This window comes from Burkholderia anthina (assembly GCF_902498995.1).
GTDB lineage: Bacteria > Pseudomonadota > Gammaproteobacteria > Burkholderiales > Burkholderiaceae > Burkholderia > Burkholderia anthina.
The window spans coordinates 57,672-113,421 of the sequence record NZ_CABVLY010000011.1; the positions used below are offsets into that span (position 1 = coordinate 57,672).

Consider the following 55,750-nt stretch of genomic DNA (forward strand, 5'->3'; position numbering starts at 1 on the left):
GATGTGAGCCGCCCGGTCGCCGAGCTGTCGGTCGCCGAGCAGCAGATCGTCGAAATCTGCAAGGCACTGTCGCACGCGTCGCGCGTACTCGTATTCGACGAGCCCACCGCCGTGCTGACCGCGCGCGAAACGCAGCGCCTCTTCGAACTGATCAGGCAACTGCGTGCGACGGGAGTATGCATCATCTACATCTCCCATCGCCTCGAGGAAATCTTCGCGCTGTGCGACGCCGCGACCGTGCTGAAGGACGGCGGCTACGTCACGACGGTGCGCATCGACGAAATCGACGAAGCCCGTCTCGTGCAGCTCATGGTCGGACGCAAGCTGGACGAACTCTTTCCGCCCCGCCATGCCAGCATCGGAGAGCCGGTATTGCGCGTCGACGGCCTGAACGTGGGGGCGCGCGTGAAGGACGTGTCGTTCGAAGTGCGGGCGGGCGAAGTGCTGGGCTTCAGCGGGCTCGTGGGCTCGGGTCGCACCGAAACCATGCGGGCGATCTTCGGCGCGGACCGTCGCGACTCGGGAGAGATCCGGGTCGACGGCCGCCCGCTCTCGAGTCGGTCGCCGCGCCAGGGCGCGCGCGGCGGCATCGGCATGCTGCCGGAAGACCGCAAGCAGCAGGGCGTGCTGCTCGACCTGTCGATTCGCGTCAACGCGATGATGACGTCGCGCAATGCATGCGCGCGCGGCGGCTGGCTGCTCAGCCGGCGACGCGAGGCCGCGCGCGCGGACGAGCTCATCAAGACGTTGCGCGTGAAGATGAACGACATGGAGGATCCCGTTGGCGGCCTCTCGGGCGGCAACCAGCAAAAGGTCGCGCTCATGAAATGGGTGAACGCCGGCTGCCGCGTGCTGATTCTCGACGAGCCGACGCGCGGCGTCGACGTGGGCGCGAAGATCGAGATCTACCAGATCATCAACCAGTTGGCGACGCAGGGCGTCGCCGTGATCGTCGTGTCGTCGGACATGCCGGAAATCATCGGACTGTGCGACCGCGTGCTGGTCATGCGCATGGGCGCCATCGCCGGCGAGGTCAGCGGCGCCGACATTACCGAGCACGCCTTGATAGCACTTTCGATGGGAGTTAAATAAAGATGGAATCGACCATGCAGAACCCTCCGCAACGCTTGCCGATCATGAAAGGCGTGCTGCAATACAACGCGCTCATCATGCTCGTCGTGCTGTTCGTCATTTCAAGCCTGATGTCGGGTGCGTTCCTGAGCCAGGGCAATCTCTTCAACCTGCTGCGGCAGCTCACGCCGATGCTGCTGGTCAGCATCGGCATGCTGCTTGTCATCAATACCGGCGGCATCGACCTGTCGGTCGGCTCCGTCGCGGCGGCCGGCGGGCTGCTCGTGCCGATGGTCCTTCCGCTGATGCCGTCCGACGGCGCGCTCGGCCTGCTGCTCGCGGTCGCGTGCGCGCTGCTGCTTGGCGCGCTGTTCGGCGCCGTCAACGGCATGCTCGTGACGCTGTTCGGCCTCGCGCCGTTCATCGTGACGCTCGCGCTGATGACGGTCGCGCGCGGCGTCACCTTCATGATGTCGAACGGGCAACCGGTACAACTCCCCGATGAAATGGCGGCATCGGATCTGCTCAACACGTTCGGCAGCGGGGGCATGGGAGCATTGCATCTCCCGTGGCCGGTCCTGCTCGGCATCGTACTCATCGCCGTGTTCTGGTTCACGATGACGCGCACGACGTTCGGCCGCATGGTGATCGCGACGGGCAGCAACGAAACGGCCGTGCGGCTGGCAGGCATTTCCACGTGGCGCTACAAGTTCCTCGTGTACGTCATCTGCGGCGCACTCAGCGCGCTCGCCGGCATCGTCTTCACCGCGCGCACGGGCGTCGGCGTGCCGATCACCGGTGTCGGGCTCGAGCTCGACGCGATCGCGGCCTGCGTCATCGGCGGCGCGCTGCTGTCGGGGGGCAAGGGCACCGTGATCAACACCGTGATCGGCGTGCTGGTCCTCGGACTGATCGGCAACGTCATGAATCTGTTGTCGGTACCGGTTTATCCCCAGCAGATCATCAAGGGAGCGATCATCATCTTCGCCGTGCTGCTGCAGCGGATCGGGCAGCGTCGCGCATAAGCGGCAAAAAGAAAGGCCGCGATGCTGTTCGCGGCCTTTCTTCATCAGTCCCGCGCCGGAGCCGGCGCAACGGGATTACGGCACGTCATCACGCCGCCGATGCACAGGTATTTGATCTCGAGATAGTCGTCGATGCCGTAACGCGATCCTTCCCGGCCGAGCCCGCTTTCCTTCACACCACCGAACGGCGCCACCTCCGTCGAGATCAACCCTTCGTTGATGCCGACGATCCCATATTCCAGCGCTTCCGCAACGCGCCAGATCCGCCCGATGTCGCGACCGTAGAAATAGGAAGCAAGCCCGAACGGCGTATCGTTCGCGAGCGCGATCGCCTGTGCCTCGTCCGCGAAGCGAAACACCGGTGCGACCGGCCCGAAGGTCTCTTCGTCGAAGATGCGCATGTCTCGCGTCGCGTTCGCGAGAATGGTCGGTTGATAGAAGTGCGGACCGAGCGGATCGCGTGCGCCGCCAACGATCACGCTCGCGCCCTTGGCCCGGGCGTCCGCGACGTGCGCGTCGACCTTGGCCACCGCGTTTGCATCGATCAGCGGACCGATAGTCACGCCGTCGTCGAGGCCGTTGCCCAGTTTCAGCCCGCGCACCGCATCGGCCAGCTTCTCGACAAACGCGTCGTAAATGCCGTCCTGCACGAGCAACCGATTCGCACACACGCACGTTTGCCCGGCATTGCGATATTTCGATGCAATCGCCCCCGCCACCGCCTGGTCGAGATCCGCATCGTCGAACACGATAAACGGCGCATTGCCGCCCAGTTCCATCGACGTGCGTTTGACCGTCGCCGCGCACTGCGCCAGCAGTGTCTTGCCGATTTCGGTCGAACCGGTGAAGGACAGCTTGCGGACCAGCGGATTGGCGGTCAGCTCGCCGCCGATCTGCGCCGCATTGCCCGTGACGCAGGCCACCACGCCGGCAGGAATGCCCGCGCGCTCGGCCAGCACGCATAGCGCGAGCGCGGAAAACGGCGTCTGACTGGCGGGTTTGAGCACCATCGTGCATCCTGCGGCAAGCGCGGGACCGAGCTTGCGCGTGAGCATCGCCGCCGGGAAATTCCAGGGCGTGATCGCGGCGCACACGCCGATCGGCTGCTTCAGTACGACGATGCGCTTGTCCGGCCCGTGGCCGGGGATCGTATCACCGTAGACGCGCTTCGCCTCTTCCGCGAACCATTCGATGAAGGACGCCGCATAGAGCATTTCACCGCGGCTTTCCTGCAGCGGCTTGCCCTGCTCGAGCGTCATGATGACGGCGAGATCCTCGCGGTGCTCGAGGATCAGTTCGTACCACCGGCGCAGCAACGCCGCGCGGTCCTTGCCGGTTCTGGCCCGCCAGGGCAGCAATGCGCGGGCAGCGGCCTCGATCGCGCGGCGGGTCTCGGGCGCGCCCATGCGCGGCACGCTGCCCAGCGATTCCCCGGTGGCGGGGTTGGTCACTTCGATGTGTGCGCCGTCGTCGGCACCGCACCATTGCCCATCGATCGTGCCGGCATGCCGCACGAGCGACGGGTCGCGGAGCTGGACGCGTTGCCAGCCATCGGTATGTTGCATCATGTTTCCTTGTGCGAACGGCGCCGTGACCAGCGGAGCCCCGGCGGCGCCCGATTCAAAAATGAAGGTTCGGGTGTCAGCTCACCATCGCGAGCGCTTCGCGCGTGACCTGCGCGATGCCCGCGCCGTCGAGCCGATAGTGCGCATACAGGTGCGTCGGCGGTGCGATCAGGCTGTACTCGTCGTGAATGCCATGGCGCAGCACCCGCACGCCGAGACCTTCGTCGGCCACCACTTCGGCCACTGCCGCGCCCAACCCGCCGATCACGTTGTGCTCCTCCACCGTGATCAGGATCCTGGAGCGGCGCGCCGCCGCGATGATCGCGTCGCGATCGAGCGGCTTGATGGTCGGCATGTCGATCACCCCAATCGACCGGCCTTCGCCATTCAGCGCGCGTGCGGCTTCGAGCGCACCGGCGACGGGCAGGCCGCATCCGATGATCGTCGCGTCCGTGCCCTGCAGGTGCTCGATCGCCTTGCCGATCTCGAACACGACACCGTCTTCATAGACCTTCGGTTCGCGCCCGCGTCCGATACGGAAGTAAATCGGCTCGGGCCAGTCGGCCGACGCCTTGATCGCCGCAGCGAGTTGCGCACCGTCAGCCGGCGAAATCACCGTCAGGTTCGCGATGGCACGCATCGTCGAGATATCTTCAGTCGCGTGATGCGAGGTGCCGTAAAAGCCGAGCGAAATGCCCGTGTGGTGGCCGATCAGCCGGACCGGCAGCTTGCAGTACGCGACGTCCATGCGGATCTGCTCGCAACAGAGCAGGCCGAGGAACGACGCGAAGGTCGCGACGAACGGCATGACGCCGGTCGTTGCCATGCCCGCGGCGGCGGAGACCATGTTCTGCTCCGAAATGCCGAATTGCACGTAGCGCTCCGGAAATTCGCGGGCGAACTTGTTCAGTCCGTTCGAATATTGCAGATCCGCCGATCCCGCGATGACGGGATGCCCCGCTCGGGCGAGATCGATCAGCGCGTCGGACAGGTAATCGAGGCCGGGATTGCGCGCGTTCAGTTCGCGATATTGCCAGGAATCAGGATTCTGGGGAGTCGACATGGGTCAGATAACCTTGCTTTTGATTTCGTCAATGGCGCGTTGCGCGTCGTCCTGGGTGAGATACCCGAGGTGCCAGCCCGGCTCCGTTTCCATGTACGACACGCCCTTGCCCTTGATCGTGCGCGCGACGATACAGACCGGCTTGTCGCGCCGGGTGTCGGCCTTTACCCGGCGCAGGAGCGGCACCAGCGCGTTCAGGTCGTGCCCGTCGACTTCGTGCGTTTCCCAGCCGAACGCGCGCCATTTCTCGGCAAGCGACTCGATGCCGATAACGTCGTCGACCTTGCCGTCGAGCTGATAGCCGTTGCGATCGACGATGGCGATCAGGTTCGACAACCGGTGATGCGCCGCGAACAACGCAGCTTCCCACACCTGCCCCTCCTGCATCTCGCCGTCACCGAGCATCGTGAAAACCTTGTACTGCTTGCCGGCCAGTTGCGAGGCCTTCGCCATGCCGGCGCCGTTCGACAGCGCATGACCGATCGAGCCCGAACTGAAATCAATGCCGGGAACCTTGGTCATGTCGGGGTGATCGCCCAGCGGATTGCCAAGGCGGGTATAGCCGTCGAGTGTTTCGCGATCGATGTAGCCGTAGTCCGCGAGGATCGGGAACAGGCCCACGGCCGCGTGGCCCTTGCCCATCGTGAAACGATCCCGATCATCCCAGCGCGGTTCACCGTGGCGCACCGACATCACGTCGTAGTAGAGCGCCGCAAAGATCTCTGCCGCCGAGAATACGGACGTGTAATGCCCGGTCTTCGCGATCTCGATGAGGCGAATCGTTTCGAGCCGCACGAACTGCGCCCGGTCTCTGAGCAACGCGAGCTGCGACGGGGTCAACGTCTCGCGCTCCTCCTGTGTGGTCGTGGCCATATGTCTCCTGAAGGGAAGCAAAAAGTGAAGTCGAGGCATCCGGTCGTGCACGTCTTTCGGCACCACCTTGGATGCATGATATATGATGCATTATTGTGCGTCAAAACAAACGACTCGACTCAACTCGGCGATAGGGGAAATTCCCGAAACAAGGCTCCCCTGTCGTCGCCCATAAATGATATATGATGTATTTAATGTGTCACTCTCGAACTCACGGCCCATGAATCTCGAACCGCAAGCTGCCTCCATCGTCATCGACGGCAAGACCCAAGTGATCGTCCTGATGGCATGGCCATCGACTCATATCCGCACGCCAGGCTTCTTCAATGCGCTGTGCGCCGAGCGCGGCATCAACGCGGTCATGGTGCCGTGGGCCGTCAGGCCCGAGCATCTCGACGCGGCATGGCAGGGGCTGCGCCATATCGACAATCTCGCAGGAATCGTGCTCACCATTCCGCACAAGCAGAATGCCGCCCCGCTGTGCGACTCGCTCGAGGGCGATGCCGGGCTACTGCACGTCGTCAACGCCGTGCGGCGCAACGCGGACGGGACGTATACGGGGCGCGTCTACGACGGCTTCGGTCTCGTCGACGGAATGCTCCGGCGCGGCATCGAGCTCGCCGGCAAGCGCGTGCTGCTGCTCGGCGCAGGTGGGGCGGCAACGGCCATTGCGCTGTCGATCGCCCGCCACCGTGTCGCGCAACTGACGATCGCGAATCGCAGCGCCGACAAGGCCGACCGGCTCGCCACGCTCGTCGCGCACACCACGCCCGGCGCTCGGATCGACAGCGGGCCGGCCAAAGCGCGCGGCTACGACGTGATCATCAACGCGACATCGCTCGGCATGAAGCCGGATGATGCGCTGCCGGTCGATCTCGACGGCATGGGCGCAGATACGGTCGTCGCGGAGGTCGTCATGAATCCGGCGCAAACGTCGCTGCTGAATGAAGCCGCCGCGCGCGGCGCACGCATTCATCACGGCGAGCACATGGTCACCGCACAGCTCGAAAGTTTCGTGGAGTTTCTTCTGGAAGCACACCGATGACCCGGCCTCTTCCACATGCCGCCGCACCGCCCCAATCCCGGGCGGGAAACGGCAGCGACTGGAGTGATATATTATGTATCAGGCGCCCAACTTCCCCGTACTTCCATGAAATCCATTTCGCCCGTCGAGAAAGGCAATCTTTCTTCCCGAACCTACGAGCAGATTCGCGATGCCCTGATGAACGGCGAGTACGCGCCGGGCGATCGGCTGCGTATCGCGCATCTGGCCGAACAGCTGGGGATCAGCATTACGCCCGTGCGCGAAGCCATCTTCCGTCTCGTCAGCGAGCAAGCGCTCGAAATGACGGCGGCGACTTCGATCAAGGTTCCCGAACTGGAGCCAGGCACGGTCAGCGAAATCCAGTTGATGCGCCGGCTACTCGAAGGGGCTGCGGCCGAACATGCGGCGCAGCGTGTCACCAAGCAGGAAATCGAGGCGCTGTCCGCGACGCACGATGCGTTCATTGCCGCGGTGTCGGTCAGCCCGGCGCAAGCGGCCAGCATCAACCGCGAGTTTCATTTCAAGCTGATGGCGGCAGCCCAGATGCCGAGTCTCTACAACACCGTCGCCGGGCTCTGGGTCCGCATGGGACCGTTGCTCAACGTGTTCCATTCCCATTTGCCGGCACGGGCGATCTCGAATCGCAGCCACCCCCACTACCGCGTGCTTGCCGCCCTCAAGAAGAAGGACTCCGAGGCCGCGTCGCGCGCCATTCAGGAAGACATCGCGTGGGGCGAACGCGTGTTGACAGAATGGATGGCCCAAGGCACGAGGCAGTCTGCCTGACCGCTCGTGCCGGCATGCAGGCATCCGTCGGATGTCTGCACGCCGCAATACTCATGCAATGCCGTATCCGCCGTCGACCGGCAGGACGACGCCGGTAATGTAGCGCGCATCCACCGAGCACAAAAAGCGCACGGCTCCGGCAATATCCTGCGGCACTCCCCACCGCTTCATCGGCAAGCGCGCCATGATCGCCGCACTACGCTCCGGATTCTCCAGCGCGCCGGCCGACAGCCGCGTCCTGATCCAGCCAGGCGCCACCGCATTGACCCGCACTCCCTCCTCCGCCAGCGCAACCGCATAGGAGCGTGTCAGTCCCAGCACCCCCGCCTTGCTCGCTGCATAGGCCGGATTGTTTCGTGACCCGAAGTAACTCCACATCGACGCCACGTTGACGACGGCGCCAGCGCTGGACACAAGCTTTGCATGCGCCTCGGCCATCGTGATCTGGGAACCGCACAGATTGATGTCGACGACTTTCCTGAAGCCGTCAGGATCGAACTCCCGCCCTTCATGAAGAATGACGCCCGCGCAATTGACGAGACAGTCCACGCGGTCCAGCTCGCGGAACACGGCACGCACGCTTTCCACCGACGCCACGTCGGTCTTTCGAAACTCGATGCCGGCCGGCAGATCGTCATCGCGATCCATGCCCAGCGCAATCACCCTGCCCGCCGGCAGGAAAGTCTCCGCGATCGCGCGGCCAATGCCGGTGCCACCGCCTGTTACTACCACTGTCGAAGTTGTATTCATTTGCTTGTCACCGTGGGTTGAAAAAAGCCTCTCTTGCGACGGGACGTATATCGTTCGCCCATCATCAAGATATATGATACATCTTGATGATGATTGGAGATACACCTGTCAGCATCCAGTTCGAAAGGGATTACCCCGATATCTCATAACATCATGCATCATATATCTTGCATCATCCGAGTCGATCAAGCGGCTCCTCTTTTCCATCACTCCACCCCGAGGTTTCGCAATGACGGCACTCATTTTCGGTTCACCCGGTCGATACGTTCAGGGTAAAGGCGTACTCGGCAACATCGGTGAATGCATCCGGACATGCGCGCCGCAGGCCTTGATACTTTGCGATGCGTACATGTCCGCGCGCGTCGGCCCCGAGGTCAAGGCGTCGTGCGATGCGCACGGCGTTCAATGGTGCTGGCTCGAATTCAGCGGCGAGCTGACGGAAGACTGGGTGCGGGCCACGGCCGGCGATGCCGCCCGCGCGAACGCCGGCGTCATCGTCGCGATCGGCGGCGGCAAGGCGCTCGACGCCGGCAAGGCGCTCGCCGATCAAAGCGACTGCCGGCTGATCACGGTGCCGACCGCGGCATCGAACGATGCGCCCACCTCGAAGAACTACGTGCTTTACGACGATGCACACCAGATGGTCGCCGTCCGACACATGAAGAAAAATCCGGACTACGTCGTCGTCGATACGGCCGTGCTCGCACGCGCGCCGAAGCACTTCCTCGTGGCCGGGATCGGCGATGCGCTAACGAAATACTTCGAGGCCGAACAATGCATGCGAGCGCACGGCACGAACATGTTCGGCACGCCGCCCGCCTGGTCGGCCTATGTGCTCGCACGGGAATGCCATGCGCTGTTGCGAGAACATGCGGAAGCCGTGCTGGACACGCTCCCCGAGCCGAACGATGCGCGCTTCGAGCACCTCGTCGAAGCGACGCTCCTCATGAGCGGACTCGGCTTCGAAAGCGGCGGACTGTCCATTGCACATTCGATGACCCGCGGGCTTTCCAAGATACCGTTGCCGACATCCGCGCTGCACGGGCTACAGGTCGCCTATGCGCTGATGGTCCAGTTGCATCTCGAAGCCCGCCCTGCCGATTTTGTCGACGACCTGCTGGCCTTTTACCGGCGTATCGGCCTGCCCGCGACGCTGCGCGAGTTGGGGCTCGACGGCGACGTGTCGGTCCATTTCGCCACGATTGCCCGGCACACGCTAAGCGCACCGCACATGCGCAACTTCGAGCGACCGGTATCGGCCGACGACCTCATTCACGCGATGCAGGCCGTCGAGGCCGGTTTCAGTGCCTGATAGAGCACACGCCCACCTTCGTCATCGAGCAAGGAATTCTGTGAGTCACGTTACGAGCATCGGCAATGACGCCGCCATCCGCCCCGTATCCCGGCTGCGCTCTTTACTGTCAGCCGGCATCGGCAATCTGCTGGAGTGGTTCGACTGGACCATCTATACCGTCGCGTCGGTCTATATCGCGGCAGCACTCTTCGACAACACCGACCGCATGTCGTCGTTGCTCAATACGCTCGCGGTCTTTGCTGCGGGATTCTTCGCTCGGCCGCTCGGCGGCATCGTGTTCGGCGCAATCGCCAATCGGGCCGGACGACGCACCGTCCTGCTCGTTACGATGTCGCTCATGGCGACCGCCAGCCTGGCGATCGCGCTGATTCCGTCATACGCATCGATCGGCGGCTGGGCCTCCGCCGCGCTGCTCGTCGCGCGACTCGTGCAGGGCGCCGCGCATGGCGGAGAAACGACCGCTTCGTATGCGTACGTCGCCGAAATCGCGCCGCCGAAGCGGCGCGGACTGTGGTCGAGCGCGGTGTTCCTGTCGGTGGGTGCGGGTTCGCTGATCGCGACGTTCTACATGGCACTGCTGACCGCGCTGCTGTCGGTCGGGCAGATGCAGGCATGGGGCTGGCGCATCCCCTTTGCCAGCGGCGGCGTGCTGGCGATCTTCGCACTGTGGTTGCGGCGGAACATGGTGGAAAGCATCGAAGCCGTGAGCGAACCCGCCAGCACCCGCCCGTGGCCGCGCGCGAAACTGCTCGTGGAAGGGCTGAAGCTCTTCATCTACGAGGCCGGATCGACGCTCACCTACTACACGTGGGTCACGTCCGCCGCGATCTATGCGATCAGCGTGCGCCACATGGACGCGCACGCGGCCTTCATGATGAGCTGCATCGCACAGGTGATCTACATCGTTTCGCTGCCGCTGATCGGCATGCTGTCCGACCGCATCGGCCGCAAGGCGACGACGTTGATTTCACTGCTCGGCATCGCAGTCACGATTTTTCCGCTCTGGCACATGATCACCGCGTCACCGGTGACGCTGCTGGTCACGCAGACGGTTGGCCTACTGCTGGTCGCGTTCATCACGGGCAGCAAGCCCGCTGCGATCTCGGAGCAGGTGCCGACACGCTACCGGACCCGACTGTTCGGATTCTTCATCTCGCTCGCCGTCGCGTTCTTCGGCGGCACCGCGTCGTACTTCAATACCTGGCTCTATTCGATCGGCAAAGGCATCCTGTTCAACGTCTATCTGATCGTCGTGGCCATCATCGCGAGCGTGGCCGTGCTCACGTGGAAGGACAACAAGGGCAAGCCGCTGGATCAGATCACCTGATTCGAACGAAATCCGCATTTCGTCGATCGTGAACCAGCACATACGCGTACCGGAGGAGGCGACACGATGAACGCACGGAACGAAGCGCCGGACCACTGGCCGGCCCACGTCGACGGATTCGCACGGCGGCCGCAAACGGCGGCTGCCAATTCAGACGATTGCGCGAGCCGGCTGTTGCGGCTCGACTCCGACCTCGACCGGGAAATTCTGTCCGACGCGCTCGCCGCGCTGTTACGCGAGCGGATCTGCGCGCTGCACCTCGCGGAACGCGTCGCGCTCGCGACGAACCGTCCGCGCCCGGATCCGGGCGACTACGGTCTGACCGACATCCTTCGCCTGAGCCGCCAGCTCGAAAACGGCAGCGCGCGACATCGCGACGCGAGATGACGCAGTCCGGCGCGTCGATTCGCCGGCGAAGTTGCCCCCTCCTCCGACATCGGGCGCGATGCCGATGCGAGCCGGCCGTGCAAGCAACGGAACGAATCAAGGACGGCCCGCGCAGGGCAACTCACCTCACGAATCGGTCAACGTAGTTCACGCCGAGTCCGTCGCGCCGTTGATCTGAAAGTACGTGATCATCGCGTCGACGTCCGCCGACACATACAATGTGTGCGTCTCGCCGGGCAGTTCGAACACATAGCCGCCTTCGCGGGCACCCCGGCCGTGCTCGAGATAACGCCAGCGTCCCTTGACGACCGTCCTGTGCCCGGACTCAGGATGCCAGGCTTGCGTATGCGCAGCAGATTCATCCCCAGCCGTTCGACACGATCAAACACGGTCGCCTAATCCAGGCTGGTCATCCAGCGGATCCGGAAACCGATATGGCGTCATGGCACCGGTGCCGTCGAATCCGGCTTCACATGCGTCCTGCGTGCCGCGAAGCCAGCCAACGGCAGTCACACGTAACAGCGTTCGATCGCATGCGGGCCGGATGGCACAACGCCGCCGCACGGATGTGCGAACGGCGCGAATGGCAGGCGCTTGCCCGCCACGTTGGATTCCCCTTCGCGAAAACCGGACGGCCCTGCGATCAGCCGGTATGGTAGCCACCGTCGACAGGCAGCACCGCGCCGGTCACGAATGCCGCGGCCGGCGTGCACAGGAAGACTGTCGCACCGATCGGGTCATCGACCGTGCCCCAACGCTTGAGGGCCGAACGCCCCGCGATACGGGCTTCGACCTCCTGGTCTTCCCACAGACCGCGTGTCATCTCGGTACGGTGATAGCCCGGCGCAACCGCGTTCACCCGTACGCCGGCGTGGCCGAACCGATGCGCAAGCGCACGCGTCAGCCCGACGACCCCGGTCTTGCTGGCCGTGTATGCCGGAACTTCGGCGTCCGCGAGATAGCTGAGCATCGATGCGATGTTGACGACCGAGCCGCGCGTGGCTTCGAGCTTGGGCAACGCCGCCATCGTCAGCCGGAACGCGCTCGACAGATTGATGTCCATCACATCGAGAAACGTATCCTCGCTCCATTCGTCACCGGGTCGGGCAACACCCTGGCTGTTTACCAGCACATCGATGCGCGGCTGTGCCGCCATCCAGCGGCTCACCTCCGCGCGGTCGCGCACATCGAGCCGCTCGAAGTGAATGCCGTCGTTCGCACGGTCGCTGCGCGCCGTGTCGAGTTTCGCGGCCGAGGTGCCCGTCGCGACGACGTCCGCGCCGAGCGCGGCGAAGCCGCGCGCGATGGCGAGCCCGATACCGCTCGATCCTCCCGATACGATCACGCGTTTGCCGTCGAACAGACGGCGTCCGAAACTGTCGATGATGTCCTGCATGCAGGTCTCCTGTTCGAAACAACTGCATCGGCACGCCGATGCATCATGAACGCGCCCACGGCGCGTTTCCGCGTCAAGGGCACCCGTACTGCGATTCGGCGGATCCGAAAGCGGCCGCCCGGACACCTGCCACGGGCACCGCGTCGACCCCGCCGCGCTCGAAATCCGGCGTGCAGCGACGTCACACGATCGAATAGCCGCCGTCGATCATCAGGTTCGCGCCGTTCATCATGGCGGCAACGTCGCTCGCCACGTACAGGACGGCCGCTGCGATTTCGGCCGGCTGCGCGAAGCGGCGGGTCGGAATCGCGGCGCGAGCGCGCTCGCCGCGCTCACCGGCCCACCCGCTCAGCCCGAGCTCCGTTTCGACGACGGTCGGCGAAATCGCATTGACGGTCACGCCGCGCGCGCCCCACTCCAGCGCCATGCAGTGCGTCATGCCGATCAGGCCGGCCTTGCTCGCGCAATACGCAAGGTGCCCTTCGATCCCGATCACCGCAGCCTGTGACGCCATGTTGATGATCCGCCCGCGGCCGCGCGCCAGCATGCCCGGCGCGCAGGCACGGGCCATCAGGAACGCGCCGCGCAGGTTGACCGCCATGGTCCGGTCCCAGGTCTCGAGCGGAAAATGCTCGGCAGGCGCCAACGGCCCGATTCCTGCGTTGTTGACGAGCACGTCGATGCGCCCGTACGCGCCGACGATCGCATCGGCCGCAGCACCGACCGCGTCGGGATCGCTGATGTCGACGATCCACCCGCGATGCGCGGCACCGAGCCCGGCCGCGACCTCGGTCACCGACGGAGAACAATCGAGCAGCGCGAGCGTCGCCCCCGCGGCAGCGAAGGCTTCGGCAACGGCACGACCGATGCCGGTCGCCGCGCCGGTCACAACGACGATCGTGTCGACATAATCATAAGGAACGTGTGTACTGGCAGGCATGGTAGTAAGAGGGTTCGCAAGCAATTAAGTTGGCAATCGAAGAAGACGGGCGACGCGCACTCAACCTGACGGCGCCGGTACGCGGACCGCCTGTCGCAGCACGACCAGCGCGGACGCGAGCGCACGCTGTTGTTCGCTCGCCTGTCGGTAAGCCCGCAACGCGGCGTCGCGCTGCACGGCGACGCCCGGATCGGGATGCGTCCGCGCGCTCACCTGCTGCAGTTGGGTAATCGGCATGAAATCGGCCCATTGTTCGGTACCGACCAACGCCAGCGCAGCCGCACCGAGTGCAGCCGCCTGCTGGTCGACGGCGGTCTTCGCAATCGTGCAGCGCAGGTAGTCCGCGAGAATCTGGCACAGCAGCGGACTTTTCGCGCCGCCGCCGACAATCGTCATCTCGCCGCGCAGGTCGGTCAGCCCGCGCAGCGCGTCAAGCGCCATCGCCAGTGCCAGCGCGACGCCTTCGAGCGTCGCACGCGCGACATCCGCCGCGCCGTGCTGCAGGTCGAGGCCGAGCAATGCGCCGCGCACGTCCGGGCCGCCCTCGAACGTCGTCCCGCCGCCAAGCGTCGGCACGAACAGCAGCCCGCGCGCACCGAACGGCGCCTGCGCGGCGAGCGCGACGAATGCCTCGACGCCGTCAGCCGCGTCGCGCGCGGCCTGCGCGTGCAGACCCTCGTGGAGCGTGTCGAACACCCATTTGATGCTGGTGCCGGACGAGAAGATCGACGTGGCCGAAATGAACATGTCGGGCACGACATGCTGGAACACGTACGGCACGACGTCCTGATCGATCAGCGGCTTGCACGCCGCAATCGTGAGCCAGCTCGACGAGCCCATCGAGCAGTACGCATCGCCCTGACGGAAGGTGCCCGCTCCGAGTGCCATGCAACTGTTGTCGACCCCGCCGGCGATCACCTTGACACCGGGCGGCAATCCCAGCGCGGCCGCGACGTCGGGCAACACCTCGCCGACCACCGCCGTCGACGGAACGATGGCCGGGAATTGCGCGCGGCTCAGGCCCGCCGCGGCGAGAATCTCGTCGCAGTAGTCGCCTCGATACAGGTCGTAGGCACCCGATCCCGATGCGTACGACGGATCGGTGACGAGTCGCCCGGTAAGACGCAGGTTCACGTAGTCCTTCGTGCCGACAAAGACCTTCGTTGCCGCATACACGTCCGGCCGGTTGCGGCGCAGCCACATTGCCTTGAACAGCGGATAGAGCGGTGCCGGAAAGCCGTTGCCGGTCCGGGCATACCATTTGCGAAAGTCGAATGCTGCAAAGAACGCGTCGGCCTCTTCATCCGCACGGCTGTCCGACCAGATCGGCACGTGCTCCGCGAGCAGACGGCCACCGGCGCCGAGCGGCACGCAGCCGAGACTGTGCCCGGACAACGCGATCGCGCTCACCCGGTGCCCCTGCACGCGCGACATGACATCGCGAATGCCGGCGACGACCGCGTCCCACCAGTCCGACACGCGCTGCTCGTGCCGTTTCGGGCCCGGGTAATACGTGTCATAACGCACGACGCAATCGGCAAGACACACGCCGTCGTGACGGAACAGCGCGACCTTCGCGCTCCCCGTCCCCAGATCACAAGCGATGACCGATCTAGACATGAATGACGATCCGAAAAAAGAACGGCCGCACGCTACGCCTGCACCGCCGCGGGACGAATTTCAAGCGCACCGCCCGGCAAGGCCGCGCACTGCAGCACCAGATCGCGTGCGACTTGCGTATTGATCCCGAAACGCGACACGCCCGAGCAGATCATCGCTGCGATGGTCGCCAGATCGCGAATGCCGCCCGACGCCTTGACCTGCGCGCGCCCCCGCACCGCGTCGCAAATCAATGCGACGCGTGCAGGCGTGGTACCCGATGCCGTCCAGCCCGTGCCCGTTTTCACGAATGCCGCGCCGCCTGCAACCGCGCAGTCGCAACCGTACCGGATTTCATCGTCGCTCAGGTGAAGCACTTCGAGAATCACCTTGAGCGGCACCGGCGCAATCGTCTCGACCACCGCGCGGATCTCGTCGGCCACGTATTTCAGGTGCCCGGATTTCAAGCGGCCCACATTGATCATCATGTCCAGTTCCTCAGCTCCATCAGCCACCAGCGTTCTGGCCTCGGCGAGCTTCGTCGAGGTGGCGTGGCCGCCCGACGGAAAGCCGACCGGCCCGCCCACCAGCGTCGTGCCGCCCACCGGGATCAGCTCGCGCAGGATCGGCACGAAGTGCGGCAGTGCGTGCGCGGCGACGAAACCACCGTCGAGCGCGTGGCGCGCGAGTTTACGGACGTCGTGTTCGGTATGAAAGGCCTGCACCGCGCTGATGTCAATCATCTGCGCGAGCTCGGTCGCCGTCACCGTGCGCGGGCCGTCGATCGGTCGATTCTGGAGTGCCATGATGCGTTCCGTATGAGGTGGGTAGTCAATATTCCTGACGCGTCGCCGTGATGCTCATTTCCTGCAGCGTCACGCTCTGCGGCAACTCGTAGGCGAACAGCATCGTGCGCGCCACCACCTCGGCATCGATTCCGCCGCCCATCGCGTCCCGCCCTTTCGACCAGAACGCGAACGCATTCGGGTTCGTGATCGTGTGCTCGATATCCGACTTCGTCACACCCGGCGAAATTGCCATCACGCGCACATCGTGCTGTGACATGCTCTGGCGCGCGCCCTCGGTTATCGCATGCACGAAATGCTTGGTGCCGCCGTATACGTCGTGATGCGGGTAGACCTTGCGTCCCGCCATCGACGATACGTTGATGATCGTGCCGTGCCGCCGCGCCTGCATCTTCGGCATCAGCACGTGCATGCAGTTGAGCACGCCGATGCAGTTGATGTCGATCAGATCGCGCCATTCGTCGGGATCCTGCTCCTCGAGCCGCGACAGCCGCGACACGCCGGCGTTATTGATCAGGCAGTCGACGGGGCCGAACCGCGCCTCGCCGCGTTCGATCGCATCGGCCATCGCGAGCCGGTCACGCACATCGGCCTGCACGCACACACTATCCGGCAAACCGAGGGCCTGCATTTGCTCGGCCCGGCGAGACAGCAGCAATAACGGGTAGCCCGCCGCCGAAAACACCTGGGCCGTCGCGCGCCCGATTCCCGCACTCGCGCCGGTGATCATCACCAGCGGCTTTTTCTGCTCTGTCATGCTTGACGTCTCCTGAAAGCGATCCCGTACGACCGGAAAGGGGGCCGACCGGCCACCCCGTCCGTCAACCGGCCGTCAGCCGGCGGTCGCTTCGGCCTTGATCTGCGGGATCGTCTTGACCGGCGGGATCGTGTACTTGTAGAACTTGTTGTCCTTGTTCGGATCGATCATCTGGTCGACGTTTTCCCGCGTGATCGTTCCGGCGGGGAAATACGAGCCCATCGGCAGATTGTTCGCGTCGAGCCCCTCGTAGAAGATCTTGTGCAGGAATTCAATCGCACCGACCCCGGTTGCCTCCCCGGAGAACATGCCCGTCACGAGCAGATTGCCCTTCTTGATCTGCTCGAGCGCGACGCGCAACCCGTCCGCCGACGCGGCGACCTTGATCTCACCCTGCTTGCCGATGCCCCTGACAGCCCGCATCGCGCCCATCGCCATCGAATCGTTGTCGGCAATGATGTAGTTCAGCGTGGTCCCGTGCGCGGTCAGGATGTCCTCGGCCGCGGCGAGGCCACCTTCCTCGGTCCACTTGCCTTCGGCGAGCGCGACCACCTTGAACTTCAGCTGCGGGTCGTCGAAGTGCCCGGTCTTCTTCGCCTGCTCGAACAGCTTGTAGCCGCGCAGCATGCCGTCCGCCTTCTTCGTCGACAGCCCGAGCGCCTTCATTCGCTCGTAGACGATGCCCGACACCATCCCGTTCAGGCGGCTTTCGGACGTCGAGTTGCCCAGCACGCCGATGATCAGCGCGGCCGTGATCGGCGTATTCGCGCCCGCACTCTTCGCGATGTACTCGCCCGCACCGAAGCCGTTCTCGTACGGATTGGGCGAGATGGTCGTGAGAATGCGCGCGCTCGGATCGGGAACGGTGCCGATGGTCACCACCGGAATGCCGGCGTCGACGGCCCGGTTGATACATTTCGCCACGCCGATCGTATCGGTCGGATCGACGACGATCACATCCATCTTGCGCGTAACGAAGTTGTCGATCTGCGAGCACTGACGCTGCAGGTCGCCGTCGGCCACCTGCATGTCGGTCACGAAGCCGTACTTCGCAGAGGTCTGCCGCACGCCCTTCGCCAGTTCGACGAACCACGGATTGCCCAGCGTGATCTCGGTCCAGCCGACCTTCAGATGCGCGGGATCCGCCGGCTTCTTGGGCCATGCCTTCCTGATCGACGTGCGATCCGCCATATACGGATCCGTCACGCCGGAAAGCGCGGTATTGGGCATCAGCGAATAGATCTGCTCCTTCGCATGCGCCGCCTGGCCCGCCGCCAGAACCAGCCCCAGTGCAACCGACGCGCTCAGCAAACGAAAATTGTTTTTCATGTCTGTCTCCTCGATGATTCGAATGACCTGGATCGGGCGATGTCCCGCGCCCGTGCACGCGGACCCGGGCCGCGCTGCGTGCGGTGTCTACGCGGCAAGCCGGGTGGCGAACGCGTCGAGCGCGAGAATCGCATCGGCGACGACCGGCACCGATAACTCGACCGGCGTCGCGAACGTGCATTCACCGGGCGCGAGCGCGCCCTGCGCGACGCGCTCGGCATTCGCGCGCGTATCCTCCACGATCCCGAGGTCCGCGAGCGTCGTCGGCAACCCGACCGAGCGACAGAAGCGGATCATTGCCTCGATCTCGTCGAGCGGACGGTTCTCCAGCATCAGCAGACACAGCGTGCCGAACGCGACCTTTTCGCCGTGCAGCAGGCTATGCGTTTCGGCAAGCACGGTGAGGCCGTCGTGAATCCCGTGAGCTGCGGCACAGCCGCAGTTCTCGAAGCCGATGCTGCTCAGTAGCGTGCTCGCTTCGATCACGTTTTCGACCGCGGCGGTGCACAGGCCGCGCTCCACCGCGATCTTCGCCTTCAAGCCGTCGCGCATCAGCACCTCGTGACACGCACGGGCAATCGCGATGCCGGCCGCCGTGGCCGGAAATCCTTCACCGACATAGTTGTTCGAGCGCGACTCCAGATTCGAGCGCGCCTCGAACCAGGTCGAGAGCGCGTCGCCGATCCCGGCGACGAGAAAGCGAACCGGTGCCTGCGCAACGATCGCCGTATCGACGACGACGAGGTCCGGGTTGCGTGCCAGCTGAACCGAGCGTTCATACACACCGTCGGCGCTGTAGCGCACCGCGACCGCACTGCACGGCGCATCCGTCGACGCGATCGTCGGTACGATCACGATCCGCGCATTGACGCCGATCGCCGCGAGCTTCGTGGTGTCGGCGGTCTTGCCGCCGCCCACGCCGACGAGGATGTCGCTCTCCCCGGTACGCGCCAGGGCCGTCACACGCTCGATTTCGGCTGCCGTGCATTCGCCGCCGAACCGGACAACCTGCACACCGAGCCCGGCCGCCCCGATTTCCTGCGCGAGCGTGGCCGCGAGACGATCGTGCAAAAAGCCGTCGATGAGAACCAGCGCGCGGCGCCCAAGCGGCGCCAGATGCGTGGCAAGCCGTGAGATCTCGCCTGCGCGCTGGATGTATTTGCCCGGACCGCCGTATGCACGTGCCATTTCCTGTCTCCGTATCGGGTTGACTGTCGCGGTGCTGCTGGCTGTCCGCCGCACGATTCGTACGACTGCCTGGACAAAGCGTTGCAACCCGCCTAAAACGTTGTTTTTGCTAATATCCATCGTTGTGAATTAACGTAAAATTAGTGTTTTCCCGAGTTTTTTCTGAATTTTCCGCAAATTAATGATAGCTAAACTATCGTTTTTGGAAAGCAAGCATGTCCAGCGGCAATACACGATCGGCTTCCAGACCGCCCTATCGCGATGCGCTGGCGGGGAAAACAGCGCCGCGGGCAGGACCAATAAAAAGGGGGCGACCGCCCAGCGATCGCCCCCTGTTCAACTCACCGTCTTCGTCGGCGCACACTACCCGCTACGACAAACCGGCATCACGCCGTCATCCTGCTCACACATGCAATACACGCCCATACGCGGCCAGCACGGCTCGTGCACCGCTTCGGACTGCGTCGGGTACGCGAACACCGTACTCATCAACTCCTGCCCGGTTGTTTCGAGTTGTCGCCCGATCGCATAGCCCTAGATCATCTCGGTCACTTCGTCGCCGCCCATGTGCGCGCCCAACAGTTCGCCCGAATCGGCAAGCACTTTTACGAAGCTCTCGGTTGCGCCCGCGGCCAACGCTTTGCCGTTCGCCGCGAACGGAAAGCCGCCGATCCGCACCGCTCGCCCGGCCGCACGCGCCTGCTGCTCGTTGATACCGATGCTCGCGACCTGCGGATGGCTGGACGTGCACGCCGGAATCCGGTTCGTGTCGAGCGGATGCGCGTGAAGCCCGCAATGTGCTCCACGCACGACACGCCCTCATGACTCGCCTTGTGCGCGAGGCACGGCGCGCCCGCAACATCGCCGATCGCGTAAACGCCGAGGCGTCCGTCACGCCGAAGCCATGCGTGACGATGTAGCCGCGATCGACCTGCACATACGTGTGCTCGAGCCCGAGATCCTCGACGTTGCCGGTCACGCCCGCGGCAACGAGGATGACGTCGACCGGCAACGCTGGTCGACTCCGCGTAGCCGTTGTTGGTCGCGCCGTTGCCGAGCAACGCCGTCAGGTGTCTTCAATGAAAACCGCGAGCGCACCCTCGACTACTTCATCACCGCCACGCGCGACTCCATCCCGCCGATCTTCTCGAGCAGCGCATCGCCGAGCCGCCTGACGTCGCGCGGCAAACCGGGGGTGACCAGCAACGCTTCGATCCGGCCCCGCCAGTAACTCGGACGACTCACGCGCATCGCGCACGGCATCACCACGTCACCCGCCCCTGTATCGCTTTCCAGCAGCGCGACCATGCGCTGGATGTGCGAAAGCTCACGCTCTACATAGTCTCTAGTCAGCATCTGATGAAGCTCCCCGAAACACGGCGCCCGGCCCGTCGCAATCGGCGCGTCGCCGCATGGTCCTTCGTCCGTCCGCTCGTCGTACTCGCCTTCCGGCACGGTACGCGTGTCCTGTGTCAGAACATCGCCAGCAGGCGCGACGACTTCGTTCATATCATCGGATCAAAGGCCGCGCAGTCGCGCGACATGCGGCGTCGCGCTGCATCGGCTGCATTCGCACCCCGATATTCTGTTGCCGATCGTAGACACTCGCCCCGTCGCCGGCATCCCCAAAATTGAGGACGCTTGCTAGAATCGATCGCACCGCGTCCACATCCCGTGCCAGCGCGCGCGATCCGGCGAACGCGGTGCAACGACACGCGCGACGCGCCGCGCGTGCGGCAACGGGGGAACGGGGATGTCCAGGAAACGATCGGCCGACGAGTCGATCGCGGCGCTCTACACGGCCGCCATCGACCCCGAACAGTGGGATGTCGCGCTCAAGGCCCTCACGGCGCTCGCCGATGCGCGGGCCGCGAACTGCTTCGTGCACGATGCGCGCACCGGCACCTTCCTCGAATACCACTTCACCGGCTACGGCTCGGCCTGGGCCGATGCGTACGCGAGCCACTATCACCGCCTCGATCTCGCGCGTGGCGTGCTGATGCGCGAGCCGGCCGGCCGCATGTATCCGATGCATCGCTTCCTGCCCGATCAGGTGATCGCGCGCAGCGAGTATTACCAGGACTTCTACATTCGCGAAGGGCTGCGCTACTCGTGCGGCGGCATGCGGCTCGATGGCGGCCGGCGGCTGATGCTCGCCGTGCATCGGCCGCTCAATCACCGGCCGTACGATGCGCACACGACACGCGAACTGCAGCGCGTGCTCGATCACCTGCCGAACGTGTTCCGCCTCCGGCAAACGGCCGCGCCGCCTGCGGCGAGCCGCGAGCCGCTGATGGCCGCGGCGCTCGATGCGCTGCCGCGCGCCGTGATCGTCGTCGACGACACGCTGCGCGTGCGCTATCTGAATGCCGCCGCGCTCGCGATGCTGCAGGAATCGACGGAGATCCGCGCGCAGGCCGATCGGCTCGTGCTTTGGGCGCCGCAGGTCGCGGCGCAACTCGTGCAGCGGGTCAGGGATGCGTGTGCGCCGTGTCCGATCGTCGAACCGTTGCCGCTCTATGCGCTCGATCGCGGGCAGCGCCCGACGCTGGAAATCCACGTCGTGCCGCTGAAGCCGCAATTGACCGCGCCGCTCGATCCCGACACGCGGCCGCTCGCGATGCTGCTGTTGCGCCGACCGTTCCGGCGCATCGAGCGACCGGAAGCGGAGCAGCGTCCGTTCTCGCTCACGCGCGCGGAAATGGCGGTGGCGACGGGCATTGCGCGCGGACAGACGCCAGCCGAATACGCGGCCTGCACCGGCGTGCGGATCAGCACCGTGCGCAGCCAGATCAAGGCGATCTTCGGGAAAACGGGGGTTCGGCGTATCGCCGATCTGGTTGCGTTGTTCGGTGATTGACGGCAGCGGATCCGGCCGCGTCCACGCATGCCGATACCGCTATTCGCGCCCTGCCAGTTCGGCAAACAGCCAGTCCTGAAAGCATCTCGGCTTCGGCAAATCGGCGCGCGACTTCGGCAGACCGCGCATGCCCCCGTTCACGCGCACTCCCTGAAACCCGAGGAAGGCCACCAGCGTGCCCATTTCGAGCGCGCGCCGCACGAGCAGCAAACGCGCCGGACACACGCCCATCCCGTCCACTGCCGCGCTGATCCTCATGAACGAGCGATCGAAACGGGCCGCACGGTGATCGCGCGCGTCACGTGCGTGTTCTTCATGACGAAGGCGCAGCGCATGCCCGCGCCACTTCGCGCGTCGTCGCCCGACTGAAACCGCGCTCAGCCGCGCCGGCCGCCGCGCGTCCTCTTGCGTGCGGCGGCCGACGGCGCGCCCCCGCTCATCCGGTCCAGTTGCCGGACGATCTCCGCGCGCAGCTCGGCCGAAATCTCGACACTGTCGAGCAGCTCCGAAATCCACAGCCCGTCGGCCGCGAGCCGGCAGATCATCAGCGTCGCCGCCCGCTCGAGCGGCACCGGGTCCGGGCGCGTCCACTCGCGCATCGGCACCGACCAGCGCGCGCGCGTCTCCTGTTCGGTAATCATCGAAGCGACCAGCACGCGCAGCACGTCGGTACTCGCCGCCGGCTGCGCCGTGTCGAGCACCGCATGCAGATACGCGCGCGCCGCCGCCCCTTCGCCGTGCGGATCGGCAGCCCGGCGCGCTTCCATCTGCGTCGCGAAACGCTCGGTCGCCTGCCCGAACAACGCATCGAGCAACCCCTGCTTGTTCGCGAAGTGATATTGCAGCGCGCCTTTCGTGACGCCCGCGCGCTCGGCCACCGCGTCGAGCGTCAACGCGGCCACGCCGTGACGGGTCGCGATTTCCGATGCGGCCGCCAGCAACTGCGCGCGCACCTGTTCGGGTGCTTTCTTTCGCCGCACGCCGACGGCGGCAGACGCGGCGGCAGCGGGCGCTTCCCGGGCGTCGGCGCGCCGCGCGCCGGCCGGTTCGTCGGGCACGGCTGCGTCACGCAAGGCGGATTCGAGGCGTTTTTTCATGGGGGCGATGGTAGCACCCGCGGTCTCGATATAAACATTCCGGCTGGATGGTATGATCCGCCGCATGAACAAACCCGCCTCTTCCCCCTGGTCCGCGCTCGACGCCGCGATCGCCCGTGGACGCGACGCGCTCGTGCGTCTCCAGCAGCCCGACGGCAGCTGGTGTTTCGAACTCGAATCCGATGCGACGATCACCGCGGAATACATCCTGATGATGCATTTCATGGACCGGATCGACGACGCGCGCCAGGAAAGGATGGCCCGCTACCTGCGCGCGATCCAGCGGCTCGACACGCATGGCGGATGGGATCTGTACGTCGACGGCGCCCCGGACGTGTCGTGCAGCGTGAAGGCGTACTTCGCGCTGAAGGCGGCCGGCGACAGCGAGCATGCGCCGCACATGGTCCGCGCCCGCGATGCGATCCTGACGCTCGGCGGCGCGGCGCGCGCGAACGTGTTCACGCGCATCCTGCTCGCGACGTTCGGCCAGGTGCCGTGGCGCGCGGCGCCGTTCATGCCGGTCGAATTCGTGCTGTTCCCGAAGTGGGTGCCGATCTCGATGTACAAGGTCGCATACTGGGCGCGCACGACGATGGTGCCGCTGCTCGTGCTGTGCTCGCTGAAGGCGCGTGCGCGCAATCCGCGCAACATCGCGATCCCCGAGCTGTTCGTCACGCCGCCCGACCGGGAACGCCATTACTTCCCGCCCGCGCGCGGGATGCGCCGCGCGTGCCTCGCGCTCGACCGCGTGGTGCGCCACGTCGAACCGCTGCTGCCGAAACGCCTGCGGCAACGCGCGATCCGGCATGCGGAGGCGTGGTGCGCGGCACGCATGAACGGCGAGGACGGGCTCGGCGGGATTTTTCCGCCGATCGTCTACAGCTATCAGATGATGGACGTGCTCGGCTATCCGGAAGATCATCCGCTGCGCCGCGACTGCGAGCGCGCACTGGAGAAGCTGCTGGTCACGCGGCCCGACGGCAGCGTGTACTGCCAGCCGTGCCTGTCGCCGGTATGGGATACGGCGTGGAGCACGATGGCGCTCGAACAGGCGCGCGGCGTGGCCTCGGCGGAAGCCGGCGAGCCGGCGGCGGCGCGGGAACTCGACGCGCGCATCGCGCACGCCTACGACTGGCTGGCCGGGCGCCAGGTCAACGACCTGCGCGGCGACTGGATCGAGAACGCGCCCGCCGACACGCAACCGGGCGGCTGGGCATTCCAGTACGCGAACCCGTACTACCCCGACATCGACGACAGCGCGGTCGTCACCGCGATGCTCGATCGCCGCGGCCGCACGCATCGCAACGCGGACGGCTCGCATCCGTATGCGGCACACGTCGCGCGCGCGCTCGACTGGATGCGCGGGCTGCAATCGCGCAACGGCGGCTTCGCGGCGTTCGACGCCGACTGCGATCGCCTGTACCTGAACGCGATCCCGTTCGCCGATCACGGCGCGCTGCTCGATCCGCCGACCGAGGACGTATCCGGCCGCGTGCTGCTGTGCTTCGGCGTCACGCAGCGCGCGGACGATCGCGCGTCGCTCGCGCGCGCGATCGACTACGTGAAGCGCACGCAGCAGCCGGACGGCAGCTGGTGGGGGCGCTGGGGCACGAACTACCTGTACGGCACCTGGAGCGTGCTCGCGGGCCTCGCGCTCGCCGGCGAGGACGCATCGCAGCCGTACATCGCGCGCGCACTCGCCTGGTTGCGGGCGCAACAGCATGCGGACGGCGGCTGGGGCGAGACGAACGACAGCTACATCGACCCGGCGCTCGCCGGCACCAACGGCGGCGAAAGCACGTCGAATTGCACCGCGTGGGCGCTGCTCGCGCAGATGGCGTTCGGCGACTGCGAATCGGCCTCGGTGCAGCGCGGCATCGCGTATCTGCAATCGGTGCAGCAGGACGACGGCTTCTGGTGGCACCGGTCGCACAATGCGCCGGGCTTTCCGCGCATCTTCTACCTGAAGTATCACGGCTATACCGCGTACTTCCCGCTGTGGGCGCTCGCGCGCTATCGGCGGCTGGCGGGGGCGAAGGATGCGGGCGCCACCGCGTCGTCCGCGTCCGGCACGCCCGGCGTACCGGCCACACGCGCCACGGACAGCGCGCTCGCCTGAGCCGGAACCCCGGCTGAAACGGCAATGCACCGGTACGCCTCACGGCGTCCGGCGCGATCAGGAAGACTCCCTCCTTCCTGCCTACGCATCGCGCAACGCCCGCATCCGCGCAAACGCGTCCCGCAAGTCCGCACAGAACGCGTCGCCGATCATCGACAGCGGCTGCGATGCCGACGTCACCAGATAGAAATGATCGGGCACCACGGGCTCGAACGGCTTGACGGCCACGCGATGCCCCGCATACGCAGCCGTCACCGGATCGATCAACGCGACGCCCGCGCCGTTCGCGACGAACGCGACGATCGTCTGCGACAGTTGGGCCTCGATCGACAGCACGCGCGACACGCCGGCCTCGACGAACACGCGATCGATCGCGCTGCGCGCCTCGAAACTCGGCGGAAACGAAATGAACGGTTCGTCGCGCAGGTCGGCCGGCTGCACCACGCGCTTGCGCGCGAGCCGGTGTCCGCGCGGCACGATGCAGCACATCGCCGCTTCCGCGAGCCGTTCGCCGCGCACCGCCGGATGCGGCACGGGCTCGGCGATCAGCCCGACGTCGCACTGCCCCGACGCGACCTTGTCGACGACCGTCGACGCGCTGTGCGCGAGCAGCGTGATGTCGACGCCCGGATGCGCACCCGAGAAGCGCGTGACGAGCTCCGGCAGCAGGTCGAGCGCGACGGCGGGCGAGCCGGCCACGCGCAGCGTGCCGCGCCGCATCGCGCGGATCTGCTCGGCGGCCTGCGCGACCCGGTCGAGCCCGACGAACGCGCGCTCGACCTCCTCGTACAGCACGCGCGCCTGCGCGGTCGGCGTGAAACGCCCCTGCTCGCGCTCGAACAGCACGAAGCCGACGCGATCCTCGAGATCGGCGATCAGCCGGCTCACGGCCGGCTGCGAGATATGCAGGTCGCGTGCCGCGCGCGTGACGGTATGACGCTGCATCACCGCCCGGAACGCTTCGATCTGACGAATCCTCAGCGAAGGCATGGTCATAACATTGGATTATGGGTCGTTGATCAAGCTGTATTGGACAGTCTATTTTGCCTGCCCGAACATCGGTTCCGCAACGCAACGGAAGCCAGGAACCGCGCCATCATGGTCCATAACACACAGAGATCGCCCCACCGCCACCGGAGCCGCACATGACCGCGTGCCGCTTCGACGTCGTCGTGGCCGGCGGCGGTCTCGTCGGCATGGCCCTCGCGTGGGGCATCGCGCGGCTCGGCAAGCGCGTCGCCGTGTGCGACGGCGACGACATCGCGTTTCGCGCGGCACGCGGCAACTTCGGGCTGGTATGGGTGCAGGGCAAGGGCGGACGCTGCCTGCCCTATGCGCGCTGGTCGCGCGAATCGTCCGGGCGCTGGCGCGCATTCGCCGCGCAATTGCAGCGCGAGACCGGCGTGGACTGCGGTTTCGAGCGCCCGGGCGGGATCGAACTCTTCGAGCACGATGCCGAGCTGGAGAGCGCGGCCGCACTGCTCGAATCGCTGCATCGGCAGGACGCGGCGCTGTCGTACGAGGTGCTCGATCCGGCTGCGCTGCGCAAACGGATTCCGGCCGCGTCGCCGGCGCTGGCCGGCGCGCTGTGGTCGCCGAACGACGGTCACGCGAATCCGCTCTACACGCTGCGCGCGATGCTGCAGGCGTTTGTGCGAAACGGCGGCGTGTACCTGCCGCGCAACGAAGTCAGCGAGATTCGTCCGCGCGCCGGGCGCTTCGAGATCGATACGCGCGCGGGCCTGCTCGAAGCCGGTCGCGTGGTGCTCGCGGCCGGCCTCGACAACGCCCGGCTCGCGCCGATGGTCGACATGCTCGCGCCGATCTCGCCGCTGCGCGGCCAGATCATGGTCACCGAGCGCCTCGCGCCGTTTCTCGACTATCCGACGCTGGTCGTGCGCCAGACGCCGGAAGGCTCGGTACTGCTCGGCGACTCGGCCGAAGACGTCGGCTTCGACGATGGCCAGACGCGCCCCGCGATGGTCGACATCGCACGCCGCGCACGCACCGCGTTCCCGGCGCTCGCGCACGCACGCATCGTGCGCGCGTGGGGCGCGCTGCGCATCATGACGCCCGACGGCCTGCCCGTCTACGAGGCGTCGACGGCGCACCCCGGTGCGTTCGTCGCGATCTGCCACAGCGGCGTAACGCTCGCGGCCGCGCATGCCGATCTCGTCGCGCCGTGGATCGCGGGCGACACCGCGCCCGCCGACCTGTCCGCCTTCACCACCGCGCGCTTTGCCGCGCCCACGGATGCCCGGCATGTTTGAATCCATCGTTCCCGCCGCCGCGCCGCTCGAGCGCGTGCGCATCCATATCGACGGCACGCCGCACGACGTGCCCGCGCACTACAGCGTCGCGGCCGCGATGCTCGCCGCCGGCGCCACGGCATGCCGCACGAGCGCGGTAAGCGGCACGCCGCGCGGCCCGTTCTGCATGATGGGCGTGTGCTTCGACTGTCTCGTCGAAATCGACGGCGTGCCCAACGTGCAGGGCTGCATGACGCCCGTGCGCGACGGCATGCAGGTGTGCGCGATGCACGGCAAGGCGAGGCTCGCATGACGCGCCGCCAGTACGACCTGCTGATCGTCGGCGCCGGGCCGGCCGGGATGGCGGCGGCTGCTGCCGCGCGCCATGCGGGGCTGTCCGTCGTCGTCGCCGATGAAGGCGGCGCGCCCGGCGGCCAGATCTATCGCAACGTCGCGGACGCGCCCGCGACGCTCGCGCGATGGCTTGGTAAGGATTACGAAGCGGGCCGCGCGCTCGTCGACGGGCTGCTCGCGAGCGGCGCGCACTATCTGCCGCGCAGCATGGTGTGGCAGATCGCCTTCGAACCGGAACTGGTCGCGATGCTCACGCAAAGCGGCCCGTCGGGCGGCACGCTCGAAATCGGCGCGCGCGCGGTGCTGATTGCAACCGGCGCGCAGGAACGCCCGTGGCCGGTGCGCGGCTGGACCTTGCCCGGCGTGATGGGCGTCGGCGCCGCGCAAACGCTGCTGAAATCGTCGGGGCTCGCGCCATCGGCCGACACCGTGCTCGCGGGCAGCGGCCCGCTGCTGTGGCTGTTCGCCGCGCAGTTGCTGCATGCGGGCCGGCGCGTGCGCGCGCTGGTCGACACGACGCCGCGCGACGCATGGCGCCACGCGCTGCCGCATGCCCTGCCGGCGCTGCGCGGCGCCGACTATCTGCTCAAGGGCTGGCGCATGCTGCGCACGGTGCGCGACGCCGGCATTCCCGTCTATCGCGGCGCGACCGACGTGCGCATCGACGGCAACGGCCGCGCGCAACACCTTCGCTTTCTCGGCGCGGACGGCGTCGCGCAATCGCTCGACACGTCGCTCGTGCTGCTCCATCAGGGCGTGATTCCGTCGACGCAGCTCGCGCGCTCGCTCGGCTGCGCGCACGCATGGGACGAACGCGCCGCGTGCTGGCGTCCGCAATGCGACGCCCGCGGGCGCAGCAGCGTCGCGCACGTCTGGATCGCCGGCGACGGCGCGGGCATCGGCGGCGCGCAGGCCGCGGCGCTCGCGGGCGAAGTATCGGCGCTCGACATCGCGGCCGCGCTCGGCGCACTCGATCGCCAGGCGCAACACGCACGCGAACGCCCGGTGCGGCACGCACTGCGCCGCCATCTCGCGGTGCGTCCGCTGCTCGATGCGCTGTACACGCCGGGCGCCGCATTGCGGCGCCCCGACGGCGACACGATCGTGTGCCGCTGCGAGGAAATCACGGCCGGCGAGATCCGCGAACTCGCGGCGCTCGGCTGCCAGGGGCCGAACCAGATGAAGGCGTTCACGCGCTGCGGGATGGGCCCGTGCCAGGGACGCTGGTGCGGCACCACCGTCGGCGAACTGATCGCCGACGTACAGCAGCGCGACGTCGGCGACGTGGGTCACTACCGGATCCGCGCGCCGATCAAGCCGGTCACCGTCGGCGAGATGGCCGACGCCCTCGAACTGTCGAACGATTTCCGGCGCGGCGAATTCCCGAGCTGACGCGCGGCCCGCACCCCCCCACGCTAGTCCACACGAACGGAGCCTGATCATGAAGAACAAGACGCGCATCACGATACTGCTGTCCGCGGCCGCGATGGCCTTCGCGACGCTCGCTTCGGCGAAGGAATGGACGACGATCCGCATCGGCGTCGACCCCACCTACCCGCCGTTCGAATCGACCGCGACCGACGGCAGCGTCAAAGGATTCGACATCGATCTCGGCAACGCGCTGTGCGCGAAGCTCAACGCGAAATGCGTATGGGTGTCGAGCAGCTTCGACGGGCTGATTCCGGGGCTGCAGGCGCGCAAGTTCGACGTGATCCTGTCGTCGATGGCCGCGACCGAACAGCGCCGTCAGCAGATCGGCTTCACCGATCGCCTGTACCGCAACCAGACGCGGCTGATCGCGCGCACCGGCTCGGGGCTGCTGCCCGAGGCGGCGAAGCTCGCCGGCAAGCGCGTCGCGGTCGAGCAGGGGACGATCCAGGAAACCTATGCGCGCGAGAAATGGTCGGCGGCGAAGGTCGAGGTGGTGCCGTACCCGAGCTACGACCAGGCGTATGCGGACCTCGTGACCGGGCGCGTCGACGGCGTGCTGATGGATGCGGTGCAGGGCCAGCTCGGCTTCCTGTCGACGCCGCGCGGCAAGGGCTTTTCGTTCGCAGGCGGCGTCGTGTTCGACCCGAAGATCATGGGCAACGGCGACGCGGCCGGCGTGCGCAAGGCGGACACCGACCTGCGCGACGCACTGAACCGCGCGATCGCGCAGATCCGCGGCGACGGCACGTACGACAAGATCCAGTCGAAGTATTTCGACTTCGACATGTACGGGAACTGAGCGGCCCTTCAGCGGCACCCGGCCGGGCGAGTTCACGCCGCCCCGGCGCACCGGCCGGCGACGGTGCCGCTGTCGCCGCCGGCATCGATCAGCGGGCTACCCGACCCATCATACGAATCCCTCTTCGACCAGCGTACAGCCGTTCGCCGTGATCGCGTGCCGCTGCCCCGAGCCGCCGGCCACCCGGCTCCAGCTTGTGGAAACGAGCGTCGTTGCATCGCCGTCCGCCTGCAGCACATAGCCGAACCCGCCGTACATGCCCGGCACCGCGAACCACATGCGCGGCGCTTGCGCGTCGAATTCGAGCAGCGGTTCGAGTTCGGGCAAGCGTAGCGCATCGACGCGCAGGTGCGCGATGCGGCCGGCGATCATCGCGTGGAAATGGCGCTGGATGTGCGTCAGCGCGTCGTGCGGCACGCTGCGCTTCGGCTGCGGCGTCAGCAGGTCGACGAGCGCGCGATGGCCGCGCGCGACGGCGATATCGACCGGTCGCCGGCCCTGCGCATCGCGCAGCATGCGCCATGCGCCGAGCCGCAGCAGTTCGGCGACGACCGTCGGCGCCGCACCGCCGTACGCGGCCTGGTGCAGCGGCGCATGGAGCGACGTGCCGCCCGGCCGCGTCGCGTTGACGAGATCAGGCGCGCGCGCGGCGAGCGCCAGCATCGTCGCCCAGTCGCCGTTCCGTGCCGCGTCGGCCAGCGCGTGCCGGTTCGCGACGTGTGCGGCGTCGAGCACGTCGGCGCCGATGACTCCATCCCATACGAGACTCAAGCGATTGCCCTCCGTCGACCGGCGTCGCGTACGTCGCGCACCGGATAGCCCGCCCATCATAAGCACTTCCGCCCCGGGCGGGCACGACGGACGTTACGGCTTGCCGGTCACGGATTCGACGATCCGGTATGCCGTCTTCACGCGATCCGCGATCGGAAAGCTGCGGTTCGCGAGCATCACGATCGCGACGCGCTTCGCGGGAACGAACGCGACATACGTGCTGAAGCCGTTGGTCGAACCCGTCTTGTTGATCCACACGTCCTGGCGCGGCGCGAGCGGCGGCTCGAGTCGGGTCGCGGGCGTCGCGTCGAGCAGCATCGCCGGCGCGTTGCCGTCGAGCAGCGTCGGCAGCGCGACCGGATACGGATACTGTTCCCAGATCAGGTCCTGCGTCAGCGGCCCCGCACGGAAATAACCGGTATGCGTGCGTTCGAGCGCGCGCTGCAGCGGCGGCGGCGTCTCGACGAGCCCCATGTTCGCCTGCACGAAGCGCAACAGGTCGGCCGCCGTCGTCCTGACGCCGTACGCCGGCTGCCACAGCATGCCGCCCGTCATCCGGATCGGTTTGCCGTCCTGCGTATAACCCTGCGCGTAGTCGGCCCGGCGTGCGGCGGGCACGTCGATATACGTATGCATCATCCCGAGCGCGGGGAACAGTTGCTGCTCCATCAGCACGGAGAAATCGCGATTCATCGCCTTCGCGGTGAGCCGCCCGAGCATCCCGATCGCGACGTTCGAGTACGTGCGGCGCGTGCCCGGCGTGTATGCGGGCCGCCACGCGTCGAGATAGCGCATCAGTCCCGCATCGTCGCGCACGCTGTCGGGCACCTGCAGCGGCATGCCGCCCGGCGTGTGCGTGCCGAGCTCGAGCAGCGTCACGCCGCCGAACGGCTTGCCCTGCAGCGCGGGCAGATACTTGCCGGCCGGGTCCGACAGCGACAGCTCGCCGCGCGCCTGCGCATCGGACGCGAGCGTCGCGGTCAGCGTCTTGCTGACGGAGCCGATCTCGAACAGCGTGTCGCCGGTCACGGGCTTGCCCGTTTGCGTCGACATCACGCCGTAGTCGAACACGTACGGCTTGCCGTCGGCGACGATGCCGATCGCCATGCCGGGAATGGCGTACTGCTTCATCAGCGGCGCGACGTTGCGCGTCACGATGTCGTGAATGTCGTCCTGCGTGGCGGCGGCCGCGCGGCCGGCCGTGGTGGCGGCGCACGCGGCGACGAACAGCGTCGCGGCGATGCGTATCGCGTCGAATCGCATGGTTGCGGTTCCTTCGATGTCGGTGGTTTGCGTGGGCGCCGGGCCCGATGCGCCGCGCGGCGATGGCGGCGGGCCCGGCGAAGCAGGACTATCCGCCGCCGGCCGCGCGCCAACAATCGATGAATTTTTGCGCGAGCATAAAGAAAATCTTATGCAGCGAGTGCGTCGGCTTGCCGAACGTCAGCCCGGCAAGCGATCGAGGAAGGCGAGCATCGCGGCGTTGAACAGCGCGGGCCGCTGCAGCGGCGCGAAATGGCTGACGCCCGGCAGGATCGTCAGCGTCGCGCCCGGAATCGTGCGCGCAAGATACGCCGCGTGCTCGACGCGGATGAATTCATCGTGCTCGCCCTGCACGATCGCGACCGGCACGGCGATCGCCGCGAGATCGGCCGCGCTGTAATCCGGTTGCGTGCGCATCATTTCGCTGACGGCCGCGACGAAGGCGTCGAACTGTTCGGGCGTCGCGGACAGTCGTGCGTAGTCCTTCCGGTGCCGCGCGAAGCAGCGCTCGATCAACGGACTCGGCACCCTCTCCTTCGTGCCGCCCGGATCCATGTTGCACGCGAAGAAGAACACCCCGGCCGCACGATCCGGCGCGCGAGCCGCCAGCACGAGCGCGATGCACGCACCGTCGCTCCAGCCGGCGAAGCGTGCGCGGCCGATGTGCAGCGCGTCGAGCACCGCGAGCACGTCCGAGGCCATGCGGTCGTACGAATAGGGATGGTCGTCGCGCGTGCTGCGGCCGTGACCGCGGCTGTCGATCACGATCGCGCGATAGCCGGCCGCGAGCAGCGCCGGCACCTGGTTGCCCCAGTTGCCGCCGTGGCCGAGGCCGCCGTGCAGCAGCACGACCGGCGGGCCCTGGCCGAACGACGCGTGCCAGATGCGCGCGCCATCATGGTCCAGCCATCCTGCGGTGTCGGCCGGCGGCAGCGGCGTGCCGCCCTGCGTGTCGAAGCGGATGAGGTCGTCGTCGGTGAATGGCGCATTCATCGTGCTGCCGTCCTGTCGCGGGGAGACGAGCTTCCGATTGTAATGCGCGTCGCGCGCGATCATCCCGCGCCGGCACATGCGGCGCGGCGGCGGCCCGTCAGGCCTGCGTCGACACCAGGCCGCCCGAGGTCGAGCCGCCCGTCTGCTCGATCGCCTGCGTGAGTTGCGCGATCGCCGTCGACAGCGCGGCCGAGATCGAACTGGCTTCCGCGCTCAGCGACTGCTGCTCGATCGCGGCGGCCGGATCGTTCTTCGCGCGCTGCCCGGCATTCGCCATCTGCTGCTGCAGCTGCGCGAGCTGTTTCTGCAAGCGCTCGATGAGCTGCTTCAACTGCGCGACAGCAGGATCCACCGCCGACGATCCCGACGCGCCCGGCGTCTGGCCCGCGGCGTCGGACGACGCGGCGCCGCTCGTCGGCGAGGACGCCGAGGCAGAGGCCGTCGAGGTGGAGGTAGACGTCGAGGCCGCGCCGGACGGGCTGGCGGTCGTATTGCCGGTGGTCAGCGGGGTCTGCGCGGCTGAAGAGAGATCGATCTGCATCGTGTCGGTCCGTCGTGGGTCTGCGATTCGTATCGGTTGCTCGGGAATACCTTCCAATCGGTTTACGGCATTCGTCCGATGTAACTTTAGCGACGCCGATTTTCCCGAAGGGGCCAGATTGGCGCTCCGGTCGCGCTGGTAAAATCGCCGGCTGGTCTGCTGGCGCCACACGTCGGCAGCTCCCCGCAGCGCCGCACGGCACGTTCGTATCGGCGCCCGCCCGGTCGAGCACAAGCGCCAGCTCGTCCAGCGCCGGCACGTCGCGTGCCTTGGCGCTCGCGTCGACGCGACGAAGCAACGGCCGCGCCGCGCACACGCTTCATCACGCATCTCGAGGTACTCACGATGGCCCGCATCGGCGCCTTCTGCCTGACGACGTGGCTCGCCGCCGCGATTCTCTATTTCGGCCAGCACTCGGTCGCGATGATCGCGCTCAGCGGCGTGGTCGTGTTCGGCGGATTCGACTTGCTGCGTCCGTAACGGCCAGCGGCGGCACGCCGGCGCCCGATCGGCTCGCCGCGGCCTCGCTCGACCACACGCGCCGCCACACGCCCCCGCGCCCCGTTCGTCACCGCAGGCCCGCTCTCGCACGCACGAACCGGAACGACGCGCATGCCGTTCCGGCTCATGCGCGGCCCGTCACCGCGGCAACGTCCGCAACGACGACGGCCCGCCCGACAGCGCGATGCGCTTGCCCGTATCGCGCAGCTTGCCGCCTTCCACCGCATACAGCGCGAGCTGCCGCTCGACGTTGAACTGCACGATCACGTGCTTGCTGTCCGCCGTGAACACGATCCCCTGCGCGGCCTCGCCGCCGGGCACTTCGCTCGTCTGCACCGCATGGCCGTCGCGGATCTCGAACAGCACCACCTTGCCGCGCGCGTGGCGGCCCGGGTTGTCGGGCGTCAGGTTCGAGCCGTCCATCGCCTGCACGGCGATCCACTTCCCGTTCGGCGAGATCGCGACGCCTTCCGGCAACGACGGCACCGTCAGGTACTGGACCGTGCGGAACGGCACGTGCGATACGTCGATCAGCGCGATCGAATCGGCGTCGCCCGCAAGCGTGCCCGTGTAGCCCGGCAGCCCCGCGAGCCCGACGTTGCTGACCACCGCCCAGCGGTTGTCGCTCGACACGTCGATCGTGTAAGGCGCGACGCCCGTGCTCAGCCGCGTACCGCTGTCGGTCACCTTGCCGTCGTCGACGTTCAGCACCGCGACGCCCTGCTCGTCGCGCAACGACACGAGCGCATGCTTGCCGTCGTGCGTGAAGCTGATCCCGGCGAGCCGCTTCTTGCCGATCTTCAGGTTGCCGTCGAGCGTGACGTGCGCCCCGTCGATCCGCAGGATCGACACGCTGCCGTCGACGTTCGCGACGAGCGCGAGCCGGCCCGCGCGGTCGATCGCGATGCCTTGCGGATGCGTGCCGAGTTCGATGCGCGTGACGGCCGGCGGCGACGCGTCGAGATTCACGACCTGCAGGAACGTGTCGTACACGAGCTGCTTCGCGCCCGGGTCGTAGCGCGTCGGCGCGCCGACCAGCGCCACTTTCGCGTCGGGCGCGATCGCGACGGCCTGCGGTGGCCCCTGGATGCCGTTCTCGACGTCGACCTGAAACGCGACCTTCGGCGGGAAGACGCTCGCGTCGAGCAGCGTCAGCGTATCGGCGGGCGGCGACGCGAGATAGGTGTCGCGCCCTTCGACGCGCTGGTATTTGCCGTCGTTGCCGGACACGATCCAGTCGGCCGCCTGCGCGGCGAAGGCGGTCGTGGCGAGCGTCAGCGCGGCGAGCAGGCGGGCGCGGCGCAGGCGGAAAGGGTTCGAATGCATGACGGTCGGTTCTCCGGATCGGTTGCGGACGCAAGGAATGGCACGACCCTGCTGCTCGACGGGCCGATGCAGTCGCATGATGCACGAAAGCGCGCGAAGCCGGCGTGACGTACGCGGTTCGCGCCGCCGCGCCCGGGCGACGTCGCCGGACGGAGAGACGCCGCGCGCCGGAACGGGCCACGCCGCATGCGTCGCTCGCGAAGCGGGAATCAGGACTGCGCAGCCCCGCGCCGGGTACTGCGGCACCGGCGCGTCATGTCGGCCTGAAGGCGCTTCGCCTGGCTTTCGAGGATCCGGCAGAACGCTTCGGTCAGCGCGCTCCCCGGCCGCAGCGACGGGCGCAGCATCGCGATCCGGCGCGGCGGAATCGTGTCGATCGGCACGAACGCGAGGCCCGTCGCATCGATCGACGCGGCCGTCAGGCTATCGACGATCGCGCGGCGCCCGGCCAGCTGCACCATCCGGCACGCGAGCGCCGAGCTCGACACGCGCGCCTGGATCACGTGCCGGTTCTCGGTTGCCGACAGCAGCGCCTCGAGCGCCGGGATGTCTTCCAGCGCATCGACGCTCGTCAGCCCGCCTTCCTCGAGATCGGCGAGCGTCACCGTGCGCCGTGCGGCCAGCGGATCGTCGGTGCGCATCGCACACACGATCGTCGAATCGAGCAGGTGCTGCTCGGTGACGTTGCGCATCGCGCGAAACGGCGCGCAGATGCCGAGATCCATCTGCTGGCTCTCGACCAGATCGAGCATCCGTTCCGCATTCTCGATCGCGACCTCGACGAACACCTTCGGATATTTCGCCTGGAACACCGTGATCGCCTCGGGCAGCAACCGCTCCGTCACCGCCGGATACGCGCAAATGCCGAGACGGCCGAGCGTGCCGGCGCGCAGCCCGTCGGCCAGTTCGTTGAGCGCGTGCAGGCTCGCATTGGTCCGCTCGGTCTGCTCGAACAGCAGGATCGCTTCGGCGGTCGGCAGCAAGCGGCCCTTTTCGCGCTTGAATAGTTCGACGCCGAGGCTCTCCTCGAGCAGCTTCAGCTGCTTGGTCACCGCCGGCTGCGAGATGTGCAGATTGCGCGCGGCCGCCGTCAGCGTGCGGCACCGGACCACTTCGTACAGCAACTCCACCTGGTGATAGTTGAGCGTTCGCCTTGCCATGTCCTCTCCTTCAGACGCTTCGCCATCGCGAGAGCATAACCCACGGTTATGGACTCCGGTCCGACAATGTATTGGCGGAACAGCGCGGAATTCGCTGAAATCACGCCTTTGAACACAAGAGCGGCGGATCCGCGCAGTCAGGGGACAACGATGCAGACAAGATCGAACTCAGGGGCGCAAAAGCCCACGAAATTCCGGTGGTTCATGGTGTTTCTCGCGTTCCTCGCGATCGTCACCAACTACATGGACCGCGCGAACCTCGCGGTCGCGCTGCCGTACATGAATACGGAGCTGCACCTGTCGTCCGCTGAATCGGGTCTGATCCTCGGCGCCTTCTTCTGGACCTACGCGGCGTGCCAGATCCCGGCCGGGATGCTGGTCGACAAGTTCGGCGCGAAGCTCGTGTTCGCGGGCGCGGTCGTCTGGTGGTCGGCCTTCACAATGGCGACGAGCCTCGCGCGCGGCGGCGCATCGCTGCTCGGCCTGCGCTTTCTGCTCGGCGTCGGCGAGGCCGGGGCCTTCCCGTCCGCAACCAAATTCGTCGAGCGCTGGTTTCCGCCGACCGAACGCGGCCTCGCGTCCGGCATCTACGACTGCGGCGCACGCGGCGGCACGCTGATCGCGCTGCCGATCTGCACCGCGATCATCACCGCATACGGCTGGCGCGCATCGTTCATCTTCACCGGCGTGATCGGGCTCGTGTGGGTCGTCGTGTGGCTGTGCGTCGCGAGCGAGTTTCCGTCGCAGAACCGCTTCGTCAACGATGCCGAAGCGAAGCATGTCGGGCAGGACACCCCCACCGGGAAGCGTGCGCCGGTCCGCATCAAATGGGGCGAGCTGTTCACGTCGCGCGTGGTGTGGGCGATGTCGCTCGGCTTCGCGTGCCAGGGCTACGTCGTCTATTTCTTCATCACGTGGTACCCGACCTACCTCGTGAAGGAACGCGGCTTCAGCCTGCTGCAGCTCGGCTTCTACGGGATCCTGCCGGGTCTCGCGGGCCTGGTCGGCTCGTGGGTCGGCGGCTGGATCTCCGACCGCATCGCCGCTAGCCGCTACGGACTGAATGTCGCGCGCAAGGTCTGCATCGTCGTCGGGATGGCGCTGAGCGCGACGATCGGCCTCGCCGGGCTCGCGACGCAGGCATGGCTCGCGCTGCTGCTCCTGTCGATCGCGTTCTTCGGCGTATCGGTCGCGACGTCGAGCATTCTCGCGCTGCCGGCCGACGTGTCCGCACGCGGCGAGCGCTCGGTGGCCGGCACGGTCGCCGGCTTCCAGAACTGCATCTCCAACCTCGCGGGCATCGCGAGCCCGGCCGTGATCGGGCTGCTGAAGGACGCGACCGGCTCGTTCACGCCGGGCCTGATCTCGGCGTCGATCATGGCGATCATCGGCTGCCTGATCTACATCTTCATGCTGGGCCCGATCCGCGACGACGTGCTCGAACACGTCATCGCCGACTGACGGCCGCACGATTACCCGCGACCACTTCACGAGGACAACATGCTTTGCGATTCACCGAAGGTACCGTTTCTTGCCCAGGGTATCGAGCCGGATACGGACAAGGTCCGCGCCACGTTCGCGGTGCTCGGCGCGCCTTACGGCGTGCCGTACGGCCCGGCGCTGCTGCATTGCGACGCGTCGAACGCACCTGACCGCGTGCGCGAGCGCAGCTTCCGCTACGGGCGGCAGGTCGCGCACTACGACTTCGACCTGCAAGGCACGCTGTTCGGCGATACCGACGCGACCTGCGTCGACTGCGGCAACCTGCCCGGCACGCTCGACGTCGCGCGCAACGCGGCGGCCGTGACCGCCGCGGTCGCGTCGCTGCTGGCGCGCGGCGCGATCCCGATCGTGCTCGGCGGCGACGATTCGATTCCGGCGCTGTGCGTGCGCGCATTCGCGGAACACGGGCCGGTGAACGTGCTGCAGTTCGACGCACACCTCGATTTCCGCGACGAAGTGAACGGCGAGCGGCATGGCTATTCGAGCCCGATCCGGCGCATCCGCGAGATGCCGTTCGTGAACCGGATCGTCCAGGTGGGGCTGCGCGGCAGCGGCAGCGCGCGGGCGAGCGACGTCGACGACGCGCTGCGCTCGGGCAACGTGCTGGTTCCGGCGGACGTCGTGCACGACGAAGGCATCGCGGCCGTCACGCGGCACCTGACCGACGATGCGCCGTGGTTCGTGACCGTCGACATCGACGGCCTCGATCCGGCCATTGCACCAGGCGTCGTCGCGCCGCTGCCGGGCGGGCTGTCGTTCCATCAGACGCGCGGAATCCTGCGCCACCTGTGCGCCCATGCGCGGCTCGCGGGGATCGACATCGTCGAATATCACCCGGCGCTCGACGTGCGCGAGATGACCGCGCTGACGATCGTGCGGTTGCTGACCAACGTGATCGGCACCAGCGCGCGGCGACTCGCGCGATAAGCGTCGCGGCCTCCGGCACGCCGGTCACTGCGATCGGAACGATCGCCGTCATCGCCCGCCGACGGCGTGCCAACTTCCCCGCCCTTGCCGTCATTACGGGGCAACTCGACACCGCGCCCGGCCCGGCTTCCCGCTTCCGCATCACACCGGATCGACCGAACCCGCGACCGGCGACCGCGACACGCACGCCGCCAGCGCGACGAGCGACAGCACGAGAATCGACACCGTCAGCACCGTCCGGCCGGTGCCGGCCATCGTGCTGACGCCCGTCGCGACCAGCGCCGCGCTGCCGATCTGGCAGAAGCCCACGAGCCCCGACGCGGTCGCCGCATGACCGTGCCGGCCCGCCACCGCACCGGATACGGCCAGCGACAGCGACGAACCGTTCGCGAGACTGACGATGCACATCGGCACGACGATCGCCCCGACGCCCGTGATCCCGCACGCGCCCGCGATGCCGAACGCCACGCCGCCGAGCACGAAACACGCGATACCGGCCGCGACGATGCGATCGTACGGCCAGCGGTCCAGCAGACGCTTCGCCGCGATGTTCGCGACGATGATGCCGGCCGTCAGCGGCAGGTAGAGCCAGCCGCGGCGCGCCTCGTCCAGCCCCGCCGCCGCAAACAGGAACGGCGATTGCGTCAGGTACACGAACCACGCGCAGTAGATCGCACACACCACCGCCGTATAGCGGCGGAACGCGGCATCGCGCAGTACGCGGCCGAACCCGGCGAACGGCGACGTGCGGGCACGGGCATGCGCGGGGCGGGTTTCCGGCAGCAACGCGAGCGTACTCGCGAGCGCGGCACCGCCGAATGCCGCGACGAACACGAAATCGGCGCGCCAGCCGGCCCACGCGGCGAGATGCCCGCCGATCGCGGGCGCGAGCGCCGGCGACAGCGAAACCAGCGGATAGACCACCGCATAGACCTTCGCGGACACGCGCGTGTCGCAGGTGTCCGCGATCACGGCGCGGCCGATCACGAGCCCCGCCGCGGCGCCGGCCGCTTCCACCATGCGCCAGACGACGAACGCCGCGAAACTGCCGGCCGACGCGCAGCCGAGCGAGCCGCCGATGTAGATCAGGATGCCGGCCACCAGCACCGGCTTGCGGCCGTAACGATCGGACAGCGGCCCGTAAGCCAGCTGCGCGACGGCCAGCACGAGCAGGTACGCGGACACGGTCTGCGGCATCCGCCAGCCGGCAACGCCGAAATCGGCGGCCATGCCCGGCATCGCGGGCAGGTAGACGTCCGACGCGACGAGGCCGAATGCGCTCAGCATCGCGACGACGAGAATCAGGGAAAGACGCGGCATGACAAGGCTCCTCGCACGCCGGCCCGGCCGGCGCGCATGTGATTGAACTCAGGCGCCGCATGGTAGAGATCGGCCGGGCATGTGAAAATGCACGAAATCGCACGCCTCACCTGCAAATTCGCATCACTTCGGCACGACATGAACTGGGACGACGTTCGCATTTTTCTCGCCGCGCATCGCGCCGGCACCCTGCGCGGCGCGGCCGAGCAACTGGGCATCGACCAGACGACGGTCGGGCGACGCCTCGGCGCGTTCGAGCGCACGCTGGGCAGCCGGCTGTTCCTGCGCACCACCGGCGGACTCGTGCTGACCGACAGCGGCCGGCAGGTGCTCGACACCGCCGAGGGCATGGAACGGCTGGCCGTGTCGTTCGAGCGGCGCAGCGAAGGCGCCGACGCGCGCGTGGCCGGCGACGTGCGCGTGACCACGACCGATGCGCTCGCGGTCGACTTCGTCGTGCCGGCGATCGAGCGCCTGCAGCAACGCCATCCCGACGTGCGCGTGCTCCTGAGCACCACGACGCGCGTCCTCGACCTCGCGCGCCGCGAGGCCGACATCGCGGTGCGCACGACGCGCCCCGACCCGCCCGACCTGATCGTGCGGCTGCTCGCGCGCTGGGACGTCGGGCTGTATGCGACGCGGCGCTATCTCGAGCGCTTCGGCGAGCCGCGCCCCGGCAGCCGCTTCGCGGGCCACGACATCGCGCGCTACCAGCCGGGCGTCACGCAACGGCAGCACGACACGCTCGCCGGCGAATCGGCCGCCGACGGACGCATCGTGGCCGAACTCGATTCGAGCCTGATGCTGGCCACGTTCGTGCGCGCCGGCCTCGCGCTCGGCGAGCTGCCAACGTACCTCGCGCGGCGCGATCCGGAACTGGTGCGCGTCTGGCCCGGACGGCAGCGCGCGCAACCGTACGAGACGTGGCTCGTACTCCATCAGGATCTTGCCCGCACGGCGCGGGTGCGCGTCGTCGTCGACGCGCTCGTCGAGACGTTCGCGCACTGACGCGCGCGCCGCGACGCCACCCCGGTATGACACGCAATGGCGGGCTGCCGCGCCGGATGTCACCACTCGTCGGAACGGGCCGCAGGCCAGGCCAAGACATGGCCCGGCCATCGGGCGCGACGACGGACTTCATCAACGGATTGCAGTGGTCGGGGTACAAGCGCTTCGACTGGCGCGTCGTCGGCGAGTCGGCGAGTCGGCGTGTGCGGATTCGCGGAGCCGCGTGCTCGCGACCGGCGAACCGAGCCTGTCGATCCCGTGCGATGCGAAGCGCCGCTACGGCGGCATGCTCGACGACGGGATGCTGATGGCGCTGCCGCCTGCGGCGCTCGGGCAGGCGATCACGGGAATGGAAGCGCCGGCGAAAAACGGGCTGCGCGATCCGTTCGCGCAATATGGCATCCAGCAGGACGTGCGCACGGGCATGGCAGCGCGCTACCCGAGGCAGACCTGAGCCGCGTTCGCGCGGCATCAGCCGCCGAGCGTCTCCTTCAGGAAATTGACGCAGGCACGCACCTTCGCGGATTGCGCGAGCCGCGCCGGATACACGGCCCACACGTTCGCCGGCTGCGTGACGCCCGGCAGCACGCGCTGCAGGCGTCCGTGACCGCCACGCGGCGCGTCGACCGGTGCAGCAAGCGGATGCCGAGGCTCGTCTCGAGCATCGCGACCCGCTTGCTCACGTCAGAGGAACGGGTCGGAATGCGCGACGGCGACTTGTCCCGCCCGCGTCGTGTTGCGGGCGGCCCGGTTACTCCGCCGGCATCCGCACGTCGCCATCCACGCGCAACGTGCGCTTGCCGCGCGCGACATCGTATTCGACCGTCTGCGCCGGCGTCACCGAACCGTAGGACACGCCGTTCACGTAGACGGTGCCGGCCTTCAGCTCGACCCTGTCCCCGTTGACCGTCGCGGTGCCGTGTTCGCCCTGCAGGACCGCGCCCGCGCAACCCTGGCGGGAAAAACTGCGGACCGACGAACCGGATATGCCGGCGGCCCCGCCCTGACCGGGCAACGCAAACGACGGGATCGCGGGCGTCGGCGCGCTCGATGCGCTCGATGCGCGACATGGCGCGGTGTCGCCGCTATCGGCGGCGCGGGCGGCCTGCTGCGTGAATAGCAAGGCGACGCCGGATGTGGCGAGCAATGCGATCGTCATGGGTTGCAGTCGGTTCATGTCGATCTCCATCGTTGCTCGATCGGGTTGAACGTTCCGAGTATGCGCCCATTCCGCCAGCGACGGCCATCCGAACGAATACCCGTCGCAGCCACTGCGGCGGGTATTCCGAACCCGTACCCGCGTCGGAGCCGACCACCCCGTCGTACGTGGCGCCGACGACCGGATCGCCGGCCCCGATGATGTGCCGTCGTCCCATTGCGCGGCCTCGCTCGTGAGCTCGGGCGCCGCACTCGGCCACACCGTTTCGTGATCGGATGAACAATGATCCAGGGCGTCGTGACCGTCGGCGCGCCGCCGCTCGGCCGCACGATAACGAAAGCGCACGGCCGCCGCGCAACGCGACTATCGCGGCGCGGGCTCCGCGCGCGAAGGCGCCGGCGCGAACGTGGCTTCGATGAACCGGATCACGTCATCGAGCGACGACGTGCACATAGCGCCCGGCGCGAGTTCCCGGAACGCACCGTCCGGGCCGAAACAAACGAGCGGCTTGCGCCAGCGCCGCGCAAGCGCGATTTCCTCGGCCGTCCCGTGGCCGCCGGGCAACGCGACGATCAGGTCGCTGCTCAGCACGTTCACGTAGTTGCGGTTGATCGTGTGCGGATCGGCGCCCGGTTCGCGGCGCGGCAGCGGCGTGAGGATCGGGATCTCGACGAACGGATGCGGATAGCCGTCGAGCGGCACGAAGCCCGCGTGCGGATCGGCTTGCGTCGGCAGGATGCCGATCGAGCGCCCGGCGCGCGCCGGCACGGCGGCGAACGCCCGCGCGACCGCGAGCATCACGCCCTGCCCGCCGCCCGTCAGCAGATTGAAACCGGTGTGCGCGAGCCACGCGCCGAGCGGCTCCGAATACGCGAGCCACGGTTCCTTGCCCGAGCCCATCACGCCGATCGTCAGGTTGTCGCGTTGCATCGTGAATTCCGGTGGAGGTCGTTAAATTGTCTTGAGTGGCATCGACGCGTTGCGCTGCGCCGCACCGTGCTGCACATGCCGCTATTCGAGTTCGACGCCCTTGAGTTCGGGAATCAGGAACAGCGTCGCGACCATGTCGAGCACGTAGAGACCGGCGAGCAACGCGATCGCCGTCTGGAACGAGTAGTGCGCGGCCAGCGCGCCGACCGCGACCGGCCCGAACCCGCCGATCGCGCGGCCGATATTCCACAGCACGTTCTGCGCGGTCGCGCGCGCGGCCGTCGGATAGCCTTCGGACATCAGCGTCCCGTATCCGCCAACCATCCCGTTGACGAACATCCCCATCAGCGCGCCGGCCCACAGCATCGTCGTCGGATCGGACAGCCGCGCATACGCGATGACCGTCACGACCGCGCCGAGCTGGTACAGCAGGAACGTCGGCTTGCGCCCGATGCGATCGGCGAGCTGCCCGAACACCCACACGCCGACCATCATTCCGATCACGGTCGCCGCCGTCCACAGCCCCGACTTCGTCAGCGAGAAGCCCATCTGCTTCGACAGGAAGGTCGGCAGCCAGATCATGATCCCGTAGTAGCCGAAGTTCTGGACCGCGCAAAGGATCACGATGCCGGCGCTCGTGCGCGCGGTGCGGCCGTCGGCGACGAGCATCCGGAACGTGTTGACGCGCGGCTGCGTCGCGCGCTGCACGAACACGTCCGGCTCGTGCAGCCGGTTGCGCAGCACCCACGCCAGCAGCGCGGGCAGCACACCGACCACGAACATCCCGCGCCAGCCGATATGGAGCAGCAGAAGCGGCGTCAGCAGCGCGGCGAGCAGCACGCCGGCCTGCCAGCCGAGCGCGACGTAGCACGACACGCGCGCCCGCTTGCTCGCCGGCCACGCTTCCGCGGCGAGCGCCATGCCGATCCCGAACTCGCCGCCGAGGCCGATGCCCGCGATGGTCCGGTAGACGAGCAGGTCGCCGAAGCCCTGCGCGAACGCGCAGAGGCCGGTGAAGATCGCGAACAGCAGGATCGTCCAGGTCAGCACGCGCACGCGTCCGTAGCGATCGCTCAGGGCACCGAACAGAATGCCGCCGGCGACCGCGCCGATCAGCGTCCACGTGACCAGCGCGCCGCCCTGCCCGGGCGTCAGTTGCAGCGCCGCGGTGATCGCGGGCAGCATGAAGCCGAGGATCAGCAGGTCGAAGCCGTCCATCGCATAGCCGATCGCCGAGCCGGCCAGCGCCTTCCACGCGTAAGCGCCGACCTGTTCCCCGCGCGGCGCCGCCGGATCGCCGAGCGCCGAAGATTTCATGTTTGCTGCCATGGTGTTGTGCCGGAAATGTCCGGGCGACATTCTAAGGCCAGTTGCCGCGCGTGACGGACCGGTGAACGGACGCGGGCGGAAAAGCACCGCGTCCCGCTTTCCGGAGCGGGAAGCGGGACGCGAAAAGTAACCGGTTTGAAAGACGGAACGAACGACGCCGCGCTTGCGCGGGCCATCGAAAGGACGGGACGGTGACGCTTGGCCGGAATCCCCGCCGGCGCGCGTCGAACGGCGCCGGCGCGACGCCGGCGCCGTGCTGAATCAGCCCTGGTCGTCCCCGGGCCACCAGGTTTTGGCCTCGCGGTCGACGAGCAGCGAGCCGAGATCCCTGCCTTCGAGCCATTTCGGCTTCGGGCCGCGGCCCGACCACGAGCGTCCCGTCGTCGGGTCGTAATACTTCGCGGGCGACTTGCGTTTTCGCTGAACGATATAGCCGAGGGCGCTCAGCACTTCCTGCTGCGAGATCCCCAACAGCTCGACCTGTTCCTTGAATGCCGCGAGCGCGGCCTGTTTCTCCTTCTGTTTGGCTTCCGACAGCTTGATGTTCAGGTCCCGAAGTTGTGCTTCGAGTTCCTGCAGGGCCTGGGTCATGTACACATCCTCTTTGGGTATGTTTTTATTCAAAAAACGTCCGATAGCCGAACCTATCATGAAGTTCCGCCAATCAGTGTTGCGATATGTGAATCGTTTGCCCGGAATCTGAAAGGCTTTCGAAGTTTGCCGAGGGCAAATGCGAGCGTCGAAAGCCGGACCGATCCGGCGCGCAACACGTGGTGCACTGCACGCGAACGTTTGACGAACCGTGGGCGACGACCTCCGCGCCGCCAGGCGCCGCACCCTGCTCGGGCGCGACATGGCGCGAATGATAGCAGCGCGCAAGCATCGCGTTTGCAGACTTTTTCGATTCGGCCCGCGCGCGCGGCGATTTACGCGCCCGGGCTGCACGTATCCCACGTTATCCGGTCGAACAGCGCCTGCAGCTTCGCGCCGCGCGCGGGGTTCAGCGCGGCGGCGTGCGCGACCCGCCCGGCCAGGTGTGCGCGAAAGTCCGTGTGAGCCGCACGATTCTGCGATGCCGGCCCGTGACGGATGCAGTTGGTCAGGATGGCTTTCAGCAGATCGAACGCATCGCGCGCGAGGTTCGGGTGACGGTTGACCACGACGCCGGCCAGTTGCTGCCGCGTGCCGCGCCGCATCACGCGCGTCTTGCGCAACTGCAGCGCGAAGCCTTCGTCGAGCGCGATCGCGGCGACCCGGCGCTCCAGCCGTTCGGCGTCGCGCGCGAGAACATCGCCACCCGAGAACGCAAGATCGTCCGCATAGCGCGTGTAGGTCGCACCGAGCGAACGCGCGAGCGCGGCGAGCCGCATGTCGAAGCGAAACGCGCACAGGTTCGCCAGCGCCGGCGACGTCGGCGCGCCCTGCGGCAGATGCCGGTAACGGTAGCGCTGACGGGCGGCCCAGTCGAACCGGTCGCGCAGGTCGGGCGCGAGCAGCCGCGCCGACGGCACGCGGTTGGTACACAGCGCGGTCAGCGTCCGCGCGACGTCGACCGGGTAGCCGAGCGTGTCGAACAGCGCATGGACCCGCGCCGCCCGCACCGACACGAAGAAATCCGCGAGATCGAAACGCACGACGACGTCGCGATCCGCATGCGGCGCGGCGAACGACACGATCCCGCGCGCCTTGCGAAAGCCGTGCGCCGCATCGTGCGGCGGAACGCGATCGAGCAGCCCGTGCAGGATTCGCCGCTGCGCTTCGCGCAGCCGCCCCTTCGGCATTTCGATCAGCCGGCAGCCGCCGCTGCGCTTGTCGTATCCCGTGTACGTGTAGTGATGCAGCGGCGTGTCGGCGCTACGCGCGTCGACGCGCCAGCGATCGGACAGCCAGTCGAGCTCGGCCGTGCTCACGCCGAGCCACTCGGCAAGATCGCCGCACGTCGGCCAGAGCGGCACGTCGCAGCCGGCGAGCCGGGGCGGCAACGGCCGCTGCACCGGCGGCCGCCGCACGACGCGAATCACGACCGGCCGATGCGGGCCGTACCACGCGTTCAGGAACGCCGGCGCGTCGGCCAGCATGCCGGCGAGCCGGTCGGTATCGACGTCGGCCCACTGCGCGCCGAAGCGTGCCAGCGCGTCGTCCGACACGTCGTGTGCCCATGGCGGCGCGGCGCCGAGCACGGCCGCGATCCGGTCGACGACGCCGCCGCGTTCCGGCGCACCGGCCAGCATCGCTTCGGCAATCGTGCGGACGGTGTCGAACAGGGACGCGTGCATGAGGAAGAATGGGCGGGACGATGAGTCAACGTGACAGGTGCTGCGAGAGCAGTCTTTGCGCAACGCGCAAATTGCGCTCTTGCGACGCATCGGCGTGTCGATCTCATCCACGGGGTAGCCCCGTAGTCCTGGAACATCGGCTGCCTGTTCCGGGGGTGTGCTTGACCCACCGCCCCGCGACGCGACTTTACTGGCCGCGAACGCGGAGTGTCAATTCGAGGGACGCGCGCCGCTCATGCGCGCCGGGAAAAAAGCTCACTGAACGCGATCGGCGACACGCCGACGCCGGCCAGGTTGTTCAGCATCATCGCCCAGGTTGCTTCGTCGACGCAGACCGGAAACGATCGCACGCGATTCGCGAGCAGCCAGTAGGTACGCGTCATGCCGTCGCTCATCGCGACTTCGTAGCCGCTGCCCTCCAGCCAGTAGCCGACCGGCGGCAGCGTGACCGGCTCGAGGCGGCCGGCCCTGAACGCGGCGGCGGCCGTCGAGAACTTGCGATCGAGCGGCATGATGCGGCGCGGCACGCAATCCTGCGAATCGAGCCGGGGAAAGGCCGGGCTCGTGCCGAGCCACAGCGCGTAGAACCGGTCGGCATCGAGATGCACGACGTAGCGTTCCGTTGCGCCGGGCGTCGCGGCCAGATAGCAGTCGGCCTGGCCGGGAACGGGCACGCGCCAGGTCGCGCGCCTGGCGCTCAGGTCGACCAGCTCGCATGCCTGCGGGCGCGGCTGAATGGGCGATGGTCGGCTGGCATCGCGCAGGTCGCGCGCGCGATCGAGTCCGATACGAAGACGTGTCAGCATGGGCCCTCTCTTTCTCTCTTGATTTGTTCGAATGAGTCAGGGCATCGGCGAACCGGTCCGGCGCCCTGACGCTCCCCGGCACTCGGGAACCCGCGCAGTGTATCGCCTTTCCGTGCACGCACGATGACCGGGGGCGCCGTGCTGCAGCCCCCCGGCGCGCCGGCTTTACGGCAGCGGCGGCGCGTTGCGCAGCACGGCTTGCAGCGCGGTGTCGAACGGCGTCGTCCAGTCGATCCCGAGCGCGCACACCCGCGATGCATCCAGATGGCAGTCGTACGGACGCGGCGTCGCGTCGGCCGGCTGGTCGATCGGCGCGAGCGATGCGTCGATGCCGAACGCGGCCGCGATCCGCCGCGCGATGTCGTACTTCGTCATCGGTTCTTCGGCGGACCAGTGACGGATGCCCGTGACGGACGCGCCCGCGAGATGCCGCAGCGTCAGGTCGCGGATGACCTGCGCGACGTCCGGCGTGTAGGTCGGGTAGCGGATCGCCCACGCGTCCATGCCGACTGCCGGTGCGCCCGGCCGCGCTGACGCGACGATCGCCGGCACGAGGCTCGTGACGGCCGACTCGCTCCAGTCGACGATCGGGCCGTACAGCAACGGCAGGCGCAGCACGCAGGAAAGCGGCGACGCGGCGAGCAAAGCCGCTTCGCCTTCCAGCTTCGTGCGGCCGTAGATGTTCAGCGGGTTCGGCGTCGCGTCTTCGCGGTAAGGCGCGGCCTTGCCGTCGAATACGTAGTCGGTGGAAATGCCGAGCGTCCACGCGCCGTAGCGGGCGGCGAGCGCACCGATGCGGGCCGGGGCGTCGACGTTGATCGCGCGGGCGCCCGCCGGATCGCGTTCGCAGACGTCGGGGCGGCGTTCGGCGGCGCAGACGATCACGGCGGCCGGCCGGCGCGTGTCGAACAGATGCTCGAGGGCCGGCTGGTCGAGAACATCGAGCGTGACGACGTTGTCCGGCGGCAATGCGACGCGGGCAGCGCCTGCGCGTTGCGGATTCCGGATCGTCGCGATCAGGTCGAGCGACGATTCGCGCGACAGCGACGCGGCGACTGCGCGGCCGAGCAGGCCGGCGGCGCCGATGAGGAAGATGGTCGGGTGCGGCACGATAGTCGGCGATGAACGGGAAACACGGGGGTTCCAATCTATACGGGAACCGGCAACCGATGTCGAGTGCCGCCGGACGTCGACGACGCGCCCGCCATGAAAAAACCCGGTGCGCGATTAAGCGCACCGGGCCCGTCATGCCGCACGAACAGCCGTGCTATCTCACTTCCGGTCGAGCGAATACCGCCCCGGCCCGGTCACCGCGAGCAACAGCAGCCCGCCGATGATGCTGATGTTCTTGTAGAAGTTGATCATCGCCACGTACTGGTCCATCCCCTGCAGTTGCCAGTAGCGATGCCCGATCAGCGCGGTCGCGAGCGTATAGGCCGCGAACAGCAGCGCGAGCGGACGCGTGTAGAAGCCGATCGCGATCAGCGCGCCGCCGACCAGCTCGATCGCCACCGCGATCACCGCCGACAGCTCCGGCGACGGCGAACCCGTCGACGCCATGTACGCGACCGTACCCGAGAAGCCGGCCAGCTTCTGCCAGCCGAACAGCACGAACAGGATCATCAGCAACACGCGGGCTGCCAGCAGCAGCTCGTCCTTCTTCGACTCCAGCGAAACGTAACGCATAGCACTCACCTTGAATTGACGGTTTGACGCATCCGCTGCCGGCGTCCGCCTGGACGGCGAACCAATGAATCGGCAACGAACCACTCCTCGCGCAATCGGACCACGGGCCGGTCGGCCCGCCGCCGAAGAATCCGCCCCTGCCGCGCCGTCGTGGCGCGCTCCGGATCGGTTCTGGCGAAGCACGGGTGCAGTCTACTGTCTCACCGTAAATCATCAATCCGTCAAAACAAGATTCGCTGTCTCGATTAAGTAGACAATTGTCACGTAACAAACGCGTCATGAAGGGCCGACACGCGTGCCGGCCCGGCGTCCCATCGCATCACATCATGTCGATCGGAAGCGTCTTGTCGAGATTGTCGTGCCACGCGCGAATGGTCTTCGGCACGGTTTTTTTCCACGTCGGCACGCTGGTGTAATAGCGCATCCGCACGTTGTCATGCGCATCGAACACGAGCAGCCCGATCCACAGATCGGCGCCGCGGCGCATCACGATCGCCGCGTTCGTCGTCGCGATGCCGCGCACCCAGTACGACTGCACGCTGGCGTTCAGGCCGTCGAGATCCTTGTCTTGAGCGCCGTAATTGATCGTGTCGACGAGCGTCTGATAGTCGGCGCCGAGCAGTTTGTGCGCGATCGCGTTCTGCTTCGCATCGGCCAGCACCTTCAGCGTCACGAGGTCGGCGGGCGCCTTGCTCTGCGCCTTCGCTGCGGTCACGTAGTCGCCGCCATACACGACGCCCGCACCGGCGCCGCAATCGGCATCGTCGCCGTGTTGCACGACCTGCACGCGCGCGCCCTTGCGGCTGAAATCGAGTCGGCATTGCTCGTGGCGGAACGTGCCGCTGTCGCCGTGCAACGAGATATCGCCGCCGAGCTCGCCGGTGTTCGCGCCGTTGTTGCCGCTCAGTTCGAAATGAAGACGCGGCGCGGTGCCGGTGAACGTCAGCGCGCCGCCGAATGACGGATTGTCGCTGTCGCGATACCACGTCTGCTGCCACCGGTCGGCCGCGAGCGGCGTGCCGTTCAGGCTCGCGAGCCGCTCTCGATAGCGATCGCCGACGCACGCGGCGTCGCCGCCGCACTGGTCGCGCTGCTTGAGCCATTTCCGTTGCGCGGTTTTCAGCACAGCCGTATCGCCGCCTTTGGTCAGCGCCGCCTTCCAGGCCGCCGCCAACTGGCCGTCGAGCTTCGACAGGCCGGCGTCCGCGCAGATCGCCTTCTCGGTCGGCGAAGCGGCTTTCGCGCAGTCGAAGCCGGCGGCATGCGCGATCGGCGACGAGATCTTCAGGACTGCAAATATCATGGCGGATCGCAAGATCGCGTTGCGCACCTGCCGGCCGCGAAGCGCGGCTTGCCCTCGCGCGCCGGCGCGAGCATTCGATCGGTTCTGGATTGTCATGGCCTGGATCGTCGCTGGGTCGCGGCCCCGTAAAAACGTCGTGTCCGCAACGTTCGAGGTAAAAGTGCCCGACGCGGCATGCGCGGCATGTCACGCCCGCCGAAGCGTAACCCGAACCGGCCGCGCCATCCACACCGATCACGCGCACGATGCCTTTGCCCCGCCTGCTCGCACGATGACGGCAACTCGCGCGAAGGCCGGCAGCGCCGTGTCTTGCGAGCCTTTCGCGCGGGCAGCCCACTTGCCTGGTCGTCAGCTTCGCTTCGAAGCCGTCGGACCGGCCATGCATGACCCTGGTCCGACGTGCACTCACGCGGCGCCAGCACATCGCGGCCAGAAGTGCACCTTGACCCATACCGCATCGAGCGTCGTGTGTGCGTGATCGACGGGATCGCCGCTCACGATGCGAAGATGATCCGACCGATTCCCCGCGTCGCTCGACGATCTCCGCAGATCCCGCGGAGTTGACGCCCCTGTTCGCCGCACGCCTGTTCCACAACCGTCGCCGGCCCTCGCCGCCCCGCACCACCCCCGCGCCGGCTATCCGCGCGCGTCCAGCCGCTCCGCGAGAAACCCGATGAACGTGCGCAGCGTGACGAACCCTTCCCGATGCTGCGGAAACACCGCGTTCAGCGTGATCGGCGACGGCGCATACGCGTCGAGCACCGGCACCAGCGCGCCGCTGTCGATCGACGCGCCGACGATGAAATGCGGCAGCAGCGCGATGCCGAGCCCGGCGATCGCCGCATCGCGCACGACTTCGCCGTTGTTCGCGACGAGCGGGCCCTGCACGTCGAACGTGCGCGCCGCGCCGTCGACCCGGAATTCCCAGCCGACGCGCCGTTCGCGCCCGTACATCAGGCACGTGTGGCCGGCCAGCTCGGCGGGCGTCGCGGGCGTGCCCTGCCGCTTCAGGTAGCCGGGACTCGCGCACGCGATCATCTTCCACGCGCCGAGCGGACGCGCGATCAGCGTCGAATCCTCGAGCGTGCCGATCCGCAGCACGAGATCGAAACCTTCGCCGATCAGGTCGACGCGCCGGTCGGTCAGGTCGAGGTTCAGCCGCACGGCCGGATGCGCGGACAGGAATTCGGCGATCAGCGGCGACAGGTGCGTGATCCCGAACGACAGCGGCGCGCTGATCTTCAGCGAGCCGTGCAGCTCGGTGCTGCGCACCGACATCGCCTGCTCGGCATCGGCGACCTCGGCGAGGATCCGCTGCGCGCGCGCATAGAACTCCTGCCCCGATTCCGTGACCGCGAGATTGCGCGTGTTGCGATGCAGCAAACGCACGCCGAGCGCGGCCTCGAGCGCCATCGTGCGCCGGCTCACGAACTGCTTGGACAGCATCAGCTGGTCGGCCGCGGCCGTGAAGCTGCCCGCATCGACCGTCGCGACGAAAATCCTCAGGTCGTTGAGTTCCATATTGTCCACCTTAAAGAGACAGTCATTATCTCTTCAGCCATTTATTTGTTAAATAGATTGACCTAAGATTCATCTCAACGAACGGCCGGGCCCACTTCCGAGGTCCGGCGGACATCCAGGACAACATCATGATCGAGACTCGTGCAGCAAACCAACGTGGCCGTGCCGAGCATGGCTGGCTCAGCTCCCGTCACACGTTTTCTTTCGCAAACTACTACGACCCGCAGCAAGTCGGCTTCTCCGACCTGCTGGTGATCAACGACGACCGCGTCGCGCCGGGCCGCGGCTTCGGCACGCACCCGCACCGCGACATGGAAATCCTGTCGTACGTGCTCGACGGCGCGCTGGAGCACAAGGATTCGATGGGCACCGGGTCGGTGATCGTGCCGGGCGACGTCCAGCTGATGAGCGCGGGCACCGGCGTGCGTCACAGCGAGTTCAACCACTCGCACGAAACGCCCGTCCACTTCCTGCAGATCTGGGTCGGGCCGGTTGAAAAGGGGGCCGCGCCGCGTTATCAGCAGACCAATGTCGCGGCGGCCGACAAGCGCGGCAAGCTCGCGCCGATCGTGTCGCCTGACGGCAACGGCGGCTCGCTGACGATCCGGCAGGACACGCGGATCTACGCAGGCCTGTTCGACGGCGACGAGCGCGCCACGCTCGAACTGGCACCGGACCGCTTCGCCTACGTGCACGTTGCACGCGGCAGCGTGACGGTCAACGGCGTGACGCTCGGCGAAGGCGACGGCGCACGCATCCGCGGCGAGCAGGCGCTGACGTTCGCCGACGGCAAGGATGCCGAAGTGCTGGTATTCGACCTGCGTCCGGTCGAAGTGACGGCCGAGTGGGCATAACGCCCGTTCGGAAAACCAGGCCCCGCTGAATGCGGGGCCTTCTTAATCGGAGATTCGCAACATGGCCAAGGTACTCGTCCTTTATTACTCGTCCTACGGGCACGTCGAAACGATGGCGCAGCACGTCGCCGAAGGCGCGCAATCGGTGCCCGGCGTCGAGGTCACGCTCAAGCGTGTGCCGGAAACCATCCCCGTCGACCAGGCGAAGGCGGCCGGCGTGAAGGTCGACCAGGCTGCACCGGTCGCCACGGTCGACGAACTCGCGAACTACGACGCGATCATCTTCGGCACGCCGACCCGCTTCGGCAACATGGCCGGCCAGATGCGCACGTTCCTCGACCAGACCGGCGGCCTGTGGATGAAGGGCGCGCTCGTCGGCAAGATCGGCAGCGTGTTCGCGTCGACCGGCACGCAGCACGGCGGCCAGGAAACGACGATCACGTCGTTCCACACGACGCTGCTGCATCACGGAATGGTGATCGCGGGCGTGCCGTACGCCTGCAGCGGGCTCGTCAACATGAACGAAATCACGGGCGGCACGCCGTACGGCGCGACCACGCTCGCAGGCGCGGACGGCAGCCGTCAGCCGAGCGCGAACGAACTCGATATCGCGCGTTACCAGGGCAAGCACGTCGCGGAACTCGCGGCGAAGCTCGCGTCGTAACGCGGGATGCCGCCTGCCCCGGAAAGCCCGGGGGCGGGCGGCGCGTCCGGCATGCGCGGGACGCGGATGAACGAACGGCGCCGGTCGAACCGGCGCCGTTTTTTCTTGCGCGACCGCTGGCCGATACCGGCCCGATACTGACCCGTTACTGGCCCGATGCCGGCGCGGCCGGCGCCGCCTTCGTCGCGGGCGCCTTCTGCACCGCGTTTTGCGGATAGTTGCTCTGGTCGTTGGTCAGCCGGTAGCCGCTGCCCGTGCCGATCGCCTTCAGGTCCTTCGCGTGGCGCGCGCGGGCCGCTTTGCGGGCCGCCTTCTTCTGCGCCTTGTCGAGCTGCTTCTGCGTCGGCGCGGACGCCGGATCCTGCGCGTATGCCGCCGGCGCGGCGGTCAACAGCAGACCGAACGACGCCGTTACTGCCACTGCCATCGAAACCACGCGAGACTTCGTCATGGCCGGATCTCCTTGTCGATTGTTGATTGTGGGTTGAACGCCCGCACGCACGCCATGGACGTCGGCGTGCGACGACGGCGCCGATGCAACGTTAGCCGATCGCTGCGCAAATGTCCGTGCGCGTTCCCGAATTCTCCCGATAACGGCTGCGATACATGCGCGGCCGGCGCCCGGCCGGCCGATGCCGCGCGCGCGCCATCAGGGAAACCGATAGCGTCGCGCGCGCTCACAGCCAGCGCGACAGCATCGGCAGCAGGATCGGCACGATGAACGCCGTCAGCACGCCGTTCAGCCCCATCCCGAGCCCGGCGAACGCGCCGGCCTCCTCGCTGACCTGGAACGCGCGCGCGGTGCCGATCCCGTGCGACGCGACGCCGAGCGCGAAGCCGCGCACGGCCGGCTCCTCGACGCGCAGCGCGTTGAGGATCCCGCGCGCGCATACCGCGCCGAAGACCCCGGTCGAGATCACCAGCACCGCGGTCAGCGACGGAATCCCGCCGATTTCCTGCGCGACGGCCATCGCGATCGGCGTAGTCGCGGATTTCGGCGCGAGCGACGCGATCGTCTGGTGCGATGCACCGAACAGCGCGGCGATGCCGACCGCCGATGCGATCGCGGTCAGCGAGCCCGCGAGCAGGCCGACGAGCAGCGGCACCGCCGCGCGGCGCAGCTTCGACCACTGGCGGTAGAGCGGCAACGCCAGCGCGACGGTCGCCGGGCCGAGCAGGAAGTGCACGAACTGCGCGCCTTCGAAATACGTCGGATACGGCGTATGCGTAAGCGTCAGCAACACGACGATCAGCGCGACCGCGATCAGCACCGGATTCGCGAGCGGATTAAAGCGCGCGCGGGCATAGACGGCCTGCGCGACGAGATACGCGATCAGCGTGATCGTCAGGCCGAGCAGCGGCGTCGCGGCGAGATAGACCCAGATCGCGCCGAGTTTCGGGAAGGCCGTCATTGCGTGCCCTCCGCCGCGGCATCCGCGCGCCGCTGGCGCCGCAGCAACGCGCGCGTGACGAGGGCGGTCACGGCGATCGCGAGCGACGTGCTCACCGCGAGCGCGACGACGACCGCGAGCGCATCGCCGCGCACGCGATCGGCCGACACCATGATGCCGACGCCGGCCGGCACGAACAGCAGCGACAGATGGCGCAGCAGCTCGAGCGCGGTCGGCTCGATCGCGTCGGCCACCTGCGGGCGCAGCATCACGAAACCGAACAGCAGCAGCATGCCGATGACGGGGCCCGGCACCGGCAGGCCGAACAGATAGGACACCCCTTCCCCGAGACACTGGAAGGTCAGCAAGACCGCGAATGCCTGCAAC

General features: G+C 67.4%; 56 protein-coding genes and 3 pseudogenes (2 of these 59 only partly in view). 20 read left to right on the plus strand and 39 right to left on the minus strand.

Annotated elements, in window-relative coordinates; translation table 11 throughout:
• Both BME24068_RS16025 and BME24068_RS16030 read left to right on the plus strand, forming a co-directional pair.
• Positions 1-1,092 carry the 3' portion of a sugar ABC transporter ATP-binding protein gene (locus tag BME24068_RS16025; protein WP_174926628.1) on the plus strand. Its footprint begins 402 nt before the window's first position, so 1,092 of the gene's 1,494 nt are visible here — the last part of the coding sequence; the start codon falls outside the window, past its left edge; its stop codon occupies positions 1,090-1,092.
• A gap of 14 nt (positions 1,093-1,106) precedes the next feature.
• Complete coding sequence (locus BME24068_RS16030; protein ID WP_174926629.1) at positions 1,107-2,096, plus strand: ABC transporter permease; 990 nt, start codon at positions 1,107-1,109, stop codon at positions 2,094-2,096.
• Between the two features lie 44 nt (positions 2,097-2,140).
• Here the strand turns inward: BME24068_RS16030 and gabD are convergent, their stop codons facing one another.
• From gabD to BME24068_RS16045, 3 genes are all read right to left on the minus strand, one after another.
• Entirely contained in the window at positions 2,141-3,661 is a 1,521-nt protein-coding gene (gene gabD / locus BME24068_RS16035; protein WP_174926630.1) for an NADP-dependent succinate-semialdehyde dehydrogenase, read from the minus strand.
• Between the two features lie 76 nt (positions 3,662-3,737).
• Positions 3,738-4,724, minus strand: a complete 987-nt coding sequence (locus tag BME24068_RS16040; protein WP_174926631.1) for a transketolase family protein — start codon at positions 4,722-4,724, stop codon at positions 3,738-3,740.
• A gap of 3 nt (positions 4,725-4,727) precedes the next feature.
• Positions 4,728-5,543, minus strand: a complete 816-nt coding sequence (locus tag BME24068_RS16045) for a transketolase (protein ID WP_420887522.1) — start codon at positions 5,541-5,543, stop codon at positions 4,728-4,730.
• 274 nt (positions 5,544-5,817) lie between these two features.
• Here BME24068_RS16045 and BME24068_RS16050 point away from each other — a divergent pair, with 274 nt between their 5' ends.
• Together BME24068_RS16050 and BME24068_RS16055 are read left to right on the plus strand one after the other, a co-directional pair.
• The gene (locus BME24068_RS16050) at positions 5,818-6,642 is read left to right on the plus strand and encodes a shikimate dehydrogenase family protein (protein WP_174926632.1); all 825 of its coding nucleotides are present in this window, start codon (positions 5,818-5,820) and stop codon (positions 6,640-6,642) included.
• Between the two features lie 105 nt (positions 6,643-6,747).
• Positions 6,748-7,428, plus strand: coding sequence for a GntR family transcriptional regulator (locus tag BME24068_RS16055; RefSeq protein ID WP_174926633.1), 681 nt, complete (start codon positions 6,748-6,750; stop codon positions 7,426-7,428).
• Positions 7,429-7,479: 51 nt separating this feature from the next.
• Here the strand turns inward: BME24068_RS16055 and BME24068_RS16060 are convergent, their stop codons facing one another.
• Complete coding sequence (locus tag BME24068_RS16060) at positions 7,480-8,178, minus strand: SDR family NAD(P)-dependent oxidoreductase (RefSeq protein ID WP_174926634.1); 699 nt, start codon at positions 8,176-8,178, stop codon at positions 7,480-7,482.
• Positions 8,179-8,251: 73 nt separating this feature from the next.
• Here BME24068_RS16060 and BME24068_RS16065 point away from each other — a divergent pair, with 73 nt between their 5' ends.
• The 3 genes from BME24068_RS16065 (at position 8,252) to BME24068_RS16075 (ending at position 11,207) form a co-directional block, all read left to right on the plus strand.
• Positions 8,252-9,490 carry a glycerol dehydrogenase gene (locus BME24068_RS16065; RefSeq protein WP_239007689.1) on the plus strand — a complete coding sequence of 413 codons (1,239 nt, stop codon included), beginning with the start codon at positions 8,252-8,254 and terminating at the stop codon, positions 9,488-9,490.
• Between the two features lie 40 nt (positions 9,491-9,530).
• Entirely contained in the window at positions 9,531-10,820 is a 1,290-nt protein-coding gene (locus tag BME24068_RS16070; RefSeq protein ID WP_174926635.1) for an MFS transporter, read from the plus strand.
• A 66-nt stretch (positions 10,821-10,886) separates the two neighbouring features.
• Positions 10,887-11,207 carry a hypothetical protein gene (locus tag BME24068_RS16075; RefSeq protein ID WP_239007688.1) on the plus strand — a complete coding sequence of 107 codons (321 nt, stop codon included), beginning with the start codon at positions 10,887-10,889 and terminating at the stop codon, positions 11,205-11,207.
• A gap of 165 nt (positions 11,208-11,372) precedes the next feature.
• Here the strand turns inward: BME24068_RS16075 and BME24068_RS35025 are convergent.
• From BME24068_RS35025 to BME24068_RS35385, 10 genes and pseudogenes are all read right to left on the minus strand, one after another.
• Positions 11,373-11,610, minus strand: a pseudogene (locus BME24068_RS35025) (cupin domain-containing protein); the annotation flags it as partial.
• 240 nt (positions 11,611-11,850) lie between these two features.
• A complete protein-coding gene (locus BME24068_RS16080) occupies positions 11,851-12,603 on the minus strand; it encodes an SDR family NAD(P)-dependent oxidoreductase (protein WP_174926636.1) in 753 nt (250 codons plus the stop codon).
• 181 nt (positions 12,604-12,784) lie between these two features.
• Entirely contained in the window at positions 12,785-13,543 is a 759-nt protein-coding gene (locus BME24068_RS16085) for a GolD/DthD family dehydrogenase (protein WP_174926637.1), read from the minus strand.
• A 60-nt stretch (positions 13,544-13,603) separates the two neighbouring features.
• Complete coding sequence (locus tag BME24068_RS16090) at positions 13,604-15,163, minus strand: xylulokinase (protein ID WP_174926638.1); 1,560 nt, start codon at positions 15,161-15,163, stop codon at positions 13,604-13,606.
• A gap of 32 nt (positions 15,164-15,195) precedes the next feature.
• Positions 15,196-15,948 (minus strand): deoxyribose-phosphate aldolase, encoded by a 753-nt coding sequence (gene deoC / locus BME24068_RS16095; RefSeq protein ID WP_174926639.1) that lies wholly within the window; start codon positions 15,946-15,948, stop codon positions 15,196-15,198.
• Between the two features lie 25 nt (positions 15,949-15,973).
• Positions 15,974-16,705: an SDR family oxidoreductase gene (locus BME24068_RS16100; RefSeq protein WP_174926640.1), complete on the minus strand. Its 732-nt coding sequence runs from the start codon at positions 16,703-16,705 to the stop codon at positions 15,974-15,976.
• Positions 16,706-16,780: 75 nt separating this feature from the next.
• Positions 16,781-18,034 (minus strand): sugar ABC transporter substrate-binding protein, encoded by a 1,254-nt coding sequence (locus BME24068_RS16105; protein WP_174926641.1) that lies wholly within the window; start codon positions 18,032-18,034, stop codon positions 16,781-16,783.
• An 87-nt stretch (positions 18,035-18,121) separates the two neighbouring features.
• Positions 18,122-19,222, minus strand: a complete 1,101-nt coding sequence (locus tag BME24068_RS16110) for a glycerol dehydrogenase (protein ID WP_174926642.1) — start codon at positions 19,220-19,222, stop codon at positions 18,122-18,124.
• A gap of 534 nt (positions 19,223-19,756) precedes the next feature.
• Entirely contained in the window at positions 19,757-20,032 is a 276-nt protein-coding gene (locus BME24068_RS35030) for a hypothetical protein (protein WP_244110714.1), read from the minus strand.
• A 294-nt stretch (positions 20,033-20,326) separates the two neighbouring features.
• Positions 20,327-20,578 carry a hypothetical protein gene (locus tag BME24068_RS35385; protein ID WP_096508621.1) on the minus strand — a complete coding sequence of 84 codons (252 nt, stop codon included), beginning with the start codon at positions 20,576-20,578 and terminating at the stop codon, positions 20,327-20,329.
• Between the two features lie 397 nt (positions 20,579-20,975).
• On the opposite strand from BME24068_RS35385, the gene BME24068_RS16125 reads away from it, so the two are divergent.
• Positions 20,976-22,082, plus strand: a complete 1,107-nt coding sequence (locus BME24068_RS16125; RefSeq protein WP_096508607.1) for a PAS domain-containing protein — start codon at positions 20,976-20,978, stop codon at positions 22,080-22,082.
• Between the two features lie 39 nt (positions 22,083-22,121).
• On the opposite strand, the gene BME24068_RS16130 is transcribed toward BME24068_RS16125, so the two are convergent.
• Both BME24068_RS16130 and BME24068_RS16135 read right to left on the minus strand, forming a co-directional pair.
• Positions 22,122-22,340: a type 2 periplasmic-binding domain-containing protein gene (locus BME24068_RS16130; RefSeq protein ID WP_174926643.1), complete on the minus strand. Its 219-nt coding sequence runs from the start codon at positions 22,338-22,340 to the stop codon at positions 22,122-22,124.
• Positions 22,341-22,459: 119 nt separating this feature from the next.
• Positions 22,460-23,179: a TetR/AcrR family transcriptional regulator gene (locus BME24068_RS16135; protein ID WP_174926644.1), complete on the minus strand. Its 720-nt coding sequence runs from the start codon at positions 23,177-23,179 to the stop codon at positions 22,460-22,462.
• Between the two features lie 52 nt (positions 23,180-23,231).
• Here BME24068_RS16135 and shc point away from each other — a divergent pair, with 52 nt between their 5' ends.
• Positions 23,232-25,298: a squalene--hopene cyclase gene (shc, locus tag BME24068_RS16140; protein ID WP_174926645.1), complete on the plus strand. Its 2,067-nt coding sequence runs from the start codon at positions 23,232-23,234 to the stop codon at positions 25,296-25,298.
• An 81-nt stretch (positions 25,299-25,379) separates the two neighbouring features.
• On the opposite strand, the gene BME24068_RS16145 is transcribed toward shc, so the two are convergent.
• Positions 25,380-26,294 (minus strand): LysR substrate-binding domain-containing protein, encoded by a 915-nt coding sequence (locus BME24068_RS16145; RefSeq protein WP_096508603.1) that lies wholly within the window; start codon positions 26,292-26,294, stop codon positions 25,380-25,382.
• A 149-nt stretch (positions 26,295-26,443) separates the two neighbouring features.
• On the opposite strand from BME24068_RS16145, the gene BME24068_RS16150 reads away from it, so the two are divergent.
• The 4 genes from BME24068_RS16150 to BME24068_RS16165 are packed head-to-tail and all read left to right on the plus strand — an operon-like array spanning position 26,444 to position 30,131.
• Positions 26,444-27,568 (plus strand): NAD(P)/FAD-dependent oxidoreductase, encoded by a 1,125-nt coding sequence (locus BME24068_RS16150; protein ID WP_174926646.1) that lies wholly within the window; start codon positions 26,444-26,446, stop codon positions 27,566-27,568.
• Positions 27,561-27,860: a (2Fe-2S)-binding protein gene (locus BME24068_RS16155; protein WP_096508601.1), complete on the plus strand. Its 300-nt coding sequence runs from the start codon at positions 27,561-27,563 to the stop codon at positions 27,858-27,860. Before BME24068_RS16150 ends, BME24068_RS16155 begins: the two co-directional genes overlap by 8 nt.
• A complete protein-coding gene (locus tag BME24068_RS16160) occupies positions 27,857-29,293 on the plus strand; it encodes an FAD/NAD(P)-dependent oxidoreductase (protein WP_174926647.1) in 1,437 nt (478 codons plus the stop codon). Before BME24068_RS16155 ends, BME24068_RS16160 begins: the two co-directional genes overlap by 4 nt.
• 49 nt (positions 29,294-29,342) lie before the next feature.
• The gene (locus BME24068_RS16165; protein WP_174926648.1) at positions 29,343-30,131 is read left to right on the plus strand and encodes an ABC transporter substrate-binding protein; all 789 of its coding nucleotides are present in this window, start codon (positions 29,343-29,345) and stop codon (positions 30,129-30,131) included.
• A 108-nt stretch (positions 30,132-30,239) separates the two neighbouring features.
• Here BME24068_RS16165 and BME24068_RS16170 read toward each other — a convergent pair whose 3' ends face one another.
• The 4 genes from BME24068_RS16170 to BME24068_RS16185 all read right to left on the minus strand — a co-directional run bounded on the left by BME24068_RS16170 (position 30,240) and on the right by BME24068_RS16185 (position 33,699).
• On the minus strand, positions 30,240-30,902 hold the full coding sequence (locus BME24068_RS16170) for an ankyrin repeat domain-containing protein (protein WP_174926649.1): 663 nt from the start codon (positions 30,900-30,902) through the stop codon (positions 30,240-30,242).
• A 93-nt stretch (positions 30,903-30,995) separates the two neighbouring features.
• Complete coding sequence (gene ampC / locus BME24068_RS16175) at positions 30,996-32,165, minus strand: class C beta-lactamase (protein WP_174926650.1); 1,170 nt, start codon at positions 32,163-32,165, stop codon at positions 30,996-30,998.
• A 180-nt stretch (positions 32,166-32,345) separates the two neighbouring features.
• Entirely contained in the window at positions 32,346-33,158 is an 813-nt protein-coding gene (locus BME24068_RS16180; RefSeq protein ID WP_174926651.1) for an alpha/beta fold hydrolase, read from the minus strand.
• Between the two features lie 97 nt (positions 33,159-33,255).
• Entirely contained in the window at positions 33,256-33,699 is a 444-nt protein-coding gene (locus tag BME24068_RS16185) for a hypothetical protein (RefSeq protein ID WP_096508595.1), read from the minus strand.
• A gap of 264 nt (positions 33,700-33,963) precedes the next feature.
• On the opposite strand from BME24068_RS16185, the gene BME24068_RS16190 reads away from it, so the two are divergent.
• Complete coding sequence (locus BME24068_RS16190; RefSeq protein WP_174926597.1) at positions 33,964-34,179, plus strand: hypothetical protein; 216 nt, start codon at positions 33,964-33,966, stop codon at positions 34,177-34,179.
• A gap of 159 nt (positions 34,180-34,338) precedes the next feature.
• On the opposite strand, the gene BME24068_RS16195 is transcribed toward BME24068_RS16190, so the two are convergent.
• Both BME24068_RS16195 and BME24068_RS16200 read right to left on the minus strand, forming a co-directional pair.
• Positions 34,339-35,526 carry a YncE family protein gene (locus BME24068_RS16195; protein ID WP_174926652.1) on the minus strand — a complete coding sequence of 396 codons (1,188 nt, stop codon included), beginning with the start codon at positions 35,524-35,526 and terminating at the stop codon, positions 34,339-34,341.
• 209 nt (positions 35,527-35,735) lie between these two features.
• Positions 35,736-36,686 (minus strand): LysR family transcriptional regulator, encoded by a 951-nt coding sequence (locus tag BME24068_RS16200; RefSeq protein WP_174926653.1) that lies wholly within the window; start codon positions 36,684-36,686, stop codon positions 35,736-35,738.
• 150 nt (positions 36,687-36,836) lie between these two features.
• Here BME24068_RS16200 and BME24068_RS16205 point away from each other — a divergent pair, with 150 nt between their 5' ends.
• Both BME24068_RS16205 and BME24068_RS16210 read left to right on the plus strand, forming a co-directional pair.
• Positions 36,837-38,147: an MFS transporter gene (locus BME24068_RS16205; protein WP_174926654.1), complete on the plus strand. Its 1,311-nt coding sequence runs from the start codon at positions 36,837-36,839 to the stop codon at positions 38,145-38,147.
• 39 nt (positions 38,148-38,186) lie between these two features.
• Positions 38,187-39,116: an agmatinase gene (locus tag BME24068_RS16210; protein ID WP_174926655.1), complete on the plus strand. Its 930-nt coding sequence runs from the start codon at positions 38,187-38,189 to the stop codon at positions 39,114-39,116.
• Positions 39,117-39,257: 141 nt separating this feature from the next.
• Here the strand turns inward: BME24068_RS16210 and BME24068_RS16215 are convergent, their stop codons facing one another.
• Positions 39,258-40,436 carry a multidrug effflux MFS transporter gene (locus BME24068_RS16215; RefSeq protein ID WP_174926656.1) on the minus strand — a complete coding sequence of 393 codons (1,179 nt, stop codon included), beginning with the start codon at positions 40,434-40,436 and terminating at the stop codon, positions 39,258-39,260.
• 138 nt (positions 40,437-40,574) lie between these two features.
• On the opposite strand from BME24068_RS16215, the gene BME24068_RS16220 reads away from it, so the two are divergent.
• Positions 40,575-41,444: a LysR family transcriptional regulator gene (locus tag BME24068_RS16220; RefSeq protein ID WP_096508620.1), complete on the plus strand. Its 870-nt coding sequence runs from the start codon at positions 40,575-40,577 to the stop codon at positions 41,442-41,444.
• 223 nt (positions 41,445-41,667) lie between these two features.
• Positions 41,668-41,898, plus strand: coding sequence for a hypothetical protein (locus tag BME24068_RS16225; RefSeq protein ID WP_338138556.1), 231 nt, complete (start codon positions 41,668-41,670; stop codon positions 41,896-41,898).
• Between the two features lie 17 nt (positions 41,899-41,915).
• Here BME24068_RS16225 and BME24068_RS16230 read toward each other — a convergent pair.
• The 12 genes and pseudogenes from BME24068_RS16230 to BME24068_RS16280 all read right to left on the minus strand — a co-directional run.
• Positions 41,916-42,047, minus strand: a pseudogene (locus tag BME24068_RS16230) (LysR family transcriptional regulator); the annotation flags it as partial.
• Positions 42,041-42,127: pseudogene (locus BME24068_RS35515) on the minus strand (LysR family transcriptional regulator); the annotation flags it as partial. The pseudogenes BME24068_RS16230 and BME24068_RS35515, both read right to left, overlap by 7 nt.
• A 68-nt stretch (positions 42,128-42,195) precedes the next feature.
• Complete coding sequence (locus tag BME24068_RS16235; protein WP_174926657.1) at positions 42,196-42,621, minus strand: sugar ABC transporter ATPase; 426 nt, start codon at positions 42,619-42,621, stop codon at positions 42,196-42,198.
• 345 nt (positions 42,622-42,966) lie between these two features.
• Positions 42,967-43,533, minus strand: coding sequence for an SLOG cluster 4 domain-containing protein (locus BME24068_RS16240; RefSeq protein ID WP_174926658.1), 567 nt, complete (start codon positions 43,531-43,533; stop codon positions 42,967-42,969).
• A gap of 81 nt (positions 43,534-43,614) precedes the next feature.
• Entirely contained in the window at positions 43,615-44,862 is a 1,248-nt protein-coding gene (locus BME24068_RS16245; RefSeq protein WP_174926659.1) for an MFS transporter, read from the minus strand.
• 261 nt (positions 44,863-45,123) lie between these two features.
• Positions 45,124-45,453 (minus strand): H-NS histone family protein, encoded by a 330-nt coding sequence (locus BME24068_RS16250; RefSeq protein WP_174926660.1) that lies wholly within the window; start codon positions 45,451-45,453, stop codon positions 45,124-45,126.
• Positions 45,454-45,788: 335 nt separating this feature from the next.
• Positions 45,789-47,138, minus strand: coding sequence for a reverse transcriptase family protein (locus BME24068_RS16255; RefSeq protein WP_239007686.1), 1,350 nt, complete (start codon positions 47,136-47,138; stop codon positions 45,789-45,791).
• Between the two features lie 233 nt (positions 47,139-47,371).
• Complete coding sequence (locus tag BME24068_RS16260) at positions 47,372-47,944, minus strand: plasmid fertility inhibition factor family protein (RefSeq protein WP_096508585.1); 573 nt, start codon at positions 47,942-47,944, stop codon at positions 47,372-47,374.
• 165 nt (positions 47,945-48,109) lie between these two features.
• Positions 48,110-49,054, minus strand: a complete 945-nt coding sequence (locus BME24068_RS16265) for a dTDP-4-dehydrorhamnose reductase family protein (RefSeq protein WP_174926661.1) — start codon at positions 49,052-49,054, stop codon at positions 48,110-48,112.
• A gap of 162 nt (positions 49,055-49,216) precedes the next feature.
• Positions 49,217-49,630: a DoxX family protein gene (locus BME24068_RS16270; protein ID WP_096508583.1), complete on the minus strand. Its 414-nt coding sequence runs from the start codon at positions 49,628-49,630 to the stop codon at positions 49,217-49,219.
• A gap of 319 nt (positions 49,631-49,949) precedes the next feature.
• Complete coding sequence (locus tag BME24068_RS16275) at positions 49,950-50,933, minus strand: lysozyme inhibitor LprI family protein (protein WP_174926662.1); 984 nt, start codon at positions 50,931-50,933, stop codon at positions 49,950-49,952.
• Between the two features lie 636 nt (positions 50,934-51,569).
• Positions 51,570-52,454: a LysR family transcriptional regulator gene (locus BME24068_RS16280; protein WP_174926663.1), complete on the minus strand. Its 885-nt coding sequence runs from the start codon at positions 52,452-52,454 to the stop codon at positions 51,570-51,572.
• 128 nt (positions 52,455-52,582) lie between these two features.
• On the opposite strand from BME24068_RS16280, the gene BME24068_RS16285 reads away from it, so the two are divergent.
• Positions 52,583-53,308 carry a pirin family protein gene (locus BME24068_RS16285; RefSeq protein ID WP_174926664.1) on the plus strand — a complete coding sequence of 242 codons (726 nt, stop codon included), beginning with the start codon at positions 52,583-52,585 and terminating at the stop codon, positions 53,306-53,308.
• A 61-nt stretch (positions 53,309-53,369) separates the two neighbouring features.
• Positions 53,370-53,972, plus strand: a complete 603-nt coding sequence (gene wrbA, locus BME24068_RS16290) for an NAD(P)H:quinone oxidoreductase (RefSeq protein ID WP_096508578.1) — start codon at positions 53,370-53,372, stop codon at positions 53,970-53,972.
• Positions 53,973-54,117: 145 nt separating this feature from the next.
• Here the strand turns inward: wrbA and BME24068_RS16295 are convergent, their stop codons facing one another.
• The 3 genes from BME24068_RS16295 to BME24068_RS16305 all read right to left on the minus strand — a co-directional run.
• A complete protein-coding gene (locus BME24068_RS16295) occupies positions 54,118-54,423 on the minus strand; it encodes a hypothetical protein (RefSeq protein WP_174926665.1) in 306 nt (101 codons plus the stop codon).
• A 226-nt stretch (positions 54,424-54,649) separates the two neighbouring features.
• Positions 54,650-55,384 (minus strand): LrgB family protein, encoded by a 735-nt coding sequence (locus BME24068_RS16300; RefSeq protein WP_174926666.1) that lies wholly within the window; start codon positions 55,382-55,384, stop codon positions 54,650-54,652.
• Positions 55,381-55,750, minus strand: the 3' portion of a protein-coding gene (locus tag BME24068_RS16305) for a CidA/LrgA family protein (protein WP_096508618.1). The gene runs 2 nt beyond the window's last position; only the last 370 of its 372 coding nucleotides appear in the window; only part of the start codon is in view: it crosses the right edge, with 1 base visible at position 55,750; the stop codon is at positions 55,381-55,383. Before BME24068_RS16305 ends, BME24068_RS16300 begins: the two co-directional genes overlap by 4 nt.

Excerpts from the sequence above, each read along its gene's own strand:
- BME24068_RS16030 (WP_174926629.1), top strand. The coding sequence starts at position 1,107 with ATGCAGAACCCTCCGCAACGCTTGCCGATCATGAAAGGCGTGCTGCAA.
- gabD (WP_174926630.1), bottom strand. The coding sequence starts at position 3,661 with ATGCAACATACCGATGGCTGGCAACGCGTCCAGCTCCGCGACCCGTCG.
- BME24068_RS16040 (WP_174926631.1), bottom strand. The coding sequence starts at position 4,724 with ATGTCGACTCCCCAGAATCCTGATTCCTGGCAATATCGCGAACTGAAC.
- BME24068_RS16050 (WP_174926632.1), top strand. The coding sequence starts at position 5,818 with ATGAATCTCGAACCGCAAGCTGCCTCCATCGTCATCGACGGCAAGACC.
- BME24068_RS16055 (WP_174926633.1), top strand. The coding sequence starts at position 6,748 with ATGAAATCCATTTCGCCCGTCGAGAAAGGCAATCTTTCTTCCCGAACC.
- BME24068_RS16060 (WP_174926634.1), bottom strand. The coding sequence starts at position 8,178 with ATGAATACAACTTCGACAGTGGTAGTAACAGGCGGTGGCACCGGCATT.
- BME24068_RS16065 (WP_239007689.1), top strand. The coding sequence starts at position 8,252 with ATGATACATCTTGATGATGATTGGAGATACACCTGTCAGCATCCAGTT.
- BME24068_RS16075 (WP_239007688.1), top strand. The coding sequence starts at position 10,887 with ATGAACGCACGGAACGAAGCGCCGGACCACTGGCCGGCCCACGTCGAC.
- BME24068_RS16080 (WP_174926636.1), bottom strand. The coding sequence starts at position 12,603 with ATGCAGGACATCATCGACAGTTTCGGACGCCGTCTGTTCGACGGCAAA.
- BME24068_RS16085 (WP_174926637.1), bottom strand. The coding sequence starts at position 13,543 with ATGCCTGCCAGTACACACGTTCCTTATGATTATGTCGACACGATCGTC.
- BME24068_RS16090 (WP_174926638.1), bottom strand. The coding sequence starts at position 15,163 with ATGTCTAGATCGGTCATCGCTTGTGATCTGGGGACGGGGAGCGCGAAG.
- deoC (WP_174926639.1), bottom strand. The coding sequence starts at position 15,948 with ATGGCACTCCAGAATCGACCGATCGACGGCCCGCGCACGGTGACGGCG.
- BME24068_RS16100 (WP_174926640.1), bottom strand. The coding sequence starts at position 16,705 with ATGACAGAGCAGAAAAAGCCGCTGGTGATGATCACCGGCGCGAGTGCG.
- BME24068_RS16105 (WP_174926641.1), bottom strand. The coding sequence starts at position 18,034 with ATGAAAAACAATTTTCGTTTGCTGAGCGCGTCGGTTGCACTGGGGCTG.
- BME24068_RS16110 (WP_174926642.1), bottom strand. The coding sequence starts at position 19,222 with ATGGCACGTGCATACGGCGGTCCGGGCAAATACATCCAGCGCGCAGGC.
- BME24068_RS35385 (WP_096508621.1), bottom strand. The coding sequence starts at position 20,578 with ATGCTGACTAGAGACTATGTAGAGCGTGAGCTTTCGCACATCCAGCGC.
- BME24068_RS16125 (WP_096508607.1), top strand. The coding sequence starts at position 20,976 with ATGTCCAGGAAACGATCGGCCGACGAGTCGATCGCGGCGCTCTACACG.
- BME24068_RS16130 (WP_174926643.1), bottom strand. The coding sequence starts at position 22,340 with ATGAGGATCAGCGCGGCAGTGGACGGGATGGGCGTGTGTCCGGCGCGT.
- BME24068_RS16135 (WP_174926644.1), bottom strand. The coding sequence starts at position 23,179 with ATGAAAAAACGCCTCGAATCCGCCTTGCGTGACGCAGCCGTGCCCGAC.
- shc (WP_174926645.1), top strand. The coding sequence starts at position 23,232 with ATGATCCGCCGCATGAACAAACCCGCCTCTTCCCCCTGGTCCGCGCTC.
- BME24068_RS16145 (WP_096508603.1), bottom strand. The coding sequence starts at position 26,294 with ATGACCATGCCTTCGCTGAGGATTCGTCAGATCGAAGCGTTCCGGGCG.
- BME24068_RS16150 (WP_174926646.1), top strand. The coding sequence starts at position 26,444 with ATGACCGCGTGCCGCTTCGACGTCGTCGTGGCCGGCGGCGGTCTCGTC.
- BME24068_RS16155 (WP_096508601.1), top strand. The coding sequence starts at position 27,561 with ATGTTTGAATCCATCGTTCCCGCCGCCGCGCCGCTCGAGCGCGTGCGC.
- BME24068_RS16160 (WP_174926647.1), top strand. The coding sequence starts at position 27,857 with ATGACGCGCCGCCAGTACGACCTGCTGATCGTCGGCGCCGGGCCGGCC.
- BME24068_RS16165 (WP_174926648.1), top strand. The coding sequence starts at position 29,343 with ATGAAGAACAAGACGCGCATCACGATACTGCTGTCCGCGGCCGCGATG.
- ampC (WP_174926650.1), bottom strand. The coding sequence starts at position 32,165 with ATGCGATTCGACGCGATACGCATCGCCGCGACGCTGTTCGTCGCCGCG.
- BME24068_RS16180 (WP_174926651.1), bottom strand. The coding sequence starts at position 33,158 with ATGAATGCGCCATTCACCGACGACGACCTCATCCGCTTCGACACGCAG.
- BME24068_RS16185 (WP_096508595.1), bottom strand. The coding sequence starts at position 33,699 with ATGCAGATCGATCTCTCTTCAGCCGCGCAGACCCCGCTGACCACCGGC.
- BME24068_RS16195 (WP_174926652.1), bottom strand. The coding sequence starts at position 35,526 with ATGCATTCGAACCCTTTCCGCCTGCGCCGCGCCCGCCTGCTCGCCGCG.
- BME24068_RS16200 (WP_174926653.1), bottom strand. The coding sequence starts at position 36,686 with ATGGCAAGGCGAACGCTCAACTATCACCAGGTGGAGTTGCTGTACGAA.
- BME24068_RS16205 (WP_174926654.1), top strand. The coding sequence starts at position 36,837 with ATGCAGACAAGATCGAACTCAGGGGCGCAAAAGCCCACGAAATTCCGG.
- BME24068_RS16210 (WP_174926655.1), top strand. The coding sequence starts at position 38,187 with ATGCTTTGCGATTCACCGAAGGTACCGTTTCTTGCCCAGGGTATCGAG.
- BME24068_RS16215 (WP_174926656.1), bottom strand. The coding sequence starts at position 40,436 with ATGCCGCGTCTTTCCCTGATTCTCGTCGTCGCGATGCTGAGCGCATTC.
- BME24068_RS16220 (WP_096508620.1), top strand. The coding sequence starts at position 40,575 with ATGAACTGGGACGACGTTCGCATTTTTCTCGCCGCGCATCGCGCCGGC.
- BME24068_RS16235 (WP_174926657.1), bottom strand. The coding sequence starts at position 42,621 with ATGAACCGACTGCAACCCATGACGATCGCATTGCTCGCCACATCCGGC.
- BME24068_RS16240 (WP_174926658.1), bottom strand. The coding sequence starts at position 43,533 with ATGCAACGCGACAACCTGACGATCGGCGTGATGGGCTCGGGCAAGGAA.
- BME24068_RS16245 (WP_174926659.1), bottom strand. The coding sequence starts at position 44,862 with ATGGCAGCAAACATGAAATCTTCGGCGCTCGGCGATCCGGCGGCGCCG.
- BME24068_RS16250 (WP_174926660.1), bottom strand. The coding sequence starts at position 45,453 with ATGACCCAGGCCCTGCAGGAACTCGAAGCACAACTTCGGGACCTGAAC.
- BME24068_RS16255 (WP_239007686.1), bottom strand. The coding sequence starts at position 47,138 with ATGCACGCGTCCCTGTTCGACACCGTCCGCACGATTGCCGAAGCGATG.
- BME24068_RS16260 (WP_096508585.1), bottom strand. The coding sequence starts at position 47,944 with ATGCTGACACGTCTTCGTATCGGACTCGATCGCGCGCGCGACCTGCGC.
- BME24068_RS16270 (WP_096508583.1), bottom strand. The coding sequence starts at position 49,630 with ATGCGTTACGTTTCGCTGGAGTCGAAGAAGGACGAGCTGCTGCTGGCA.
- BME24068_RS16275 (WP_174926662.1), bottom strand. The coding sequence starts at position 50,933 with ATGATATTTGCAGTCCTGAAGATCTCGTCGCCGATCGCGCATGCCGCC.
- BME24068_RS16280 (WP_174926663.1), bottom strand. The coding sequence starts at position 52,454 with ATGGAACTCAACGACCTGAGGATTTTCGTCGCGACGGTCGATGCGGGC.
- BME24068_RS16285 (WP_174926664.1), top strand. The coding sequence starts at position 52,583 with ATGATCGAGACTCGTGCAGCAAACCAACGTGGCCGTGCCGAGCATGGC.
- wrbA (WP_096508578.1), top strand. The coding sequence starts at position 53,370 with ATGGCCAAGGTACTCGTCCTTTATTACTCGTCCTACGGGCACGTCGAA.
- BME24068_RS16295 (WP_174926665.1), bottom strand. The coding sequence starts at position 54,423 with ATGACGAAGTCTCGCGTGGTTTCGATGGCAGTGGCAGTAACGGCGTCG.
- BME24068_RS16300 (WP_174926666.1), bottom strand. The coding sequence starts at position 55,384 with ATGACGGCCTTCCCGAAACTCGGCGCGATCTGGGTCTATCTCGCCGCG.